The 55,395-nt window shown below is 68.2% G+C and carries 54 protein-coding genes and 1 other RNA gene (2 of these 55 running past the window's edge); 34 read left to right on the top strand and 21 right to left on the bottom strand.

Annotation, left to right across the window (positions count from 1 at the left end):
* The 5 genes from KF745_00255 to KF745_00275 form a co-directional block, all read left to right on the top strand.
* On the top strand, window positions 1–687 hold the 3' portion of the coding sequence (locus tag KF745_00255; GenBank protein MBX3356836.1) for a hypothetical protein. Its footprint begins 36 nt before the window's first position; only the last 687 of its 723 coding nucleotides appear in the window; its start codon lies beyond the left edge, outside the window; the stop codon is at window positions 685–687.
* A 142-nt stretch (window positions 688–829) separates the two neighbouring features.
* Window positions 830–2,374: a hypothetical protein gene (locus KF745_00260; GenBank protein ID MBX3356837.1), complete on the top strand. Its 1,545-nt coding sequence runs from the start codon at window positions 830–832 to the stop codon at window positions 2,372–2,374.
* 655 nt (window positions 2,375–3,029) lie between these two features.
* Entirely contained in the window at window positions 3,030–4,262 is a 1,233-nt protein-coding gene (locus KF745_00265; protein MBX3356838.1) for a hypothetical protein, read from the top strand.
* Window positions 4,263–4,372: 110 nt separating this feature from the next.
* The gene (pgl, locus tag KF745_00270; GenBank protein ID MBX3356839.1) at window positions 4,373–5,200 is read left to right on the top strand and encodes a 6-phosphogluconolactonase; all 828 of its coding nucleotides are present in this window, start codon (window positions 4,373–4,375) and stop codon (window positions 5,198–5,200) included.
* Window positions 5,201–5,228: 28 nt separating this feature from the next.
* On the top strand, window positions 5,229–6,026 hold the full coding sequence (locus tag KF745_00275; protein ID MBX3356840.1) for an RluA family pseudouridine synthase: 798 nt from the start codon (window positions 5,229–5,231) through the stop codon (window positions 6,024–6,026).
* 4 nt (window positions 6,027–6,030) lie between these two features.
* On the opposite strand, the gene hemW is transcribed toward KF745_00275, so the two are convergent.
* Window positions 6,031–7,332: a radical SAM family heme chaperone HemW gene (gene hemW, locus KF745_00280; protein ID MBX3356841.1), complete on the bottom strand. Its 1,302-nt coding sequence runs from the start codon at window positions 7,330–7,332 to the stop codon at window positions 6,031–6,033.
* A 69-nt stretch (window positions 7,333–7,401) separates the two neighbouring features.
* Here hemW and KF745_00285 point away from each other — a divergent pair, with 69 nt between their 5' ends.
* Together KF745_00285 and KF745_00290 are read left to right on the top strand one after the other, a co-directional pair.
* Window positions 7,402–7,989: an FHA domain-containing protein gene (locus KF745_00285; protein MBX3356842.1), complete on the top strand. Its 588-nt coding sequence runs from the start codon at window positions 7,402–7,404 to the stop codon at window positions 7,987–7,989.
* A gap of 387 nt (window positions 7,990–8,376) precedes the next feature.
* A complete protein-coding gene (locus KF745_00290; GenBank protein ID MBX3356843.1) occupies window positions 8,377–9,606 on the top strand; it encodes an insulinase family protein in 1,230 nt (409 codons plus the stop codon).
* A 9-nt stretch (window positions 9,607–9,615) separates the two neighbouring features.
* On the opposite strand, the gene KF745_00295 is transcribed toward KF745_00290, so the two are convergent.
* Together KF745_00295 and recO are read right to left on the bottom strand one after the other, a co-directional pair.
* The gene (locus KF745_00295) at window positions 9,616–11,100 is read right to left on the bottom strand and encodes an HDOD domain-containing protein (protein ID MBX3356844.1); all 1,485 of its coding nucleotides are present in this window, start codon (window positions 11,098–11,100) and stop codon (window positions 9,616–9,618) included.
* A gap of 134 nt (window positions 11,101–11,234) precedes the next feature.
* Window positions 11,235–11,969, bottom strand: coding sequence for a DNA repair protein RecO (gene recO, locus KF745_00300; GenBank protein ID MBX3356845.1), 735 nt, complete (start codon window positions 11,967–11,969; stop codon window positions 11,235–11,237).
* A 65-nt stretch (window positions 11,970–12,034) separates the two neighbouring features.
* On the opposite strand from recO, the gene KF745_00305 reads away from it, so the two are divergent.
* From KF745_00305 to KF745_00315, 3 genes are all read left to right on the top strand, one after another.
* Window positions 12,035–12,457, top strand: coding sequence for a hypothetical protein (locus tag KF745_00305; protein MBX3356846.1), 423 nt, complete (start codon window positions 12,035–12,037; stop codon window positions 12,455–12,457).
* Window positions 12,458–12,558: 101 nt separating this feature from the next.
* Window positions 12,559–12,945, top strand: a complete 387-nt coding sequence (locus KF745_00310) for an acyl carrier protein (protein MBX3356847.1) — start codon at window positions 12,559–12,561, stop codon at window positions 12,943–12,945.
* A 7-nt stretch (window positions 12,946–12,952) separates the two neighbouring features.
* Complete coding sequence (locus tag KF745_00315; protein ID MBX3356848.1) at window positions 12,953–13,489, top strand: hypothetical protein; 537 nt, start codon at window positions 12,953–12,955, stop codon at window positions 13,487–13,489.
* Between the two features lie 21 nt (window positions 13,490–13,510).
* Here KF745_00315 and KF745_00320 read toward each other — a convergent pair whose 3' ends face one another.
* From KF745_00320 to KF745_00340, 5 genes are all read right to left on the bottom strand, one after another.
* A complete protein-coding gene (locus KF745_00320; protein ID MBX3356849.1) occupies window positions 13,511–13,891 on the bottom strand; it encodes a hypothetical protein in 381 nt (126 codons plus the stop codon).
* Window positions 13,892–14,057: 166 nt separating this feature from the next.
* Window positions 14,058–15,722 carry a type I 3-dehydroquinate dehydratase gene (locus KF745_00325; protein ID MBX3356850.1) on the bottom strand — a complete coding sequence of 555 codons (1,665 nt, stop codon included), beginning with the start codon at window positions 15,720–15,722 and terminating at the stop codon, window positions 14,058–14,060.
* Window positions 15,719–17,014 (bottom strand): aminoacetone oxidase family FAD-binding enzyme, encoded by a 1,296-nt coding sequence (locus KF745_00330; protein ID MBX3356851.1) that lies wholly within the window; start codon window positions 17,012–17,014, stop codon window positions 15,719–15,721. Before KF745_00330 ends, KF745_00325 begins: the two co-directional genes overlap by 4 nt.
* A gap of 33 nt (window positions 17,015–17,047) precedes the next feature.
* Window positions 17,048–18,031, bottom strand: a complete 984-nt coding sequence (locus tag KF745_00335; GenBank protein ID MBX3356852.1) for a hypothetical protein — start codon at window positions 18,029–18,031, stop codon at window positions 17,048–17,050.
* Window positions 18,032–18,156: 125 nt separating this feature from the next.
* Window positions 18,157–19,257 (bottom strand): PCRF domain-containing protein, encoded by a 1,101-nt coding sequence (locus KF745_00340; GenBank protein MBX3356853.1) that lies wholly within the window; start codon window positions 19,255–19,257, stop codon window positions 18,157–18,159.
* Window positions 19,258–19,356: 99 nt separating this feature from the next.
* On the opposite strand from KF745_00340, the gene KF745_00345 reads away from it, so the two are divergent.
* From KF745_00345 to KF745_00355, 3 genes are read left to right on the top strand one after another with little or no spacing between them, the layout of a single operon-like run.
* The gene (locus KF745_00345; GenBank protein MBX3356854.1) at window positions 19,357–20,346 is read left to right on the top strand and encodes an ATP-binding cassette domain-containing protein; all 990 of its coding nucleotides are present in this window, start codon (window positions 19,357–19,359) and stop codon (window positions 20,344–20,346) included.
* Entirely contained in the window at window positions 20,339–21,784 is a 1,446-nt protein-coding gene (locus tag KF745_00350; GenBank protein MBX3356855.1) for an ABC transporter permease, read from the top strand. Before KF745_00345 ends, KF745_00350 begins: the two co-directional genes overlap by 8 nt.
* Complete coding sequence (locus tag KF745_00355) at window positions 21,781–22,602, top strand: hypothetical protein (GenBank protein MBX3356856.1); 822 nt, start codon at window positions 21,781–21,783, stop codon at window positions 22,600–22,602. Before KF745_00350 ends, KF745_00355 begins: the two co-directional genes overlap by 4 nt.
* 62 nt (window positions 22,603–22,664) lie before the next feature.
* On the opposite strand, the gene rnpB is transcribed toward KF745_00355, so the two are convergent.
* An RNA gene (rnpB, locus tag KF745_00360) (RNase P RNA component class A) lies at window positions 22,665–23,117 on the bottom strand.
* A 58-nt stretch (window positions 23,118–23,175) separates the two neighbouring features.
* On the opposite strand from rnpB, the gene KF745_00365 reads away from it, so the two are divergent.
* Window positions 23,176–24,285, top strand: coding sequence for a hypothetical protein (locus KF745_00365; GenBank protein ID MBX3356857.1), 1,110 nt, complete (start codon window positions 23,176–23,178; stop codon window positions 24,283–24,285).
* Window positions 24,286–24,308: 23 nt separating this feature from the next.
* Here KF745_00365 and KF745_00370 read toward each other — a convergent pair whose 3' ends face one another.
* Window positions 24,309–24,749 carry a CBS domain-containing protein gene (locus KF745_00370; GenBank protein MBX3356858.1) on the bottom strand — a complete coding sequence of 147 codons (441 nt, stop codon included), beginning with the start codon at window positions 24,747–24,749 and terminating at the stop codon, window positions 24,309–24,311.
* Window positions 24,750–24,932: 183 nt separating this feature from the next.
* On the opposite strand from KF745_00370, the gene elbB reads away from it, so the two are divergent.
* The 4 genes from elbB to KF745_00390 all read left to right on the top strand — a co-directional run bounded on the left by elbB (window position 24,933) and on the right by KF745_00390 (window position 30,671).
* Window positions 24,933–25,631: an isoprenoid biosynthesis glyoxalase ElbB gene (gene elbB / locus KF745_00375; protein ID MBX3356859.1), complete on the top strand. Its 699-nt coding sequence runs from the start codon at window positions 24,933–24,935 to the stop codon at window positions 25,629–25,631.
* A gap of 141 nt (window positions 25,632–25,772) precedes the next feature.
* The gene (locus KF745_00380; GenBank protein MBX3356860.1) at window positions 25,773–27,767 is read left to right on the top strand and encodes an amino acid permease; all 1,995 of its coding nucleotides are present in this window, start codon (window positions 25,773–25,775) and stop codon (window positions 27,765–27,767) included.
* Between the two features lie 49 nt (window positions 27,768–27,816).
* Window positions 27,817–30,291 carry a UvrD-helicase domain-containing protein gene (locus KF745_00385; protein MBX3356861.1) on the top strand — a complete coding sequence of 825 codons (2,475 nt, stop codon included), beginning with the start codon at window positions 27,817–27,819 and terminating at the stop codon, window positions 30,289–30,291.
* The gene (locus KF745_00390; protein MBX3356862.1) at window positions 30,288–30,671 is read left to right on the top strand and encodes a globin; all 384 of its coding nucleotides are present in this window, start codon (window positions 30,288–30,290) and stop codon (window positions 30,669–30,671) included. The genes KF745_00385 and KF745_00390 overlap by 4 nt, the downstream gene beginning before the upstream one ends.
* Before the next feature lie 32 nt (window positions 30,672–30,703).
* Here the strand turns inward: KF745_00390 and KF745_00395 are convergent, their stop codons facing one another.
* Window positions 30,704–31,840, bottom strand: a complete 1,137-nt coding sequence (locus tag KF745_00395; protein ID MBX3356863.1) for a hypothetical protein — start codon at window positions 31,838–31,840, stop codon at window positions 30,704–30,706.
* 285 nt (window positions 31,841–32,125) lie between these two features.
* On the opposite strand from KF745_00395, the gene KF745_00400 reads away from it, so the two are divergent.
* The 4 genes from KF745_00400 to KF745_00415 all read left to right on the top strand — a co-directional run bounded on the left by KF745_00400 (window position 32,126) and on the right by KF745_00415 (window position 35,815).
* On the top strand, window positions 32,126–32,971 hold the full coding sequence (locus KF745_00400) for a methyltransferase domain-containing protein (GenBank protein ID MBX3356864.1): 846 nt from the start codon (window positions 32,126–32,128) through the stop codon (window positions 32,969–32,971).
* A 108-nt stretch (window positions 32,972–33,079) separates the two neighbouring features.
* A complete protein-coding gene (locus KF745_00405) occupies window positions 33,080–33,862 on the top strand; it encodes a hypothetical protein (protein ID MBX3356865.1) in 783 nt (260 codons plus the stop codon).
* A 292-nt stretch (window positions 33,863–34,154) separates the two neighbouring features.
* On the top strand, window positions 34,155–34,868 hold the full coding sequence (locus tag KF745_00410; protein ID MBX3356866.1) for a hypothetical protein: 714 nt from the start codon (window positions 34,155–34,157) through the stop codon (window positions 34,866–34,868).
* Window positions 34,869–35,023: 155 nt separating this feature from the next.
* On the top strand, window positions 35,024–35,815 hold the full coding sequence (locus tag KF745_00415) for a zinc-dependent peptidase (GenBank protein MBX3356867.1): 792 nt from the start codon (window positions 35,024–35,026) through the stop codon (window positions 35,813–35,815).
* Here KF745_00415 and KF745_00420 read toward each other — a convergent pair whose 3' ends face one another.
* The gene (locus tag KF745_00420; GenBank protein MBX3356868.1) at window positions 35,816–36,091 is read right to left on the bottom strand and encodes a hypothetical protein; all 276 of its coding nucleotides are present in this window, start codon (window positions 36,089–36,091) and stop codon (window positions 35,816–35,818) included.
* A gap of 77 nt (window positions 36,092–36,168) precedes the next feature.
* Between KF745_00420 and KF745_00425 the strand changes: the two genes are divergently transcribed.
* Window positions 36,169–36,513, top strand: a complete 345-nt coding sequence (locus KF745_00425; protein ID MBX3356869.1) for a carboxymuconolactone decarboxylase family protein — start codon at window positions 36,169–36,171, stop codon at window positions 36,511–36,513.
* Window positions 36,514–36,524: 11 nt separating this feature from the next.
* Here KF745_00425 and KF745_00430 read toward each other — a convergent pair whose 3' ends face one another.
* Together KF745_00430 and KF745_00435 are read right to left on the bottom strand one after the other, a co-directional pair.
* Window positions 36,525–36,704, bottom strand: coding sequence for a YqaE/Pmp3 family membrane protein (locus tag KF745_00430; GenBank protein MBX3356870.1), 180 nt, complete (start codon window positions 36,702–36,704; stop codon window positions 36,525–36,527).
* A gap of 20 nt (window positions 36,705–36,724) precedes the next feature.
* A complete protein-coding gene (locus KF745_00435; GenBank protein ID MBX3356871.1) occupies window positions 36,725–37,990 on the bottom strand; it encodes a hypothetical protein in 1,266 nt (421 codons plus the stop codon).
* 249 nt (window positions 37,991–38,239) lie between these two features.
* Here KF745_00435 and KF745_00440 point away from each other — a divergent pair, with 249 nt between their 5' ends.
* The 3 genes from KF745_00440 to KF745_00450 all read left to right on the top strand — a co-directional run bounded on the left by KF745_00440 (window position 38,240) and on the right by KF745_00450 (window position 42,130).
* A complete protein-coding gene (locus KF745_00440) occupies window positions 38,240–39,100 on the top strand; it encodes a hypothetical protein (protein ID MBX3356872.1) in 861 nt (286 codons plus the stop codon).
* 224 nt (window positions 39,101–39,324) lie between these two features.
* Entirely contained in the window at window positions 39,325–40,383 is a 1,059-nt protein-coding gene (locus tag KF745_00445) for a hypothetical protein (protein MBX3356873.1), read from the top strand.
* A gap of 67 nt (window positions 40,384–40,450) precedes the next feature.
* On the top strand, window positions 40,451–42,130 hold the full coding sequence (locus tag KF745_00450; protein ID MBX3356874.1) for a DUF3459 domain-containing protein: 1,680 nt from the start codon (window positions 40,451–40,453) through the stop codon (window positions 42,128–42,130).
* Window positions 42,131–42,213: 83 nt separating this feature from the next.
* On the opposite strand, the gene sucC is transcribed toward KF745_00450, so the two are convergent.
* On the bottom strand, window positions 42,214–43,461 hold the full coding sequence (sucC, locus tag KF745_00455) for an ADP-forming succinate--CoA ligase subunit beta (GenBank protein MBX3356875.1): 1,248 nt from the start codon (window positions 43,459–43,461) through the stop codon (window positions 42,214–42,216).
* 243 nt (window positions 43,462–43,704) lie between these two features.
* Here sucC and KF745_00460 point away from each other — a divergent pair, with 243 nt between their 5' ends.
* The 3 genes from KF745_00460 (at window position 43,705) to KF745_00470 (ending at window position 46,484) form a co-directional block, all read left to right on the top strand.
* The gene (locus KF745_00460; protein MBX3356876.1) at window positions 43,705–44,295 is read left to right on the top strand and encodes a hypothetical protein; all 591 of its coding nucleotides are present in this window, start codon (window positions 43,705–43,707) and stop codon (window positions 44,293–44,295) included.
* Between the two features lie 125 nt (window positions 44,296–44,420).
* Window positions 44,421–45,860 carry a F0F1 ATP synthase subunit beta gene (gene atpD, locus KF745_00465; GenBank protein MBX3356877.1) on the top strand — a complete coding sequence of 480 codons (1,440 nt, stop codon included), beginning with the start codon at window positions 44,421–44,423 and terminating at the stop codon, window positions 45,858–45,860.
* Between the two features lie 102 nt (window positions 45,861–45,962).
* Window positions 45,963–46,484: a GNAT family N-acetyltransferase gene (locus KF745_00470; GenBank protein MBX3356878.1), complete on the top strand. Its 522-nt coding sequence runs from the start codon at window positions 45,963–45,965 to the stop codon at window positions 46,482–46,484.
* On the opposite strand, the gene KF745_00475 is transcribed toward KF745_00470, so the two are convergent.
* From KF745_00475 to KF745_00500, 6 genes are all read right to left on the bottom strand, one after another.
* Window positions 46,465–47,004, bottom strand: coding sequence for a beta-hydroxyacyl-ACP dehydratase (locus KF745_00475; GenBank protein MBX3356879.1), 540 nt, complete (start codon window positions 47,002–47,004; stop codon window positions 46,465–46,467). The two genes, KF745_00470 and KF745_00475, sit on opposite strands and share 20 nt — an antisense overlap.
* Before the next feature lie 17 nt (window positions 47,005–47,021).
* The gene (locus tag KF745_00480) at window positions 47,022–47,222 is read right to left on the bottom strand and encodes a hypothetical protein (protein MBX3356880.1); all 201 of its coding nucleotides are present in this window, start codon (window positions 47,220–47,222) and stop codon (window positions 47,022–47,024) included.
* Between the two features lie 104 nt (window positions 47,223–47,326).
* Window positions 47,327–48,430: a phosphotransferase gene (locus tag KF745_00485; GenBank protein MBX3356881.1), complete on the bottom strand. Its 1,104-nt coding sequence runs from the start codon at window positions 48,428–48,430 to the stop codon at window positions 47,327–47,329.
* Between the two features lie 104 nt (window positions 48,431–48,534).
* Window positions 48,535–49,404: a ribosomal RNA small subunit methyltransferase A gene (gene rsmA, locus KF745_00490; GenBank protein ID MBX3356882.1), complete on the bottom strand. Its 870-nt coding sequence runs from the start codon at window positions 49,402–49,404 to the stop codon at window positions 48,535–48,537.
* A gap of 3 nt (window positions 49,405–49,407) precedes the next feature.
* Window positions 49,408–50,292 carry an HAD family phosphatase gene (locus KF745_00495; GenBank protein MBX3356883.1) on the bottom strand — a complete coding sequence of 295 codons (885 nt, stop codon included), beginning with the start codon at window positions 50,290–50,292 and terminating at the stop codon, window positions 49,408–49,410.
* Window positions 50,255–50,554: a hypothetical protein gene (locus KF745_00500; GenBank protein MBX3356884.1), complete on the bottom strand. Its 300-nt coding sequence runs from the start codon at window positions 50,552–50,554 to the stop codon at window positions 50,255–50,257. The genes KF745_00495 and KF745_00500 overlap by 38 nt, the downstream gene beginning before the upstream one ends.
* A 117-nt stretch (window positions 50,555–50,671) precedes the next feature.
* Between KF745_00500 and KF745_00505 the strand changes: the two genes are divergently transcribed.
* From KF745_00505 to KF745_00525, 5 genes are all read left to right on the top strand, one after another.
* Window positions 50,672–51,124, top strand: coding sequence for a PilZ domain-containing protein (locus KF745_00505; GenBank protein ID MBX3356885.1), 453 nt, complete (start codon window positions 50,672–50,674; stop codon window positions 51,122–51,124).
* Complete coding sequence (locus KF745_00510) at window positions 51,117–52,838, top strand: type II/IV secretion system protein (GenBank protein MBX3356886.1); 1,722 nt, start codon at window positions 51,117–51,119, stop codon at window positions 52,836–52,838. The genes KF745_00505 and KF745_00510 overlap by 8 nt, the downstream gene beginning before the upstream one ends.
* Window positions 52,835–54,037 (top strand): type II secretion system F family protein, encoded by a 1,203-nt coding sequence (locus tag KF745_00515; GenBank protein MBX3356887.1) that lies wholly within the window; start codon window positions 52,835–52,837, stop codon window positions 54,035–54,037. The genes KF745_00510 and KF745_00515 overlap by 4 nt, the downstream gene beginning before the upstream one ends.
* Before the next feature lie 305 nt (window positions 54,038–54,342).
* Window positions 54,343–54,825 carry a prepilin-type N-terminal cleavage/methylation domain-containing protein gene (locus tag KF745_00520; GenBank protein MBX3356888.1) on the top strand — a complete coding sequence of 161 codons (483 nt, stop codon included), beginning with the start codon at window positions 54,343–54,345 and terminating at the stop codon, window positions 54,823–54,825.
* Between the two features lie 145 nt (window positions 54,826–54,970).
* On the top strand, window positions 54,971–55,395 hold the 5' portion of the coding sequence (locus KF745_00525; protein ID MBX3356889.1) for a prepilin-type N-terminal cleavage/methylation domain-containing protein. 16 nt of this gene lie beyond the right edge of the window; the window shows 425 of its 441 coding nt (coding positions 1–425); its start codon is at window positions 54,971–54,973; the stop codon falls past the right edge of the window.

The raw sequence follows: 55,395 nt of genomic DNA on the forward strand, positions 1-55,395 counted from the left end.
GCGTGTGTCGCAGCGCCGGCTCTGGCCCAGTCTGTCGCTATCGATCTGACCGGGGTCCAGATCCGAAACGCTGTAACCCAGTCCCGTCAGAGCACGGCGACGCTGCTCCCGGCCCAGCGGTACCGGATCGTCGTTGCTGGAAACGTGCAGGGAAGCCCGCTGTCGCTGCTGGGGATCCTGTACCCGAGCCCGACACCCCTCGCCCAGGTGCTCGAAACCTTTGCGCCCGGCGCGTCCCAGGCCCTTGACACCACGAGCACGAATCCGACGACTCCCCCCTCGCACCCCTTCGCCCCGGCCCCAGTGACCCAGGGCGGCACGACGACCATTCTGAGCACGACGGTCACCTTCAGCGCCACGATCGCCTCGGGCATCGGGGCGGACAACAAGGCGTTCTTCTCGCTGACCAACGTGGTCATTACGCCGTCGACTGTCGGCTACCTGACCTTCACGTCGGGCTCGGCGACCGTCACGCGGATTCCCTGCCCCGTCGATTACTGGGGCGACCGCAACGGCCAGGTCGAGCCGACCGATATCGCCGTGTTCGTCGCGGCGTGGCTGAACAGCATCTCGGCGGGCACTCTGGGCGGCGATTACGACCTGAACGGCACGGTCGAGCCGTCGGATATCGCCGCGTATGTGGGCCAGTGGTTCGCGGCGATCAACGGCGGCGGGTGCCCGTCATAGGAACAGGAATTCGCTGGGGACCGCTGGGTTCCCGCATCGGAAAGGTCAGGATAGACGTACCGGCTAGTGACAGGCTGTGGGCGAGCCGATCGTGCGAGCCCCCAAGAGAGAGGCGATTGCCACACTCCCAGATGAGGATGCCATGAGAACACGACGTGCCGTTTTCACTGCTGCTGCCCTGATCGCTGCGTGCCTGATGCCCCTGACGGTCTCCGCGGAGCAGCCCTCCAAGACCGCCATGCAGTCCGAGGGCGGGCGGCGGAAGGAACTCCCGGTCACCATTGATGCCCTGCCCCGTTTGCACGTCACCACTTCCGGCCGCGTGATCCTCGACGAAATGCCCGGCGGAGGCGGCCTCCGTGGCCCCTGCCCGCCAACCGTCTCGACGCACACGGATGCCAACTTCCAGGGCGGCTCGTACGTCATCCAGGCCGGCTTTGGCGAGCAGGAGATCGCCGCCGCGTCCTACACCATCCCCGCGGCGTCTTTCCCCATCAAGATCGACCTCATGGAGTTCATTCTGGCGGGACAGAGCCTGAACCAGCAGACCGTCACCAAGTGGGGGGTCAGGGTGTGGGATGGCAATCCGAACACCGGGACCCTGGTCGCTCAGTACGACTCTGACGACCTGATCCTGCCCCACGCACGCATCGGCCCGGGTACCGCCGGCGTCAATATCCAGGTCTCCGTGGATCCGAGCGATCCCGAGCAGATCTTCGTGACCAATGTCAGCGGAACCAACACATTCAGCATCGGGCTGGTCATCGTGGATCACCACAACCAGACCGCTAATCCCTGCATCACGGCACCCCCTTCAAACTCCAATGCGTTCCCGGTGACGGATACATCGGGGCTTTCGCAGGCGAGCCGGAACTGGCTCTTTGGACTGAACTGCGGCACCTTCGGATGCCCGCCTAATGGGGGCTGGGCCACGTTCCAGGCTCTCAATGTCCTGTGCCGCCCCTCGGGCGACTGGGTCATGAAGGCGACCTGGTCCAAGGTCGACTGCCAGCCGGCGACAGGCTCGTGCTGCACCGCGGGGTCATGCCAGGTGACCACCCAGGCGGCCTGTGTCGGCGGTGGTGGGGTCTATGCCGGGGATGGCACCACCTGCGTTACGAATCCCTGCCCGACTCCTCAGGGTGCCTGCTGCTTCTCAAACAACGCCTGCGTGGTTCTGACCCAGGCTGACTGCACGACCGCGGCTGGCACCTATCTCGGAAATGGGACGGCCTGCTCGGGCAATCAGTGCCCACAGGGCGCCTGCTGCCTCGGAAACGGTGGGTGCATCACCACCACCCAGCCTGGGTGCGTGAGCGCCTCGGGAACCTTCCAGGGCGTCGGTGTCTCCTGTGCTTCGGCGAACTGTCCGCAACCAACGGGCGCCTGTTGCACATCCGGTGGCGGCTGCCTGACCCAGACGCAAGCGAACTGCTCCCTGATCCCGGGCGCCACGTGGCGGGGTGCCGGCACGGCCTGCCCGCAGGCCTGTCAGTGCCGGCCGGACTGGGACCACAACGGGTCGCTGGAGCCCTCGGATATCGCCGCGTTCATCGTTTCCTGGACTACCAGCCTCTCGCAGGGCACGCTGGGAGGCGACTACGACGGCAACGGGACAGTCGAACCCTCTGATATCGCCCAGTTTGTTGCCGCATGGCTCACCGGCTTGCAGAACGGATGCCCATAGTGAGCGGGATCCCTGGGAAAGAACCGGTATTCTCAAATCAGGTGCAACCTCGGACCGACATGGGGCGTATTGGCACTCGCACCTGCGTTTCGGACCATCTAGTCCGAAGGTATCGGGCAGTCAGCCCGATGGGCACTGTACTTCTTCAAGCGGGTCGAAGGACAAGCAGTTGACACGGTCCGGTGCAACAACAACCGGCGTAGGCCTGATGGAAGCCCCAGGGGCGTGTCCTGTCGCTGTCTGGTTCATAACGTCTGATAGGAGCTGAAGTTCCCGTCTCTTGTCTCGTTCCTTGACAGGAGATGGATTTGAGAGAGAATCGTACGGGGAGTTCTCCCCGCTCACGTTTGGTTAGAGGACGGAAGTCGGCTCGTTCCGAGGCGCTCGCCGCGGGCTCGGTTTGACAGCCACGAAAGGAGATCCAATGGCGCGTCGTCAGATCCAGTTGTTGGCCGCAGTGGGTAGCTGCCTTGCCTCGGCCGCGGTATTTGCACAGTGTCCGGTGCCGACCGGCCCGGATGTGATCGTTGGTGATATGGCCTCCCCTGTGACCAATGGTCCGGTCGGCGCTACCACCACGTACTCCTTTGGTACAACTTCCTGCAACATCGGGAACGCCATCATCAAATGGGTCTCCGGTACGCGGGAACACCCGGTGATCGGACAGAATCTGTACCGCATCAAGGACGGCCGCTTCGAGCAGCTCGGCCAGTCATGGCTGAAGCACGGGTTTACCGCCCTCACCGGCAGCGTCTGCTGCACGTGCACCGGCGGCGGCGGCAGCTACCTGTCGCCCTCCTGCTCCGACCCCTACACCGCCGGCCGTAACGCCACCCAGTCGAACCTCGGCCCCAAGTGGCCGGTGAACGCGAACTCGGGCTTCTACCCGTATCCGTTTACCTCCAGCAGCGCGACGTACGGCTACACCGCGCCCCCCAGCGCTCCGGCCACGATTGGCCGCCGTCTGCAGGTGGCCACGGCGGATGTCGCCCCGGCCAGCAACCCCGGCGCGATTTACTACTGCGATACGCACTACGTCACGCAGGACGACGCCCTCGCCGGCAACGGGCTCAACAATCTGTCCGCCCGCAAGATCAACAACGCCTCGGCACCGGGCAGCCTCAGCTTCATCGGTGCGACCATCCGCCAGAAGGCCGCGATCCAGGTTTGGAAGGACAACGAGGATCCCTCCGTCGTTCTCCAGGCCGTTGATTACCCCGAAACCAACTACCCGAACCCGACGCCCGGCGCCACCCTGACCGCCACGGTCACGGCTCGCTTCTGGGTCGCGGCGAAGGTCACCAACCTCGGTGGCGGCGTGACGCGGTACTCCTACTCCGTCATGAACGTCAACTCCGATCGCAGCGGCGGCTCGCTGACCGTGCCGGTTGGCTGCGGCGTGGATGTGTCCAACCTGTACTTCAACGACGTGGACTACCACAGCGGTGAAGTCTGGGACAACACCGACTGGGGCGTCACCCAGACCGCCGGCGGCATCGAGTGGAAGTCCCCCAAGGTGTATAGCGCCGATCCCTACACCAATGCCCTCCGCTGGAGCACGACGTACACGTTCTCGTTCGATACCACCGCGACGGCGACGACCACCGGCACCCTGACGCTCGGGCTGTTCAAGCCGGCGATCAACGCCGGGGCGCCGGACAGCCTGTCGGTCCCGAACATGCCCATCCCCGCCGCGGGTTGCCGCGCGGAGCAGGACGGTGTGGCCGGCATCACCCCGTCCGACATCGCGGCGTTCGTGAACGCCTGGTTCACCGGCATTTCCGGCGGCACGCTCCAGGGCGACTTCGACTGCTCCGGCGTGGTCGAGCCCTCGGATATCGCCCAGTACATCAGCGAGTGGTTCAGCGCTCTCGGCGGCGGCTGCTGAGTTCGAGCGGCTCTCGCAACTGGAATCACAAGGCCCGTATCCACCATGGATGCGGGCCTTTTCCTTTTTTTGCGATTGGCCCGGGCCGCGCGGCGGGGCGACAATAGCCGATGAGCAGCCTCCCCGACTTCGCCGCGCCGCCGCCGACCCCCAAACTCCCCGGTACCGTCGTCGTCCGTGAAACCGCCGACGCCGTTGTGGACTCGATCGCCGCGGACCTGATGATTCACGCCATGTCGTGCGTCCGGGCGTTCGGCGACTTCCACCTGGCGCTCTCGGGCGGGAAGACGCCGCTCCCCCTGTACCTCCGGATGATGTACGACCCTGCCTACCGCGCCTTCCCCTGGAACCGCACCCACCTGTGGATCGTTGATGAGCGACGCGTGCCCTTCGATGACGAGCGCAGTAACTTCAAGGCGATCAACGAGATCATCGGCGACCACTCCGACATCCCTCGCGAGCAGGTGCACCCGATCTTCGCGATGGCCGACGACGCCGACGTGCGGTACGAGCGGGAACTTCAGGAGTGCCTCGCCTGGCGCGAGAAGGGGCACGACCGGCTCGACTACGTCCTGCTCGGGATGGGTCCGGACGCCCATACCGCCAGCCTGTTCCCGCACTCCCCCGCGCTGGTGGAGGAGCCGGAGCGCCCCCGGTTGGTGCGGATCAACTCCGGCCCCCGGGTGACCCCGCCGGACCGCGTGACCATGACGTTCCGGTTGATCAACGCCTCCCGGTTCGTTAGCGTGCTCGCGGTTGGTCCGGAAAAGCAACCGACATTCGAGCGGGTCGTCAAGGCCGTTGGCGACGCCGCCGGTCCGGGCGGGCGTGAGGTCGTGCAGGAACTCCCGATCCTGGGCGTCCGGCCGGTCGGCGGTGAGCTGCGGTGGTACCTCGATCACGCGGCCTGCCCGGCCGCGGCCCCCCGCGGTACGTAGGGCCCCTCTCGGCGGCTACCGTGTCGCCATGGCCACACTCTCGGTAGAGCCCAACGACCAGGTGACCTTCCGCGCGTGCGTGGAGGACGAGCACCTGATCGTGGTCGAGAAGCGCAGCGGCTTGGCTACGCAGCCGGGCCTGGGCCACGAGCGAGACACGCTCCTCAACGCCCTGTTCGCACGCTTCGGCTCCACGCTGCAGAACCTGGGAGCCTCGCGGGACTTCGGCCTGCTGCACCGCCTCGACAAGGACACGTCGGGCCTGCTCGTCGTCGCGCTCAGTGTGCGGGCCTACGACCTGCTCCGCGCGTCGTTCGAGGCACGCGAGGTCAGGAAGTTCTACTGGGCGCTGTGCGCCAAGCCGCCGAAGGAGCCCACCGGCCTCATCACACTGCCGCTGATCGAGTCGGGGGGGACGCGCGGCAAGCCGAAACTCTCGAGGGTGTCCCGCAGCCGCGACTCCAAGCCTGCCGCCACCGCCTACCGCGTGCTGCAGGCGTCGGATCGCGCCACACTCATCGAGTGCCGACCGCTTACGGGCCGGCTCCACCAGGTCCGCGTGCACCTCGACGCCATCGGCTGCCCCATCCTGGGCGACGAGTTCTACGCGATCCCCGCGATCGCCGGATCATCACCCCGCCTGGCCCTGCACGCCCACCGGCTCGCGTTCACCCACCCGATCACCCGCGAGGCCGTCGATGTACGCTCAAAGTGGCCGCATGATCTCAAGCCGCTCTTGAAGCGGATGAAGCTCGAGCGGCCGGATCAGGTTGCTCCGCCCGCGGGCCGTCCGGCGGACAGCTCCGATGACGCACCGCCGGAATGACCGCCTATGGGGACGGGACCGCCCGCATCAGTTCCCCCGCGATCGCATCCGCAAACATGAATCCATCCTCGCTCAGGGTCCACCGCCCCGCCGTGTCCAGCAGGTGCCCCCGGGCGGCCACGCGGTTGGCGGCACCCCGTAGCGAAGACTCTCCGGCGGGATCGATCGCGCGAAGGTCCATAAGCAGGCCATCCGCATCGATCCCCTCGCGCAACCGGAGGCCCATCATGAGCCGCTCCCGGATGAGCCTCGCCGGATCAGCGGACTCGAAGTCGATCACGGGCGAGTGCCCGGTCGACGCCAGGTAATCGCCGAGGCGGGGCGTGTTCTTCCATCGCAGCGAACCCCCGCGCCGGTCGGTCGATGCGAGAACATGCGCCGAGGCGCTGGGACCCGCGGCGAGCCACTGCTCCTGCCGCCAGTACGCGAGGTTGTGCCGCGACTCGTGCCCGGGTCGAGCGAAGTTGCTGATCTCGTAGCGATCCAGTCCGGCGTCACGCAGGCGAGACCGCGTCAGGAGGCCCATGTCCGCTTCAAGGTCCTCATCGGCCTGTGCGAACGTGCCGGTGGCCAGCCGCGCGGTCATCGCGGTCCCCGGCTCGTAGGTCAGCGAGTAGCAGGAGAGGTGGTGCACCCCAAGCGCGAGCGCTCGATCAAGATCCCTGCTCCACTCCTCGAGCGTCTGGCCGGGGATCGCGTAGATGAGATCGATCGACACGCGCCCGATCCCGGCCTCCCGCGCCAGCGTGGCGGCGCGCTCGACGTTGGCCGGGTCGTGCCACCGCTCCAGGGTCTTCAGGTGCACCGGGTCAAACGACTGGGCCCCGATGCTGATCCGGTTCACACCGCCCGCTCGCAGCAACGCCATCTGCTCCGCGTGCGCCGTCTCGGGGTTGCATTCGACCGTGAACTCTCCGATTCCGTCGTCAGCGCCGGCCGCCGAGCGCACGAGCGACAGGTCAAAGTGGTGATCGAGCGCCGCAAGGAGTCGCTCCCAGTACCGTGTTTGCAGCAGGGTCGGCGTTCCCCCGCCGACAAAGATCGTCCGGAGCGGGGCCCCGGCCGCGTGGGGCGCGAGGGCCGCGAGTTCGGCGACCAACCGGTCCGTAAACGCCCCCTGCCGGTCCTGTGTATCCACGATCGAGTAGAAGTCGCAGTAGTGACACTTGTGGAAGCAGAACGGAACATGGATGTAGAGCGACCGGACCGGTGGGCGCGGGGCCGCCAGGGCATCCGCGGGCTGTACGCCGGGAAATTGGGCGGTGTGGGTTTGCCGGGGCGTCGGGATGACGGTAAGGTGCGGCATCAGAATCGGCCCCCCGGGACCGATCCACGGCGGACGCGGAGCGGGGGCTTACGGAAGGATAGGTCTCGCGTGAAGATTTCCCTGGTGATGGTTCAAGCGGATGGGAAGGCGCGTGAGATCCCCCTGACGAGCCTTCCCGCCGCGATTGGGCGGGACGAAGCGGTCAAGATCCGCATTCCCATGGGCAGCGTCTCCCGGCGCCACTGCGAACTGGTCGAGGCCGACGACGAGCTGCTCGTTCGCGATCTCAAGTCGAGCAACGGAACGTACGTGAACGGCGAGCGCATCGAGGGTTCCCGGGAACTGGTTCCGGGGGACCTGCTCGCCGTCGGCCCGGTCGTGTTCGTGGTGCGGATCGATGGGCATCCCAAGGAGATCGACGCGGCGGATTCGTACGCCGCGGGAGCGGTCGCCGCGGAGGGAGAGGGCTTCGCCGGGGTTCCGTCCTGGGGCGGCTCGGAAGGCCCGAAGACCGCCGCGATGACCCCCACCGAGCCTCCGAAGAACCCGGTCGTGAAGGGTCCCACCGGGCAGCCCGCGCCCGGTCCGGCCAAGAAGAAGGACGATGACGACGACGAGGATGTCGACTTCAGCGACCTTCTCGAGGGTCTGGACCTCGACGATGATGACGACGAGCCGCCGGCCAAGCCCAAGTGAACCCGCCGTCCGCGGCGTGCGCCAATCCGTGCACATGGTTCGCGCAGGAAAGCGGCGCTCGGGGAGGTAATCCGAGCGCCGCTGGTGATGTTGCCCCGACGCACCGAGGCAACTCGGGAAAGGCTCTTCGAGTTTCAGCGACGACGCCGGTTTGGGCCGGTGTCCTCTTGCTTCCCTCTCGTTCCTGCCGCGCAACGCGTCCCGGGGAAACATGCGAAGGGCGTGCCAACCCGATGCGGCGACGCGAACCGGCCCTCCCGATTGGTGGTTGCCAGTGACCTGGTCGGGTGTGGCGGGCGGTGGCCACTGATGGCGGGCTCTGGTCACCTGGCTAGCCGCCCGGGCAACTCTCCCGTCGCGACGGATGGCACGCACTAGACTGGGCCCATGGCTGTGACGTTTCACCACCGGACCCTGGACAACGGGCTCACCATCATCGCGGAGACCGAGCCGGGGGCGCACACCGCCGCGGCGGGGTTCTTCGTCAAGACCGGCGCCCGTGACGAGCGGTCGTCGCTGATGGGCGTGAGCCACTTCCTCGAGCACATGATGTTCAAGGGAACGCCGGGCCGATCCGCCGAGGAACTCAACCGGTCCTTCGACCGCATCGGGGCGCGCAACAACGCCTACACGTCGCACGAGATGACGTGCTTCTACGCCAGCGTCCTGCCCGAGGTCCTGCTCGGCAGCGGGGGGGCGGTGGATCTGATCTCCGACATGATGCGACCGGCGCTCCGGGAGGACGACTTCTCGACCGAGAAGAACGTCATCCTCGAAGAGATCGCGATGTACGACGACAACCCCATGTGGGTGATCTACGAGGCGGTCATGGCCGCTCACTATGGTGATCATCCCCTGGGACACCGGGTGCTCGGCACCAACGAGACGATCGCGGCCCTGACGGCGGGTCAGATGCGGGAGTACTTTGAACGGCGGTACTCGCCGGACAACACCGTGGTCGCCCTGGCCGGGCGTCTGGACTTCGACGCGGCGGTCGATGCCATCGCGGAGCGGTGCGGCGGGTGGCGCCGCACCGGGACCTCCCGGGATCCCGGCGATCTGCGGATGGCCGACCACGAGTTCACGCTCAGGCGTGACAAGGTCAACCGTGCGTACGCGATTATGGCGACGCCGGCGCCGGGCATGTCCGACGACCGCCGGTACGCCGCGAGCCTCGGCGCCCAGGTCCTCGGCGGCTCAGACAACAGCCGCCTCCACTGGGCCCTGGTCGAGACCGGCCTCGCCGACGAGGCCGAGGCGGGGCACGATGCGCGGGACGGAACCGGGGACTTCGTGGTCAGCGTGTCCTGCGATCCGGACCGGATCGACGAGGTGTGGGGCGAGGTGGAGCGGGCGGTCGCCTCGCTCTCCGAGTCCCTCACCGAGGACGACCTCGCGAAAATCCGCACCAAACTGGCGACGGGCATCACCGTCGCGGGCGAGCGGCCGGGGGGCCGGATGCAGCGCCTCGGGCGGCAGTGGACCTACCTGGGCCAGTACACCACGCTGGAGCAGGAACTGGAGCGGGTGAGCGCGGTCACCGTACAGCAAGTCCGGGACGTACTTGCCGAGTATCCGTTCAGACCCAGGACTATCGGGCGGCTCATGCCCGCCTGATCGCGAGGTCTACGCGGCCCGTGGGACCGGCGTGAAGACCCGGAGCGTGTTTCGTCCGGCGGAGGCGGCGGCCTGCACCGCCCGCTCGGCGTACGACAGGAACTGCGCCGCATCGCTGAACCGTGCGCCGCCGGCGGAGTCGAGGCACACCAGCCCGGCGCTGGTCGACACGCTGATCGACGACACCGCCGCCGTTCCCGGCGGGAAGACGAGCGGGACGCCGTGGATACGACGGCGTGCCGCCTCGGCCAGGCGAGTTGCTGCGACCGTGTTGGTGCCCGGCATGAGCGCCGCGAACCTACCGGTATCGAGCCTGTACAGCGTGCTGTCGGTCGACGCCAGGGCGTCCCCGAGCCGCCGCGCGAACTCGACCACCGTCGCGTCGCGCGTGGCGTCACCATGCCGCACGGTCAGTTCGTCGAGCCCATCAATGTCGAAGAGGGCCAGGGAGAGCGGCGGACCGCCGGACGTGCACTGCTCAAACGCGGCGATGAGGGTTCGGTCGAACGGGGTCCGGGTCGGGAGCCCGCTGACCGGGTCGGCATCGCCCCCATCAGTCGGCTCCTCCGCGTGCCCGGTGATCGTCAGCGAGAGGAGCCGCTGGCGTGCGCGGGCCAGGATCGCCTCGCCATCCGGCCCCTGGCCGGCGTCGAGGTGGAATAGCGCGGCGATCTCCTTTGAGACCTGTCCGACTTCTCGCAAGACGTCGTCGGCTTGTGCAGCGTTCAGCCGGAGCCACTGTTCGGCGCGGCCGTAGAAGCGTGTCAGCGGTCCCGCGGGCTCCTCTGCATCCAGAACGTCGCAGGCGATGTTGCCCAGGCCGACGGCGAAGACAACCTCGGCATGCTCCCGCGGGGCCGCCGTCGGACGCTCGTGGTACTTGATCGGCATTACCAGGGACTCGGGGAGTCGCCAGCGCGAGGCGATCAGGGCGCCCACGTCGGCGTGCTGGATCTCGAACGCAGCAAGTTCGAGGCGGGCGAGTTTCCGGTGGTTGCCCGCGCATTGGGCGAGGACCTCGCGGTACGGCCGTCCAAGCCCGAGGTGCATCGCGACCATGCCCACGTCCTGCAGCAGCCCGCCGAGGAAGCACTCCTCCTCGCTGCCGATCTCCGCCGCCCGCGCGATGTGCTTCGCGGCGATTCCCGTGAGCAGGCCACGTCTCCAGTAGGCGCGGTAGTCAAAGTCGTCCGCGGCGGTCTTGGAGATCGCCCCGACCAGCGTGAAGCCGAGCGCCAGCGTCTTCACCGCGGTGAGGCCCAGGAGAACGATCGCCTGGTTGATGCTCGAGCACGGCTTGCTCAGTGCGTAGAACGACGAGTTGACCGTCCGGAGCACCTTCGCCGCGAGCGCCTGATCCCTCGTGATGATCTCGGCCAGGTCGGTGACCGCGACCTCGCGGTCCTGGGTCAGTTCGATGACGCGCAGGGCGACCGCCGGGAGGCTTGGAAGCCTCGGACATTCGAGCACCTGTTCCAGAACGTCCGGATTCATCGCGCTTCCGTGCCGCGTACTCGGCCGTGTGCTCGGTCTTTCACTGTCCGGCGCGGGGTTGCGCCGATCGATCCTTCTGTGCAGAAGATCGGCCCGGTGGTGCCGCGACTTCACGCGGGCGACAGGCCGAGGGCCTAGCGCGGCAGGTCGGGACCGAACACGAGCGCCGCGGTGGCGAGGTCACGTCCGAGAACGTACCTCAGGTACGCCGCGAGGAGCCGGCCGGCGCGATCAACGGTCTGGGGGTGAGCGTCCGTCGGCAGGCGCCCTTCGGCGTCGAGGCGTTCGAGGAGCGTCACCGTCTCCGCCCGCACGCTCCACACCGGGGAGCCGGTCGTCGGCGGGTCCCTGACAACGCCGCCATGGGCCGGGCTGAAGCGTCTCGTGCCACCCGGGCCCTGATCGTCATTACCGAGAACCGGGCGGTATCCGGTTTCGACAAGGACGTTCCACTGAAACATCGCCAGCGCCGCTCGCGCTCCCGATGGCTCGTCCAGGGACCGCAGGCAGTCCACCGCCGAATCGAACATGGCCGGGTGCGGGTCGCGATCGGTGACGCTGACCTGCACTACTTCAGCGATGTACATGCCGGCGTAGTACGCCGCGAGCGATCGGCGCACCGCGGCGAACGTCTCGGCAAGGTCCCAAGCCGTCAGCAACACCAGGTCGGAACTGGGCTTGATGATGAGCGAGGCCTCGGCGCGGGTCAGCAGCTCGATACCGCCGCTGTAGGGCGCCTTGGGCCGCCTCGCCCCCTTGGCCAGGGCTCGGACAAGGCCGTGAGCCCGCGTGAACAGCGACACCGTCTGGCTGGTCTCGGACCAGTCCCAATGGCGAACGCACAGGGCATCATCGAGCACGGCGGGCACGGATGGAGCATAGATGCGGGCGCGGGCGCCGCGCGGCGGAGCACGCTTTGGCGTATCCTCGGCCCATGCACTTTGACCTCGTGGACTCGCTGATCGAACAGGCTGCCGACGGCAGCCGGATCGTCACGCTCAAGCAGGTGTCCGCCGCGGAGGAGTACCTCCAGGACCACTTCCCGGGCTTTCCCGTGCTGCCTGGGGTCATGATGGTGGAGTCGATGGTTCAGGCCGCCAGGAGGCTCCTGGAGACTTTTCCAGGGCAGGAGCGGATGGTGCTGGGCGGGGTCCGGGCATTGAAGTACGGCCGGTTTGTCCGTCCCGGCGAATCGCTCCGGGTCGAGGTGTCGGTCGTGAAGCGTGTGGAGGGGGTGGTCGAGTGCAAGGGGGAGGGGACCGTGGTCGTTCCCGGTGTGCCGGCTGCTGCTGATGCAGCGGTCGCCGTCTCAGGGCGGTTCTCGATGCGTCCGGTCCGGTTGGGAAGCGGCGACTAGCCCGGATACGATGGACGCTGCCCGGAGCGGCTTGTATTGTATGGATAATGTTCGGCACTGTGCCGGCATGCTGGGGGCGGGCTGACACAGATTGGGGCCACATGACACGCGATGAGATCTTTGCGAAGGTTCAGGGGGTGCTGGTCGACGCGCTGGCTGTTGATGAGGATGAGGTCACGCCGGAGGCGTCCCTGACCAAGGACCTCGGGGCGGAATCGATCGATTTCCTGGACATCGTCTTCAAGCTCGAGCAGGCCTTCGGTTTCAAGATCCCGCAGGGCGAGTTGTTCCCCGAGAACGTGGCCCAGGATCCCAAGTACGTGCAGGGCGGCAAGGTGACGCCAGAGGGGATCGCCGCGATGAAGGCCCGCCTGCCGCACGTGGACTTCTCGTCCTTCGAGAAGGACCCGCAAGTCGCCCGCGTCGGCGACATCTTCACGGTCGACACGCTGGTCCGGTACGTCGAGCGCAAGCTGAACGCCAAGTAGCGCGACCATGCGATGGATGTGGATTGATCGCGTGATCGAGCTCGAGCCGCGCAAGCGGCTTGTCGCGATCAAGAACGTCTCGCTGGCCGAGGAGCACCTCCACGATCACTTCGCCGCGGACGAGTCGCGCGGCCTCCGGGCCCTGCCGGTCATGCCGGCGAGCCTGATCCTCGAGGGCATGGCCCAGGCGGCGGGGATCCTTGTCGGCCACTCCGAGGGGTTCCGCGAGAAGGTCATCCTGGCCAAGATCGGGCGGGCCGAACTCTCCCGGGATGCCGGCCCAGGGATGACCCTCCGGTATACCGCCGAGATCGAGCGGATGGACGGCGCCGGCGCGGCCACCAAGGGGCTCGTCGAACTGTTCGATCACGCCAACGCCGGCGCGGGGTACCGCGAGATCGGCCGCATCGAACTGATGTTCAGCCACCTGGACAACAACATGGGCGGCGCCGGGGCGAGCGGCGAGGCGTTCCCCAGTCACAACTTCGTGTTCGGCGAACAGTTCAAGACGTTGCTGCGATCCAGCGGCATCGCCGTCGATTGAGTTCGCTCGTTCGCGCCGTTGCTACAGGCCGGCCATGTGGGCCGTGAGCTGCGCCAGGGCCATGACAATCGGGATCGACGAGATCGCCACGCCGACGACGGCGACACGCCTGGAGAGCGCCGGGCGGTGCATCGCGATGTACTCGCAGATCAGCACCACCACGCAGACCACCGTGAACTTAAGCCCGATCAGGCCCCAATGCCCCGCCACGGCGAGCGCACGCTCCGCGATCGGGTTGACCTCGGAACCGCCGAAGAACAGCACGATCCACGTCAGGATGACGTCGAGAGCGCCGACAAGCACGAGCCACACATACGGCTCGGCGTTGGCTACCGGCCTTACCGGGCAGAGGCTCTGGGCTTTGGATTCCGGACGGACGGTGCCGGTCAGGTTGTGGGACATGGACTCGACTCCGGAGGTACACACCGACAAGACCCCCGCGGGGGCGGTTCGGAAGCGACCGGCGTGTCGAGCGGCATCCGTGGCCGCAGCGACCGGAGGCCGTCGCTCCGCGTTCACTAGGGAATACGCCAAAAGTCCCAGGAGGTTCTTGGAATAATCCGGCCATCTACGTGCGTGGCACGCGGACTGCTGCCCGCGCGATGCGGTCGAAAAGGTCGGCACAGCCGAGGCCGGTCGACTCCGGAAACTGCATCGCCGCCTGGGCGGCGAGCATCGAGATTCCATCGATCACCGGGTGGCCAAGTGCCTGTGCCCGGGTCAGCCACGGCGTCCGGGCCGGGCTGTACACCAGGTCGAAGACGACGGCACGGCGAGAGCCATCCGGGAGCGCAGCGAGATCGAACGGGAATCCACCCGGGTCCGGTCCGCCGGTCATCCCGACACTCGTGCAGTTGATGATCGCATCGGGATCGAGCCGGGGAACGGCGCTCGCATCAACCGATTCCATGGTCGGCACTTCCGCGGCGCTCTCGGGTGCGATGGTTCGCAAGTCGTCGGCCAGCGCCTCAGCCCGGGCCCGAGTGCGGTTCACGACCGCGACCGAGCACCCCGCGAGCCGCAGCGCTGCGCCGACCGCTCGCGCCGACCCCCCGGCGCCGAGCAGCACCGCGCGGCGGATGGGGGCTCTCGCCAGCAGCCCGACCGCCGCAGGGCCGTCCGTGTTGAGCACCTCGCATCCGCTGGCCCGGCCGCCGGGGCCGCGCGCGATCCGCAGCGTGTTGGCGGCGCCGCAGAGATCGGCGAACCGGTCGATCTCCCATGCCCGCCCGGCTGCGCGCTCCTCGCGGGCGAGCCTCACGAGGTGGGACTTGTGCGGAAGGGTGACCGAGCATCCGGCGAGTCCGAGCCGCTCGTCGTCGATCAGCGCGAGCAGGGTCGCCTTGAAGTGCTCGTACTCCGGCGGGATCGGCAGTGGCAGGTAGACCGCGTCGGTTCGCTTCTCGGAGAACACGGAGTTGAACAGCAGCGGCGAGAGCGAGTGGGCGACCGGCCAGCCGACGACGCCGTACACCGCCGTCGTACGCCGGATCTCCCGGAATCGGTACAGCCTCAGCAAATCCTCGATCGTGGGCTGCCCCGGCGCGGTCGCCGAACTCTCTCGCAACGACGCAAACGTGAGAAACCCGCCGAACTTAGGCGCCAGGACCCGCGACATGAGCCCGAACTCACCCATCGCCAGCGCGATCGTCGGCCGCCCGGCGGAGTTGTCCGCGAGCACCTCGAACACCTCCAGGTTGTCCCTCAGCGATCTCGCGCGGTACGCGAACTTCACGACCGCCGCGGCGGGCTCGGCGCCCATGGCCAGCAGCCGCCGCGTCAGGTCCGAGGGTCGACCGGCGAGATCGTGCAGCGAGAGGACGAGCGATGTTCCCAGGTCCCGGACCTGCCCGGGATGCCCGACCGCCAGGTTGACCTTCTGCTTGAGGTTCGCCGAACGGACGTAGGTCGAGTATTCCACGTCCAGGAACCGCGGCGGGTGCGACCCCGGTCCCGTCGCAGCGCCCAGCGCCTCGAACAGCGCGATCCTCGCCGCATCATCCCCGTCGTAGTGACCCCCCTCGGCAACCGGCCGGCACGTCGCGATGCACGGGAGCGGGGACTCGCTCACAAGGCGGACGATCCGGGCAAAATCCAGCGGGTCATTTCCCCCGGAAAAGAACCCGTCGAGGCGCCACTCGACCAGGTCCGCGCCGGCGCGTTTCGCGGCCTGAGCATCGGCGAGTGCCGACGCCAAGTCTTCAACAACGATGGAGACGCACACCAGGGTCACGGCGCGAGTCTAGCGGCCGCGGGCGAGCCCGCGGCGCCGACCCCCGCCGCGTACCCGCTGGCCCACGCCCACTGGAAGTTGAACCCGCCGATCCGGCCGTCCACGTCCAGGATCTCGCCGCACAGGTGCAGCCCGGGGCAGATGCGTGATTCCATGGTGTCCAGGTGGATCTCGGACAGCGGCACGCCGCCCGCGGTAACCTCGGCGTGCACGAAGCCGCGGTCGCCGGTGATGGGGAGCCGGAGTTGCGTGACCGCATCGACCAGGGCCCGGCGTTTGTCGCGGGTGAGCGAGTGACCCGGCGCCGCGGGGTCGACACCCGCGATCCCGCAGAGGCATCGCGCCAGGCGGTCGGGGAGTGAGTGGGGGGGGAGCGAGAGCAGCCGCGCGGGGCTCGAGGCGTTCAGCGCCAGCAGTGCCGCGTCCATGGCCTCCGGTGTCTGCTCCGGCAGGAAGTTGATCACGAGCGTGGCCCCGGGGTCCGCCGCGCGCTGGTCGATGTAGTAGCGGGAGATATCGAGCACCGACGGGCCAGAGAGCCCAAAGTGTGTAAGCAGGGTCGAGTTGGTGAACGACACCAGCCGCTTGCCCGTCGATGAGCGGAGATGCAGCGTTGCGGGCACCGCGATCCCCGAGAGCGAGCACAGCGGGTGGCTTGGCGGGAGCGTGAGCGGCACCAGCGCCGGGAACACCCGAGGCGTCAGCGAATGGCCCAACGATCGCATCAACTCGTACCCATGGCCGTCCGATCCGGACTTGGGCAGCGACTTGCCCCCGGTCGCGAGGATGACCCGCCGGGCCGTGATCGAGTCCGTGGCGCCGTCGCCTTCGTGCCGCCGCAGGGCAAAGCCGCCATCAGATGCGACTACGGCCTCGACCCGCCACGGATGCCGGACGACCACGCCCGCCTCCGCCGCGGCTGCCAGCAGCGCCTCGAGCACGGTGCGTGCCCGGTCGGTCGTCGGGAAAAGCTTGCCGGTCGGCTCGCGCTTGAGTTCAACGCCGAGGTCGCCGAAAAACTCGACGGTCCGCGCAACGCCGAATCCGCGGAGCACCTTCTTGATCGCGTGCCTCGACGAGCCCGCGTATGCCGATTCATCAACGGCGTGGTGCGTGACGTTGCACCGGCCGCCCCCCGCGACCAGGATCTTGACGCCAAGAGCCTTAGCGCCGTCCAGCGCCACAACCCGGGGCGGCTCCTTGCGCCCTCGTGCAGTGCGGGCCGCCCAGATCGCCGCCATGAGGCCCGCAGCCCCGGCGCCCACCACGGCAATGTCGAACTGCTCAGGCACGCGACGAGGGTAGCAAAGGTCCGTCGGCCGAAGTCACGGCGCCGCGGCGGGCCTGCGGCGCCGACGCACCGCGAAAAGGGCCAGCGCGGGCAACGCCGCCGCGGGCGACGGAACTGGCGTCCCGCCGGCGCCCAGACCGAGCGTGCCGCTGAACCCGGCCGAGACGTTCGTCAGCGAGAGATCAAGCAGCAGGTTGGCGGTGCCGCCCTCGGGAATGAGCGTCGGGATGTCAAAGGGAAGCCGCGGCAGCGCGAGGTCGGAATCAACCGAGTTCCCGATCTCGATCGGCTGCACCGAGTCGAGCGTCGCCCCACCACCCGAGAGCAGGATCATTCCCTGCATTGGGAACGGCACCGCAGTAGCCCCCGTCGCCTCGAACGTGAGCCCAAGGAACGAGATCGTTGCCGACAGCGTGATCATCGGGACAACCGTAAACGTGAACTCCCCAGGGTTGCCGGTGGCGGTCAGTGTGCCGGCGGGGCTCCAGCCGATCTGCGCGATCGAGAGCGCGGTCACCGTGGCGGTCCGCAGCGGAAGCTGGACCGAGTTCCCGCCCGGGTACTCGGCGTCCGGTGCGCGGGTCCGGAACGGATCGCTGGCGAACTGGATACTTGCCGTCAGCGGCGCCAAGCCCGAGGCGATGAGGTTCGCGGCGAGCCCGCCCATGGTGAGCGTCCCCGCACCTGGGTCGAGCACCACGCCGAAGCCGCCCGCGACGCTGGAGAGGATCGGATCGCCCATCTCCGACCCCAGTGTGGCGGGGACGGCGTTGTTCTCTCCGGGTCCGAACGGACCGACCAGGCCGGGCGTGGTGCGGGTCCCCGAGGGGTTCGTTACCGGGTCGTAGGCGCCGACCAGCGAGCCATGGCTCGAGATCGAGAACGAGGCGTTCGCGTTGAGGCCCGACGCGGAAGGGGAAACCGTGAACGCAAATGGCACGACATCACCCCTCGCGAGGGCCGTCACGGCCAGCACGCTTGTCGCGCCGATCAGGCTGTCTGTGACGCGGCGTCGCATGGTCGTCCCCCGTGAGATCCAAGTATGCCGCGCACCATCCGCGCCGGCCAGTCGCGGTCGCGTCATTGGCTTGTCTTATCGGGCGGCCCGCTCCGCCCCGACCGATTGGCCGCGTCAGAGGCGGGTCAGAGCGCCCCGAGCCGGCGGGCGGTCTCCTGCTCGACCAGCGCGCTGTGCATGTCATCCATGTCGCCGGCCATCACCTCGCGGAGCTTGTACTCGCCCGGAAGCCGCTCGTCGGCCACGATCCCCTCCTTGAAGCGGTACGTGCGGATCTTCTCGCTGCGGCCCCCTTCGCCGATCTGGCTGCGGCGTGCCTCGGCCCGCGCCGCGTGCTTCTTCTGCTGCTCCAGTTCGTAGATGCGGGCCAGCAGCAACCGGCGGGCCTTGTCGCGGTTCTGGTGCTGGCTCTTGCTCTCCTGCATCCGGACCTCGATCCCCGTCGGCTTGTGGAACAACTTGACCGCGGTCGCCACCTTGTTGACGTTCTGCCCGCCCGGTCCCTGCGCCGTCGTGACATCCTCGACGACGTCGTTCGCCCAGTCGATCTTGACGTCGACCTCCTCGGGCTCGGGAAGCACCGCCACGGTCGCCGTCGAGGTGTGGACGCGTCCCTGCGCCTCGGTGGCCGGGACCCTCTTTACCGAGTGCACCCCGGACTCGAACGCGAGGATGGACCACACCCCCTCGCCTCGGACGTTCACCACGGCGCTGCGGACCCCGCTCACCGCGGGCTCGATGGAGAGTTCGAGCACTTCGAACGCCCATCCGCGCTTGGTCGCGAGCTTGGAGTACATGTCCAGCAGGTCCCGGGCCCAGAGCGACGCTTCGTCCCCCCCGGTCCCGGCGCGGAGCTCGAAGATGACAGAGCCGACGGCGTCGTCATCGGAACTCACCAGCCGCTTCTTGACCTGGTCCAGGATCGCCGCCGCGCGCGACTCGACCTGCGGCAACTCGTCCGCCGCGAGCGCAGCCAGGTCGCGGTCTCCGCCGTCATCGATAACCCCGCGCAGGTCCGAGGCCTCCGCCGCGAGTCGCCGGAACTCGCGGTAGGCCAGGACGACCTTCTCCAGGGCCGCCTTCTTCATCGCCGCCTCCCGGACGGCACGGTGATCGGCCATGATCGCCGGATCGTTCAGGCGAGATTCCCACTGCGCATGCTGCGACGCGAGCTCCTCGAGCTTCGACAGCAGGGCGGGCGGGATGGAATCCAGCAGCGACGGCATGGGCCCGGGATGATAGCGAAGCTAGAAAGGGGCCGGGCCGCGTGAAACCGGTATGATGCACCGCCGAACCACTCTGAACGGCAGCACCGGAGCACCCGCTTGTCCGACGCGATCGTCCTGGAAGACCTCACGAAGACCTTCGGCCCGAAAGTGGCCGTGGACCGCGTCGACCTGCGGATCAGGCAGGGGACGGTGTGCGGCTTCATCGGCCCCAACGGCGCCGGCAAGACCACCACCATCCGGATGATCATGTCGATCCTCTTCCCGGACTCCGGGCGGATCTCCGTGCTCGGCCGCCCGAGCGCGGTCGAGAGCAAGGACCGCATCGGCTACCTGCCCGAGGAGCGCGGGGTCTACCGGAAGATGCGGGTCGGCGCCTTCCTCGGCTACATGGCCCGCCTCAAGGGCGTCGACGGGCACGTGCTGGGCCCCAAGGTGCGGCAGTGGCTGGACCGCGTCAGCCTCGCGGACTGCTACAAGAAGCGCTGCGAGGAGCTCTCGAAGGGCATGCAGCAGAAGGTGCAGTTCCTCGCCGCGATCCTGCACGAGCCGGAACTGATCATCCTCGACGAGGTCTTCTCGGGCCTTGACCCCGTCAACCGCCGGCTGATGCGGGAGCTGATCGACGAGCAGCACCGCGCCGGCCGCACCATCATCTTCTCCACCCACGCCATGTTCGAGGCCGAGCAGCTCTGCGACAGCGTGTTCATGATCCACCAGGGCAAGAAGGTGCTCGATGCGCCCGTGCACGACATCCTCTCCCGCTACGACCCCCGCTCCCTGCTCGTCGATCCGGTCGACCGCGAGGGAGCCCGCGAGCGGCTCGCCGCCCTGCCCGGCGTGCGGGGCGTGACCCTCCCCGAGGGCTCTGGCGCCGCATCGCGCGGGATCGAGGTGTACCTCGAGGACGACGTCGATCCCGCCGGCGCGATCACCACGGTCGCCCAGGCGATCCCGGTTCGGCGCCTCGAGGTCAAGCGGGCCTCGCTCGAGGATGTCTTCATCGAACTCGTAACCGCCTCGGGCGCCGCCGCCCCGAGCCGCGCGGAACTTCAGGCCGGCGCCCCGGCGGAGGTGGCCGGTGTTTAGAACCCTGTGCGTGGCGTGGCGGGAGTTCTGCTCCACGGTCTTCACCAAGGGCTACCTGCTCGGGGTGGTGATCCCTCCCGCGATCATGGTCGTCGCCCTGATGATCATCCCTCTTCTGAAGAGCCTCCCCGGCCCGAGGGTCTCCGGCACGCTCGCCGTCGTCGACCACTCCGGAGCCGTCGCCGGCCGCATCGTCGAGAGGTTCTCCGCCGAAGGCCTCGCACAAGAGTCCGCCGAGCGAAAGGCCAGGACCGAGGAGCAGATCGCGGAGGGCGTCAAACAACTCGGCCTCGACGCCGAGGCCTCCAAGCAGGCCAACGAGACCGCCTCCGCCGCCGCCGCGAAGCAGTCGGACGACGGCGCCCAGATCGCCGTCGAGGTGCTGAGCGCCGACACGCATCTCGATCCGATCCTCGAAGCCCTCAAGACGGCCAACCCGCGCGTTTCCCGCGGCGAAGAGTCCGATGGCCCCCGGAAGGAACGCATCGCCCTGGTCGTCATACCCGACGCCAGCGTGACCCCCGGCCCCGACGGGCAGTTCGCCGGGTTCGACCTCTTCGTCGCGTCGAAACTCGATTTCGAGGTCCAGCAGCGGCTGACCCAGCGCGTCCAGGGCGCCATCGTGGACACCCGCCTTGCCGCCGATCCGCGCCTCAGGGAGGCGCGGATCGACCCGGCGCAGGTCCGTCAGTTGCTCGAGCGGCCCAGGGCCGAGACCAAGGCGATGACCGCCTCCGGGGCCCAGAAGACCAGCGAGATCGCGTCGGTCCTCGTGCCCGCCGGGTTCATGCTCCTGCTGCTCATGTCCGTGATGACCGGGGGCCAATACCTGCTGACGACGACGATCGAGGAGAAGGGCAGCCGAGTGATGGAGGTCCTCCTGAGCGCCGTCTCCCCGTTGCAGCTGATGACCGGGAAGATCCTGGGCCAGATGGCCGCGAGCCTGCTGCTGCTGCTCGTCTACTCCGGGCTCATGATCGCATCGCTGATCACATTCAGCCTGTACTACCTGCTCAATCCGATGAACGTTGTCTACCTCGTCATCTTCTTCTTCATCGCGTTCTTCACCATCGCGTCGTTCATGGCCGCCGTCGGGAGTTCCGTCAACGAACTCCGCGAGGCGCAGACGCTGATGACGCCGGTGATGCTGGTCGTCATGACCCCATGGCTCCTCTGGATGCCCATCAGCCGCGCTCCCAACTCGCTCTTTGCCACCATCATGTCCTTCATCCCCGTGCTGAACCCCTTCGTGATGGTGATCCGCCTCGCCGGCTCCGAGCCCGTGCCCGGCTGGCAGATCCCGCTCTCGATCGCCGTCGGCGTGGGAACCGCCTGCATCGCCGCGTGGGCCGCGGCCAAGGTCTTCCGCGTCGGCGTGCTGATGTACGGCAAGCCGCCGAACCTCAAGACGCTCGCCAAATGGGTGCGCATGGCATGACCGCCCCGCCCGGGCGCCCCCGCCGCCTCGACCGGTTCGATCTCTACGAGCTGTGCGCCCAGGCTCCCGACCAGGAGGCCCGCTTCCTCCACGCCGTCCACGGCGCCCGCCCCCGAGTCCTGCGCGACGACTTTGCCGGTCCCGGCGCCGTCGCCCGCGCCTGGACCCGCATCGTGCCCCGCGCCGGCGCGATCGCCGTGGACCTCGACCCCGAGCCGATGGCCAAGTGCCGCGCCTCCCCCGGCGTCGAGTGCCTGCGCGCCGACGCCACCCGCACCCGCCGCCGCGCCGATGTCATCGCCGCGTTCAACTTCGCCCTCTGCGAACTCTCCGACCGCGCCGCCCTGCTCCGATACCTCAAGAACGCCCGGGCGAGCCTGACCCCCCGCGGCGTCTTCGCCTGCGACCTCTACGGCGGCGCCGAGGCATACACGCCCGGCTCCTACACCCGTCGCCTCCGGGGTCCCGCCGGTGAGCGGATCGAATACACCTGGACCCAGCGATCCGCGGACATCCTCACCGCCCGCGTCGTGAACACGATGACGTTCCGCCTCCGCGATCCCGGCTCCACACGGGACCGCGTTCTCAAGGATGCGTTCACCTACCGCTGGCGCCTGTGGACCATGGCCGAGGTCCGCGAGGCCATGGCCGAAGCCGGCTTCCCGTCGACGGAGGTCTACGACCGCTACGCCGACGCGATCGACAGCCGCGGAGGCATGATCGTCCGCCCCGTCTCAAGCGGCCCCGAACTCGGCGACAACTGGGTCGTCTACATCGTCGCGCGTGCCCCCGCCCGTCCCCGGGTTGCCCGCGCGTAACGCCCGCCGCGCCCGATTCCCCAAAAAGGCCGCGGGCCCCTGGTTTCCCAAGGGCCCGCGCTCGGTCGGTACGGGCTGTAAGCCGAGTTCTGTGCCCGCCGCCGGTTCCCGGTCCCGTGCTGATTGACGGGGGCTCGGGCCCGGGCCTGACGGCGGCCGCGGCCATTTCTCTGGCCCCGGTGTTGCCACCGGGGTCGAGCGATCTACCCGCCGCCTTCCAGCCGGACCGGCTGTCCCCGGTTGCCCGGAGCGGCGACTGCGTGACCTTGCACGCGGCGGGGTTTGCCGTGCCCCGGCTGTCGCCAGCCGGGCGGTGCGCTCTTACCGCACCTTTTCACCCTTGCCTGATCCCGGGTTGCCCCGGGCCATCGGCGGTTCAATCTCTGTGGCACTGTCCCGCGCCCGCACCGACGCGGACGGGTGGGGGTTACCCACCGCCGTGTCCTGCCGTGCTCGGACTTTCCTCCGGCGCGACCCGGTTGCCCGGACCGGCCGGCGGCCGCGTGCCCGCACCTGCACCGCATCATACGGACGTCTCGCGCGCCGGGTTTGGAGGCGCGGTAGCATGCCGCGATGGCCGCTCCCGCGACCAAACCGACCACCGTCGCCTGGCTCCAGCCGGAGCAGGTGCCGTTGGTCCGCGCCGCACTCGACGCCGCTGGCGTGCACCTCCTCGCGGCGGGGTGCCCCACGCCAGGTCGTTCCGGAGAGGTCGCCGAACTCCTCGGTCTTGACCCGGGCGATTCGGCCGCGGCCCCGAGCGACCTGCGATCGGCCCTCGCGACCACCGAGTGCTCGCTCATGCTCCTCGTCGCGCCGGGCGACTTCGCCGGCCGGGCCGATGGCAGCGTCGACGAAGAACTCGATTCCCTCCGCGCCGCGCGGGCCCGCGGCCTCAAGGTGGCCTCGCTCGAGCCGATCCCCTGCTCAGCGCTCCACCTGGCCAGCCCCGCCCTTGTCGGTGATACCCCCGGCGACGCGGTCGTCAGTTCTGAACTGGTCCGCTTCATCCCGCTCGCACGCCTCTCCTCTCCCATGCAGGCGGTCTCGGATGTCATGGATCACTTCGGCGAGATTCGCGCGATGGTGTTCGAATCCTGGTCCCGGCCGATCGAGGGCTCTCTCGGCGCCCGGGTGATGGACGCCATGGACACCATCCTGACACTCCTAGGCGAGCCCGAGTCCATCGACGCCGCCTACGTCTGGCCCGGCGCCCGCGCCACCTCGGGGACCGCGCTCCGCAAGATGAACGGCGAGTCCCTCCGCGGCCTCTCGGGCGACCTGACTGCCAATCTGCGGTTCGCCGACGGCCGATCCGCCTGCATCGCCGTCTCCGACAACGCCGGCCGGTGGGGACGGACCATCACGCTCATCGGGTCCCGCGGCCGGCTCCGTGTCTACGACGATGGACTGGAGTGGATCGGCCCCGACGGCTCCCGCGTCGATTCCTCCCGCGGCGTCGGCTCGGGCCGAGTGTCCCCCGAGCACGCACCCGGCGAGGGCCGCAGCGCCGCCATCATCGGCGAAGCGATCGAGCGGTATGTCTCCGGGCGGGAGGCCGCGCCCGCCCCGGTGAACTACCGGCGTGTGCTCGCGATGGCCGGCGCGGCGCTGCTGAGCGCTCGGACAGGCGAGGGCGAGTCCCCCGCGACCATCCAGAAGATGGCGATGCTCCCGGCCTGATTCCCCCACGCCTCGCGGCGGGGTCAGCCCCGCGTGATGTACTCCTCGAGCGTCGTGATCGTGCGCACCAGCGCCTCGGCTTCGGCCACGTTGAGATCGCCGATCGAGACCATGCCGATCAACCGGCCCCCATCCACCACCGGCACGTGCCGGATCCGGCGCTCCCGCATCGTGCCGCGAAGCTCCGAGACCGGCGACTCCAGCGAGCAGCACAGCACGGGCGTGGTCATGACCGCGGACACCGGCGTCGCCGCGGGATCGAGGGCCATCGCAACGACCCGCGTAAGCACGTCCCGCTCGGTGATGATCCCCGCGGGCTTGTCAGCCTCCGCGACGACCAGCGACCCGATCCGATGCTGGTTCATCACCTTCGCCGCCTGCAGCACATTCGCCGCGGGTGAGATCGTTACCAGGCTCGGTTTTGATGCATCCTTCTGCCGCAGGATCTCGCGCACGGTCGACATGGTTGTGTCTCCTTGTCGTCGAGCAAACTGCTGTCCCATTCTAGTATGCGTTCTCAGGGATCGGTTTGGTAGCGAAAACCCTGAATATCGCTGATACTCGTGGAGCGGTGAGGCGAGCATGGCCGCGGCAACGCCGCATACCCTGTCTACGGGAGTGCGCGGGGGACCGCCGGAGGCCATCCAATGTCCACCGATTCATCAACCGTTGCCGTGGTCCTCGCCGGCTCCGGATTCCTCGACGGTTCCGAGATCCACGAGGCCGTCTCGTGCCTCATCCACCTCAGCCGCCACGGCGCGAGCGTGCGCTGCTTCGCCCCCGACAAGACCGCCCCAACCGTCAACCACCTCACCGGCAAGCCCGCCGGTGATTCGAGGAACGTCCTCGTCGAATCCGCCCGCATCGCCCGCGGCAAGATCGAGCCGCTCTCGGCGCTCGACCCATCCGCCTTCGATGCCGTCGTCTTCCCCGGCGGCTTCGGCGCGGCGAAGAACCTCTGCACCTTCGCCGAGAAGGGAGCCTCCTGCGACGTGGACCCCGAGGTTGCCCGAATTGTCAAGCAGTTCCACGCCGCGGGCAAGCCGGTCGGCATGTGCTGCATCGCCCCGGTGATCGCCGCGCGGGTTCTGGGCACGAAGGCGGGCGGCCCCGGCGTCGCCGTCACGATCGGCGACGACTCGGGAGCCGCCTCGGCGATCACCGCGATGGGGAGCCGGCACGAGCCCCGCCCCGTTCACCAGGCGTGCATCGATGAGGCGAACAGCGTCATCACCGCGCCCGCGTACATGTACGGGTCGGCTCCTGTCCACGAGGTGTACGAGGGCATCGGCGAGATGATCGACAACGTGATCGCCCGCATAGCGCCCGCCAGGGCCGTTCGGTAGCGACAAAGAGCGGCCGCACGGTGCGCCCCGGCATGACTTTGCGGGTAGCATCGTTCTGATCGACCCGGTCCGGATGGGCGTCGTCAGCGCGGTTGGCCGCGCGACCCGGCCCGGGCGTTTCCAGGGGCGTTGAGTCGTCTGATGCTGGTCACCCAACGACGCCCACGCGACCTGCACTGGTACCACGCGGGTCCGCTCCTCTTCGGTGACTGGGGAACCAGCCGCCTCTACGTCCTCGGCCTCGCGTTCTTCTACGCCGGTCACGCCTCCCTGATGTACCTCGCGGCGATCAGCCTTCTCATGATCGCCGTCGCGTGGGCGTACACGGTGGTCTGCCGGTGTTTCCCCGATGGCGGCGGCGTCTACGCCGCGGCGAAGCAGGTGGACCCGACCCTCGCCGTCGTCGGCTCGACCCTCCTGCTCTGCGGCTACATCATCACTGTCGTCATCTCGCTCGTGGAGGCGTTCCACTACTTCGGCATCGGCCATGGCGGCATCGGCGGCGGCACCACCGTGGTGCTGTGGCTCTCGGTCTTCGCGGTCCTCGCGCTCGGCGGAGTCAACTGGCTTGGAGCCAAGAGCGCCGGCACCTTCGCCGCCGTTGCCGCCATCGTCGCCCTCGCCGCGTCGGGCATCATCGCCCTCCTTTGCCTCCCCTACGTCCCCGCGGGCCTCAGCCGATTCACCCTTTCGACCGGGCACGGTCCCTGGATGTCCTGGGTCGTCTTCACCAAGATCTGCCTCGCCATGGCCGGCGTCGAAGCCGTCGCGAACATGGCCGGGTTGATGAAAGAGCCCGTCGGCCGCACCGCCCGCCGCACCATCTGGCCCGTCGCAGCCGAGGTCGTGATCTTCAATCTCCTCTTCGGCGTCGCCCTCGCCGGTCTCAGCGGCCTCGCCGCCAAGCACGTCCCCGACTGGTCGGTCTACCAGGCCTCTGGCGGCCCGATCCCCGCCGACGTGCAGGCCTACCGCGATACCGGCATGAAGGTGCTCGCCATCGAGGCGGGTTCCCACTGGCTCGGCGACTCCGCCGGCCTCGCGGTCGGACGCGGCGCCGCCGTCGTCTTCGGCCTGCTCCTCATCTCCGCCGCGAACACCGCGATCATGGCGATGGTCTCAGTCCTCTACTCCCTCGGGCACGACCGCGAACTGCCCCGTGGCCTCACCACGCTGAACTACCCCGGCGTTCCCTGGGTCGCCCTCGTCGTCTCGTGCGGGGTCTGCATCGCCGTGCTCGTCCTCGAGCGGGACGTCGCCCGCCTCGCCGATATGTACGTCATCGGCGTCTGCGGCGCGGTGACCACCAACATCCTCTGCTGCGCGTTCAACCAAAGGCTCGAGGTCTCCTCGCGCGAGCGCGCCGGTCTCTGGGCCCTCGGTCTCTTCCTGCTCGCCATCACCCTCACCATCACCGTCAGCAAGCCCCAGGCGACCCTCTTCGCCGGGTCCACCGTCGGCCTCGTCCTCATCTCCCGATGGGTCGTGCGGCTCAGGGCCCGCCGCCTCGCCCTCGCCGCGCCCGTCGTCGAGCCCGCCCACGGCTGGCTCGAGGAACTCCGGCGCGAGATCGCCCCGATCGATCCCGCCAAGCCCCGCATCATGCTCGCGGCCCGCGGCCGCGGCCAGGCCGAGTTCGCGGTCGACCTCGCGCGCCGCCGCGGTGCCACCCTCTTCGTCATGTACGTCCGGACCCTCAGGCTCATGGACGTCGTCCCGGGCGCCGTCCCCAAGGTCGAGGACGATCCCCAGGCCCTCCAGAGCCTCGGCAGCGTCGCGGCCCTGGCCCGCAGCGTTCGAGTCCCCGTTGTGCCGATCTACGTCTGCGCCACCGACGTCGCCGCGGAGATCCTCGACTACACCGTCACCTTCGGTTGCGACACCCTGGTGATGGGCAAGACCAAGCGCCGCGCCTTCGCCCGCGCCCTCGAGGGCGATGTCATCACGCGGGTCGTCCAGCACCTCCCCAGCGAGGTAGCGCTCATCACCCGCGAGGACTCCCCGCACCTCCTCACCCTCGCGCCCACCCTCGACGCCGCCACCCCGCCCGCGCCCGGCGCCGACGCTCAGCCCACGAACGGCACACCGCGCCCCGCCTCGCCGCATCCCGAGCCGCCCGCATCCGGCGCGACCTGACCCCGCTCCGCCCCCGCGCCCCGACCAGCGCCGGCGGATAGTGTTGCCGATGAGCAGGGATGTTGAGACCTGGGCGGAGCCCGCCGTGCCGGATTCGATGCCCAACCCGCCACAACCCGACGACGATCCGGTGCTCCAGGGCCTCACCGAGGCCCAGCGCAGCGCCGTCGTCTGCACCGAGGGCCCGCTGCTCGTGCTCGCCGGCCCCGGCTCTGGAAAGACCCGGGTCATCACCCGGCGCATCGCCTACCTCGTCGCCTGCGGTATCCCGGCGTGGCAGATCCTCGCCCTGACCTTCACGAACAAGGCCGCGGGCGAGATGCGCGAGCGCGTCCACCAGATGCTCGGCGACGGCCCCGCCTCACGCGGCCTCACCGTCACCACCTTCCACTCCCTCTGCGCCCGCCTCCTCCGGCGCTTCGCCGAGATCGCCGCCCTCCCCGGCCTCAAGCCCGACTACGCCATCTACGACGCGGCCGACCAGTCCGCCCTCATGAAGAAGGTCATCTCCGACCTCGGCCTCAACACCGCCAACTTCCCCCCGCGCAGCGTCCTCGCCCGCATCAGCACCGCCAAGAACGACCTGCTCGACGCCGAGGCCTTCACCCGCACCGCCGGGGACTTCTCCTCCCGGTCCGTCGCCAAGATCTACACCGCCTATGAGGCGTCGCTCCGGCGCGCGGGCGCGGTCGATTTCGACGACCTCCTGCTCCTGACCGCCCAGATGCTCAAGACCAGCGCCGCCGTCCGCGACGCCTGCCGCGACCGCTGGCGATACCTCCTCATCGATGAATACCAGGACACCAACCGCGCCCAGTTCGTCATCGCCTCGCTGCTGGCCGGCGAAGTGGGCGGTGGGGGGGCGGGCGAGGCGGAAGCCGCCGCGACAGCCGCCGAGCCCGCCGCCTCCACCCGCCGCGGCCCCAACATCTGCGTCGTCGGCGATCCCGACCAGTCGATCTACGGCTGGCGCGGCGCCGACATCGCCAACATCCTCCAGTTCGAAGAGCAGTACCCCGGCGCCGCGGTGATCGCCCTGGGCGAGAACTTCCGCTCCACCAAGTCCATCCTCGCCGCCGCCGACGCCCTCATCCGCCACAACCGCCGCCGCAAGCACAAGGACCTCTTCACCGCCCGCGCCCAGGGCGACAAGATCGAGGTCGTCCTCTGCCGCGACGAGCACCACGAGGCCCGCCTCGTCGTCGATTGGCTCCGCGAACGCCGCGCCGATTCCGCCGCCGCGTGGAAGGACTGCGCCGTCTTCTACCGCACCAACGCCCTCTCCCGCGTCCTCGAAGACCAGATGCGCGCAGCCGGCGTCCCCTACGTCATCGCCCGCGGCACCGCCTTCTACCAGCGAGAAGAGGTCAAGAACGCTCTTGCCTACCTCCGTGTCGTCGCCAACCCCGCCGACGGCGTCTCCCTCGGCCGAGTCATCAACACCCCGTCCCGCGGCATCGGCGACGCCACCTGGGTCCGCGTCGAGGCCGCCGCCACCGACTCTGGTTCCACCGCCATGCGGGCCCTCCGCGACGTCGCCTCCGGCAACGCGGCCGCCGTCGGCGTCGACGTCGGCGCCCGCGCACAGAACGCCATCCGCAAGTTCCTCGACATGATCGACGGCTGGACCGGCTCCGGATCCTTCATGGGCTCCGACGTCGCCTCCTCCCTCTCCGACCTCGTCGAACGCGTCATCCGCGAGTCCGGCCTCGAAGCCATGTACAAGGCCGGCCGCACCGATACCGACGAGGAACGCCTCGAAAACCTCGCCGAACTCGTCTCCTCCGCCGCGGAGTTCGAACAGACCTACGACCCCACCGCCGACCCCGCCAACGAGATCGCCGTCACCCCCGCCTCCCCCTCCGCCGCCGACGACCGCCCATCCCTCTCCGCCCCGATGCCCCCCTTGCTCGCCCTCCTCCGGGCCTACCTCGAGCAGGTCACCCTCGTCGCCGATGCCGACGCCATCGACCCCGCCCAGGGCGCGGTGACCCTCATGACCCTCCACGCCGCGAAGGGCCTGGAGTTCCCCGCCGTCGCCATGGTCGGCCTCGAAGAGGGCTGCCTCCCCCACATGCGCAGCAACGAGAGCGACGCCGAACTCGAAGAAGAACGCCGCCTCTGCTTCGTAGGCATCACCCGCGCCATGCAGCGCCTGCTCATCACCTCCGCCCGCTACCGCACCGTGCGCGGCATCGGCGAGCGCACCATCCCCAGCCGCTTCCTCGACGAACTCCCGCGCGAGTACATCGCCGTCTCCGACCAGGCCGACCCCGGCGCCTGGGACGACTCGGCCGACCACGACTCGTTCTCCGATTCCCCGCGCCCCTCCCGCGCCCCTTCCTCCGCCCAGCCCACCGTCGCCGGCCTCAAGGCCGGCGCCATGGTTGCCCACCCCCAGTTCGGCGTCGGCCGCGTCGAGTCCATCGTCCCCGGCGCCAACGCCCGCGCCACCGTCAGTTTCCGCGATGTCGGCCGCAAGACCCTCGTCCTCGAATACGCCCGGCTCAAGGTCATCGGATGACCGACCTCCTCGACACCCGCGTCTACGCCATCGTCGGAGAAGACGGCTTCGCCCGCCTCGTCGCCGCCTTCTACCGCCGCGTCGCCCTCGATGATCTCCTCGGCCCCATGTACCCGCGCCACGACATGGCCGGCGCCGAACTCCGCCTCCGCGAGTTCCTCATCGGCCGCTTCGGCGGTCCCCAGCGCTACGTCGAGCGCCGCGGCCACCCGCGGCTCCGCGCCCGCCACGCCCCGTTCCACATCGACCAGGCCGCCCGCGACCGCTGGGTCTCGCTCATGGAGCAGGCCATCGACGAATCCGCCCTCCCGCCCGACGCCGCGGCCCCGCTCCGCCGCTTCTTCCACGAGGCCGCGACGTTCATGATCAACGCCCAATAGCCCGCCGCGCCCCCGCCGCCCCCCCGCCCCGCCTACCTCACCCGCTCGAGTCTCACCTTCGAGTTCGAGAGCATGCTCATTTCCGTCCCCAGCGCCGATCCATCGATCGACACCTGCGAATCCGTCGTCATCTCCTTGAGCTGCCCCAGCGCCGTGTCCCAGACATACCGCCCCTTGTAGCCCGACTCCTTCACCTGCGTCTTCCCCTGCCCCCCCGCGGCCGCGCTCCCAGGCTCGATCCGCCCCGAGATGTCCACCACCGCCTGCGACGCGTTCGCCGACCGCAGCGTGTGGACCGTCGTCATCTGAAAACTCCCCAGCGGCGTGTTCCCCAGCCGGTCCCTGTTCGTCCACGATTCCCCCACCCGCGCAAACCCGGAGTGCCCCGGCGACGACACCAGCCAGTCCAGCGGCCCGCCGCCGCCTCCCGGCGCCGCTCCGCCGCCCGCCCCAGGAATACCCCCCGGCAGCCCCGGTATCGCCCCGATGTTCCCGCCCCCCGACAGCCCCGCCGGCGACGACACGTTCGTCACGTTCCCCTTCGAATCGATCGTCATCGTCACCACCGACCCCGCGATCCCCTGCATCGCGTTGGCCAGGAGTTCATCGTCATCCATGTCCGCGATCGCAGGCATCCCCCCGGGACCGGTCTGCCCCGGCTTCGTGCTCCGCTTCGGCTTGGTCGAGTCGTACTTCGCCTTGATCCCATCCGCGATCAGTTCGCACCGCACCGTCTCGTACACCAGTTCCACCGTCGTCCCCGAATCCGCCGCCTCCCTCACCCGCATCAGCAGCCCGATCTCCTGCGTCATCTCCTGCGACTGCTCCAGGTCCGGCATCTGCGCCGACGTCACCTCGTTCTTGCTCGTCATCTTCAGCCGATACCGGATCTGCTGTCCGCTCTTGAACCGCGGCCGCAGGTCCACCTCCCCCGCTCGACCATCCCCCTTGGTCCCGCCCCCCGGCGCGGCCGGCGAAGGCGTCCCCGTTGCGGGCCCGCTCGGCGACGGTGTACCCGGCGCCGGAGTGCTCGGTGACGGCACGCTCGGCGAAGGCGCCCCCGGCGGCGGTGACGACGGCGACGGCAGCCCGCCCCCCGTCGGCTGCCCAACCGCGACCACGCCCACACAGAGCACAAGCCCCGCGACACCAATCGCGTTGTACTTCATCGCAGCCTCCAATCCGGCAGCCGTAAGCGTTCCGCGGCCAACATACCCGCCCACCAACCGCGGCTGCCCATCAACTCCGGCGCCATCAACTCGGCATTGTTCGGACCATCCCGCCCGCGAGTCGAGCGCGACCCACACCCGCCCCCACCAGTTTGGACGCCCGCCGACCCCTCCGTGTGAGCCCAACCCGCGAAACCCGGCCCATATTCTCACCCTTCCCGCACCCCGCGCCACCACCTCCCACGCACCCCCGGCCCCAAATCCACCCCCGCCTATCCTGCCCCCATGTCCGTCCTCAAGGAATACGTCCTCGGCACCGGCCGCGACGAACTCGAACGCCTCGGCCTCCAGCACCGCCTCTGGTCCGACGCCGCCCACACCCTCTGGCGGCTCGCCGGCGTCCGCCCCGGCATGCGCATCCTCGACGTCGGCTCCGGTCCCGGCTTCGCCACCTTTGACCTCGCCCTCCTCGTCGGCGCCCGCGGCCACGTCCACGCCATCGACGAGTCCGAGCCCTTCATCGAGCACATCGCCGCCCAGGCCGCCGCCCGCTCCATGCCCTGGATCACCGCCTCCCGCGCCGACGTCCACGCCCTCGATTCCGCCCCCGGCAACACCAGCGTCCCCGACCACGCCCCCTTCGACCTCGCCTTCGCCCGCTGGGTCCTCTGCTTCGTGAAGGATCCCGCCGCCGTCGTCCGCGGCGTCGCCCGCTCCCTTAAGCCCGGCGGCGCCTTCATGATCCACGACTACCACAACTACGAGGCGATGCGAGTCGCCCCCCGCGGCGACGCCTTCGCCAAGGCCGTCCGCGCCACCGGCGCCTCCTGGCGCGCCCGCGGCGGCGACCCGGACGTCATGGGCCGCATCGGCCTGCTCTGCCGCGATGCCGGCCTGCACATCGAGCACCTCGCCGTCCACCAGCGCCTCTGCCGCCCCGGCGATTCCATGTGGGCCTGGCCCGAAACCTTCTGGTCCAACTTCCTCCCCGTCCTCGTCAAGATGGGCCTGCTCACCGAGTCCGACCGCGCCGCCTGGCACGCCGAATGGGCCGACCTCTCCCGCTCCCCCGACACCTTCATCACCCTCCCCGCCGTCTACGAAGTCATCGCCCGCAAGCCCGTAGCCTAAAACCTATTCAAGAAGCACCTCATTCGAGTACCATAGAAATGAGACGCGAAGTGTGATCCCAACGGGCACTTGGTAGTTGTCGACGCTAGGGCCTGCGGAGAATTTTGATTGCCGAGCACCATGCCATCTTCACGCGAGTTTCTCGGCACAGTCGCTCGACTCAGGGATGCTGCGGTGGCGGCGCTTCGGAATCGAGATGCGCTCGATGGCATTAGCAGTAACGCAAACTGGTTCCACCAGGTACGCGTGTCGCTCGCGAGAAGCAAATCAGATTTGCTGAAATCAATACCTGATGATCACAGTAGAGATATATTCAGTTCCAAACTTACCATGATGCTAGAGCCACTAGTATCGATCTCGACGAAGTACACGGCTGTTGAACGCGTAAATGCCGTACGCAGCATTGAACTACTGCTGAGCACCGATTATCCTTCACTGTTGGCGGTTGAAACAGTTGGTCATCCGAACTCGGAGCAGGTTCTTCCTATGTCGGTTGTCAGTGGCACGAGGGGTTATATCGAATCTCTGGCTGCACAGGCGAACGGCAGCTACGAGCAGCAGTGGTTTGATGCCACGGCCTTAATAATGCGAAGGTTGGTTGAAGTGCTGGCGTTGGACATTCTAGAGCGACATGAGAGTCTTGCTGCATTGTGTGGAAGCAACGGCAGGCTCCCTCAGTTTTCTGATATCATTGAAGCTGTTTGTTCGGATTCGAGGTGGATGCTCAATAAGCAAACCGTAGACGTGATCGAGTCGGTCAGGGATCTTGGTAATCTCGCTGCCCACCAACGGCGATTCAATGTCCGGAAACCAGATGTTGACTCCATTCGGCCGCGATTCAGGCTCGCAATCGAGGAACTCATTCATCTCGCCCGTTACGATGGGAAGTGACAGCTCTTGCGTCCTTGGGAGCGGCGCGAATTGGGAGCTGCCTAGTGGCCCGATAACTCGGCACGCGTTTGAGACGTTCCGATGCATCCGCGCTGCGGGACGTGCATTGACGACACAGGGTGACTCAGAATCTGATCAGGCGCCAATTATGGCCGAGAGGATCTCCCTTCGCCCCAACAGTCCAAGAACCCCATGCGCAACCCCATCCCCAGCCTCCATTTGCGATAGTTTCTCTAAATTCCTATCAAAACCCTATTGACACACCGTCAAAAACCCGTATCCTGACCTAGTCATGCTCAACCTCCCCTCCTCCTTCAACCCCTCCCCCGACCTCGCGGCCAAGATCCTCGACTCCGTCACCGACCCCACCCTCACCCTCCGCGACGTCGCGGACCTCCATCACACCTCCGTCGAGGCCCTCGTCCTCTGGTTCGCCGAGCCCGAGATCGCCGAGCGATTAGATCACATCGAATCCACCATCGCCCGCCGCACCCGCATCGTCGCCTCCAACTTCCTCCCCGCGGCGACCATCGCCCTCGGCCGCTCCATCGACGAGCACAACTCAGACGAATCCCACTTCCCCGTCCGCCCCGGCGACCAGCGCGGCCTCGAACTCCGCCGCCGTTCCAGAGAGACCGCCCGCCGCGCCACCGCCCTCCTGCTTCGCCTCGCCAACTTCACCCCCGGCCCCCGCCGCTACATCTACACACCACGTCCAACTCCCGCACCATCCTCAACTCCCATTCCCACCAGTCCGGCTCCCTCTGTCTCCTCCTCAGCGCCCGATGCCCCCGTTCCGTGCTCCTCCACCTCCCCCGCATCCTCTCCCTCCTCTTCTCCTTCCGCGCGTGATCCCCAACCTCTCCACGATTCCCCGCACCCAACCGCCGCACCCACGCCTCTTCCTGCACGGCGCGGCGCCGCTCCGCATTCCCCCGAACCCACCTTCGCATCTCCACCTCGCCGCTCAACGTCCCTCCTCGCGCCCGCAATCGACTCCACCTAGCCCCTGCCACAACGGCAGCCGCCGGGCCCCGCCGCAGTCCACAAACCCGCGCCACACGCTCCCACGCCACCACAACCCGGCACCCGGGTTGCCCAACCATTGGTGTCGCGGCGGGCGCGGTGGGTGTGTGGCATGATGCTCTGGGAGACCCCGGTATGTTCTTCTTCAAGGCCCGAAAACGCCGGAGGCTCCGCGAGCAGCCATTCCCCGCCGAGTGGGCCGCCATCATTTCCCGCCGCGTCCCCGCCTACCGCCGCCTCAGCCCCGCCGACCGGGACGAACTCCACGGCCACATCGGCGTCTTCCTCGATGAGAAACGCTTCGAGGGGTGCGCCGGGCTCGAGATCACCGACGAGATCCGCCTGACCATCGCCGCGCAGGCCTGCATGCTCCTGCTGCACCGCGACACCGACTACTACCCCCGGCTCGACACCATCCTCGTCTACCCGCACCGCTACCTCGTCAAGCAGGTCCGCCAGGGCCCCGGCGGGGTCGTCACCGAGGAATACGCCATGCGCCTCGGCGAGTCCTGGCAGGGCGCCGCCGCGCCCCACTCGGGCGGCCCGGTCGTCCTCAGTTGGGACGATGTCCTCGGCGGCGCGGCCGACGCCGCCGACGGCGCCAACGTCGTCTACCACGAGTTCGCCCACCAACTCGACGCCGAGTCCGGCGCCGTCGAGGGCGCCCCCGCCCTGGAGGGGCACGGCGCCTACGCCGCCTGGGCCCGCATCCTGGGCGCCGAGTTCAACGACCTCCGCCGCGACCTCTCCCTCCACCGCCCGACGATCCTCTCCAACTACGCCGCGACCAGCCCGGCCGAGTTCTTCGCCGTCGCCACGGAAGTCTTCTTTGAACGTCCCGACGCCCTCCGCGCCCGCCACCCCGCCCTGTACCGCCAACTCGCCGACTACTTCCGCCAGGACCCCGCCGCCGCCGCCGACAACTGATCACTTCCTCGGCGAGCACACCTCGTTCACGATCGCCGCGAGTTTCTCGACACTCCCCGAGGCCACCGCATGCTCTACCTTCGCAGGATCCGCCCCGGCCTTGACCAGCAGCTCGTGCGATCGCTGCCAGAGCTTGTCCGCCGCCTTCCCCGGCTTGGCGAGGTACAGGTCCGAGAGCGTCTCCTGCAGTTTCTGCACCGTCAGCGTGTCGAGGTGCTCGTAGTACCGCTTGACGATCCCCTGCTGGTACCGCGACAGGTGCTGTCCCTTCGCCATGTCCGCCTCCATGCTCGGCGCGTGCGCGCGGACTTAGCATAGCCGGCGCCGCTGACGGCGCCCCAAGGAGCCTCCGGATGCCCCGATTCTCCGACCGCCTCGCGCAGACCACGGCCCAGATGAAGCAGCTCGCCGCCCACATCCCCGAGACCACCGGCGCGTTCACCGCGCTGCACCGCGCCGCCGGCGCCGAGGGGGCGCTCAGCCCCAAGGTCAAGGAGATGATCGCGCTGGGCATCGCAATCTCGACGCACTGCGACGGCTGCATCGCGTTCCACGTGAAGTCCGCGATCAAGAAGGGCGCGACCAAGCAGGAGCTCGCCGAAACGATCGGCGTCGCGATCCAGATGGGCGGCGGCCCGGCGACGGTGTACGGCGGAGACGCCTGGAGCGCCGTCGAGGAGTTCAGCGCCCCGGCCTGACCGCGGCCAGATCAGCGCAAAACGATGTACAGCGCGTGGAGCAGGCCGGGGATGTAGAACAGGAGGCACAGCACGATATTGAGGATCAACTGCCCCCCGATTCCCTCTTTCAGCCCGACGGCCAGCGGCGGGATGAGGATCGCGATGATCACCAGCAGCAGTTTGTTGGTCTCGTCGATGTTCGAGGGCATGTGGGCCTCCGTGGGGCATTCTACTGCCCGCCCCGCTGCACCGCATCGAACGCCATGACGACCTGCGAGCCGTAGATCGGGTAGTCGATGTGGCACCGGTGGCCGCGGAACCGGGCGGGGTCCAGCCGCATCGTCTCCATGACGTGCCGCACGAGGTCGGTGTAGCGGCCGATGTCCGGCGAGCGGAAACGCGAGGCGCCCGAGCCGAGCGGCTCGATCGACTCGAGCATCTCCATCCGGTCGATGTCGCGGGCCGGGTTGTTCACATCCGCCACGCCCTCGAAGGCCGTGTCGTAGATCAGGAGCGAGGGGGACTGGGCGGGGTAGAGGTCCTCGTGGACCAGCACATCGAACTGCAGCAGCACCGCGGGGGTCATGATCTCCGCGAAGAAGTACCCCTTGCGCTGCACGCCGGCCGGCACGAACCGCTTGAGCTCGGCGATGTTGACCTCGGCGAAGAACAGGTCCACGGCCGACCGCGCGCCGAAGCCGTGGTCCGCCAGCGAGTAGTGCACGACCTCGCCGACGCGGCGGACGTCCATCCGCGGCGGGGGCTGCGAACAGAAGCCATCGAGCAGCAGCGTGCGCGGGCTCTCGATCTCCTGCCCATCGAGCGTGACCGGGCGGCGGGCCGAGGGCTCGACGGACATCCGGCGGGTGGCGAGTTTGACGGGCGCCCCGGGACGGACGCGGTGGAGGCCGGTCAGGCCGTTGATCCAGACCACGTCGATGTGCTCGCCGTCGGGCGAGGGGCTGAGCACGACCGTCGCGACGATCGCCTCGGTCTGCACGCCCTTGAGCTGGCTCATTGCCTTGAACGCGGACTGCTTGCGGCGCAGTTCGAACTCGCGCCGGGCTTCGGGGATCCACGCGCTGAGCATCGCGTCCAGCAGGCTGCGGTCGCCGATGTGGTCGCGGATCAGGGCCTCGAACCGGTCGATCGCGCGGAGGGCGTCGGCGGCGGTCTCGTTGGAGACCCCGCGCTTGGCCGCGGCCTTGACGACCCGCCGGAGCGGGTCGGGCCCCGGCATTCGGTAGGCGACGCTGATCGGGTCCTCGCTCCTGGTGGCCTTGAGGACGCGGCTGGCGAGGACCTTGTCGACGCCGAGCGACCGGGCGAGGGACTGGGGGCCCTTGATGGCGCGCGGGAGGGCGTCGAGAACCTCGCGGATCCGGACCAGGAGTTCGGACCCGACCGAGGTGACCTCCCCCTCGAGCCAGGCGGAATCGTGATCGGCTTCCGCGGTGTTGCCGGCAGCGACTCGGGATGGACTGGAATACTCCATAATATACACCAAACAGAGTAATGAAAATCGGCCCTGGTGTCAACAGCATACAGCACTGCGCTGCCAGTTGCCGCCGCGATCCAAGAAATCGTATAAAGTTTCCGGGAAACTCTATTGCAGCGATGGAACTGCGCGGTATGGTGTCCGTATCCAGAGGGCGATTGGTCGCCGTGAGTTGTTGGTGAGGGGCGGCGGATATCGCGAAACACAGGTGGCACGGATCAACCACAAGTCAACAAGGAGACGGACATGGGGATGATGCGAATGGGCGTGGCGGGGGTGGTGGCCGCGGGGTGTATGGCGGGCGCGGCGAGCGCGCAGGTGCTGATCAACGAGGGATTCGAGAACTCGTCGACATCGGGGTGGACGGTGAACGGCGCGACGGACACGCTGCCCGGGGGCAACCCCGGGGACTACCTCTCGCTTCCTTACCTGGACTTCTGGGGGATCACGCTCCGGACGGACGAGCCCGGCAACCCGGCACTGGGAGATCTGACGCAATACCCCGGCCTGCGCTTCCGCGTGGACATGCGGACGTTCCAGGCGAACAACTTCTTCGGTGACCCGCTCGACACCTCGGCGTTTCCGCTGGTCCTCGAGTTTGTGAACACATCCGACGGTGGGTACCGCACCGTGTACTTCGTCGGAGACGCCGTGCCCGGCACGGGCGACGGCTGGGTGACCTACGAGTTCGTGGTGCCGAACCCGAGCCAGGCGGCGCTCCCACCGGGATGGGGCGGCACCGGGGATGAGGATCCTGAGACGTTCGAGCCGATCCTGCCGGCGGGGTGGACGTACTCGATGGTGCTGTCGGATGTGAGTGAGACGAGGATCACGACGTTCCAGCCGGGGTATTTCTACAGCGCCAACTTCTGGGAGGTCGGGTTCGACAACCTGCTTGTTGAGGTGGTCACGCCGACGTGCCCGGCGGACGCGGACGGGAACGGCGTGATCGAGCCGGCGGACGTCGCGACGTTCATCAACAGTTGGTTCAGCGGCGTGACGAACGGAACGCTCGACGGCGACTTTGACGGCAACGGCGCCGTGGAGCCCACGGATATCGCGGTGTTCATCTCGGCATGGCTCTCGGCCCTCTCCGGCGGGTGCTGATCGGTCCCAGCGCCACGTCGTGCGCGAACGAGCCCGGCGGGTGCTCCGCCGGGCTCGCTTTTTTGCGGCCTTGCAATATCCACCCGTCCATCGGGGTTTGGGAAGGAGTGGGGTAGCGGAAGGGCCGGTTGCCGGCCCGTACTATCAGCCGCTTCCCCGAACCTTGCGTGCCCAGCGAGCCGTGTGGCCGCGATGGGCGACCGACCGCCTTGATGGAGCCGCCGATGAGCCGTGCGCACCTGTTGGTAGTCTGCTGTGGCCTTGCGATCTTCACCGGAGCGCCGCTCGCGGCGGCCATGCCGAGCGAGCGTGCCCCGTCGGCGGTTTCCGACGATCTGCCGAGTGTCGACGACGTGCTGGGTAAGGCGATGGCCGCGGCCGGCGGGCAGGATGCGATCGACAAGATCGAGACCATTCACACGAAGGCGACATTCGGCCTGAACCCTCAGAACGTCGAAATAGAGACGTACTGGTCCCGGTCGGGCGGCCGTCTCACCATCGCCAAGATGGAGTTCGGTGACGTTATTCGGGGCACCGACGGCAAGACACCGTGGATCAAGACTCCAGTGGGGTACGTTCTCGCGACGACTCCGGAGGATGTTCAGCAGATCAACGGCTCCGCCGGGATGCACATGATGATGATCGATCCCAAGTCGTTCGTGAAGGAGGAGTTGAGCCGGATCGCGGTAGCCGGGACGGCGAACTTCAACGGGCGGGAGTGCTACAAGCTCGCGTACACGAAGAAGACGGGGCAGGATGGGACGATGTTCTTCGACAAGGAGACGGCGCTGCCGGTCGGGTTCGAGCAGACGCAGCGGGTCGGCACGACGACCATCACGCTGGAGGACTGGAAGACCATCAACGGCGTCAAGTTCTTTCACCTCATCAAGATGAACTCGCCGACGGCCCGCACCGCCAGTGGCGAACGGGTGGAGGGCACAAGCGAGATCAAGATGACGCTTGTCGAGGTGAACAACGTCGACCCGAAGGTCTTCGAACTCCCCGACGAGGTGAAGTCGGCCAGCACCGACAAGGCGGACGGTGTGGAGAAGCCCAAGGCCGCGGCTGCTCCCCAGATCAAGCTCGAGGACCTCACGCCGGAGCATCAGGCCGAGGCCAAGGAGATGCTCGAGAACATCAGCAAGGCCCCGATCGACACGATCCGCAAGAGCCTGGTCGGCATCGAGACCGGGGTCAGTTTCATGCCCGAGGGGCCTGACAAGAAGAAGCTTCAGTACGTCGCCCAGGAACTGAAGGCCGAACTCGCCAAGCGGGGCGGCTGAGTCTTCGCCCGGTAGTAGACCTATCGATTCTCAGGCCCTGGTCCCGGCGCGGGCGAAGAATGTGTCCATGCGCAGCCACACCACGCGGATGCTGATTGCCGGCGCGTGCCTTTACGCCGCGGCGGTTCAGTTCACACTCGGCCAGGCCACGACCAACCCCAGCGCGGCGGTTCCGCCCACGCAGGCCGCGGGGGAGCGGTTCCGCGGGCCGGTGCGGGAGGGGTGGTGGAACGACGCGGTGTTCTACGAGGTCTTTGTGCGTTCGTTCTACGACTCGCGCGAGGGTCCGCTTGCCAACGACGGCGTCGGCGACCTCCGCGGGCTGATCGCCCGACTGGACTACCTGAACGACGGCAACCCGGCGACCACCACCGACCTGGGCGTGACCGGCATCTGGCTCATGCCGATCACGGAATCGCCGAGTTACCACGGTTACGACACGACCGACTACCTCACGATCGACCGCGAGTACGGCACCAACGAGGACTTCAAGGTCCTGATCGCGGAGTGCCACAAGCGGGGGATACGGGTCATCATCGACCTGGTGCTCAACCACTGCTCGAACCGGCACGAGTGGTTCCGGCTCGCGGCGGACCCGGGCGATCCGCACCACGACTGGTTCATCTGGTCCGACTCTGACCCGGGTTATCGCGGGCCATGGAACCAGAAGGTGTGGCACCCGCTGACAGACCGGTCGGCGGGCGGGCCGTACTTCTACGGCTGCTTCAGCCGGCAGATGCCGGACCTCAACTACGCGAATCCGGCGGTGACCGCGGAGATGAACCGCACGATCGCGTACTGGCTCGACGACATGGGGGCCGACGGGTTCCGCCTGGACGCCATCCGCCACCTGATCGAGAACGGGCCGAACCAGGACAACACGCCGCAGACGCACGACTGGCTCCGCGGGTTCTACACGTTCTACAAGGCCCGCAACCCCGAGGCGTTCACGGTCGGCGAGGTGTGGTCGACGACGGATGTGATCTCGACGTACGTCGGCGACCAGATGGACACGTCGTTCGAGTTCCAGTTGGCGCAGGCGGTGATGGACGCCGCGAACACCGGCGACGCTGCGCCGCTGGCCAGGGCCGCGGCGGGGACGTGGGCGGCGTTTCCGCGCAACCAGTTCGCGACGTTTCTGACTAATCACGACCAGGCGCGAGTGATGACGGTGTTCAAGGGGGACGAGTCCAAGGCCCGGCTCGCCGCGGGGCTGCTGCTGACGTTGCCGGGGATTCCGTTCATCTACTACGGGGAGGAGATCGGGATGAGCGGCGACAAACCGGATGAGTGGATTCGGACGCCGATGCAGTGGGACGGCTCGGCGAACGCGGGGTTCGCCGCGGCGGGGGTGACGCCGTGGGAGCGTCTCAACGCCGACGCGGAGACACGGAACGTCAAGGGGCAGGAGGGGGAGACGGGATCGCTGCTGGGGCTGTACCAGAAGTTGACCCGGCTGCGGCTGGACCATGCGGCCCTGCGACGGGGTGAGTTCGAGGTGGTGCCGTCGGGCTCGCCGCGGGTGCTGGCGTTCCGGAGGTGGATGGGGGACGAGCAGTTCCTGGTGATCGCGAACCTCGGCGCGGAACCGGTGAGCGGCTACAGGCTGGAACTGGGCGAGGGAATCGCGGACCGGCTGAAGGAAGCGGGAGCGGTAGAGGTGCTGCACGGCGAGCCGGTAGCGTCGGGAGGGGAGCCGATCGCGAGGTTGGCGCCGAGGTCGGTGTATGTGGTCAGGGTGCCGTAGAGAAGGCCACATCGGCGCGGCGAATCGCACGCATCAGTGTGAATACCGAGGATCGACTTGGGGCGGTGTGCGGGCGACTGAAGTTACCCAACGGCTGCGCACACCTTCTTCGCCGCGTCCGTCAGGTCCGTCGCGGCCTGCATCGTGGGGATGTCCTTCCTCGCATCGTTCAGGATCTTGCGGCCGGCCTCGACGTTGGTGCCCTCGAGGCGGACCACCAGCGGCACTCTGAAGCCCTTGCTGCCGTCGGCGTTCTTGTGCCCCTTGGCGGCGTTGACGATCCCCTGGGCGATGGTGTCGCACCTCATGATGCCGCCGAAGATGTTGACCATGACGCCCTTGACGGCGGGGTCTGAGAGGATGATGCCGAACGCCTCGGTCACGGCCTCTTCGGAGGCGCCGCCGCCGACATCGAGGAAGTTCGCGGGCTCGCCGCCGTGGAGCTTGATGATGTCCATGGTCGCCATCGCGAGGCCGGCGCCGTTCACGAGGCAGCCGATGGTGCCGTCGAGGGCGATGTAGGAGAGGCCGAAGCGGCGGGCGCGCATCTCTGCGGGATTCTCCTCGGAGGGGTCGAACATCGCTGCGATGTCGGCGTGACGGAAGGTGGCGTTGTCGTCGAAGTTGAACTTGGCGTCGATCGCGAGGACCTGGCCGTCGGGGTGGTCGGGGGTCGCGGGGGTGATGATCAGCGGGTTGATCTCGGCGAGGGAGCAGTCCTTCTCCTCGAAGAGGCGGGCGAGGCCGAGCATGATGCCGACGGCCTGGGGGACCTGCTTGCCGCGGAAGCCGACTTCAAAGGCGACGCGCCGGGCCTGGTGGGGCTGGAGGCCGAGGAGGGGGTGGAGGGGCTCGGTGATGATCGCCTCGGGGGTGTCGTGGGCGACCTGCTCGATCTCGACGCCGCCCTCGCGGGAAGCGATGAGGACGTTGCGCCGGGTCTTGCGGTCGGTGGTGATGGCGAGGTAGAACTCCTCGCGGGCTCCGGGGGCGCCGCCGCGGCGCTCGGCGATATCAACGCCGGCGGCGATGAGGAGTTTCTTGACCTCGAGGCCCTCGGGGGGCGTCTGCGGCGACTTCATGCGGTTGGTGAGCATGAAGCGGGCGGCCTGGGTAGCCTCATCGGCGGAGTTCACGAGTTTGACGAAGCCGGCCTTGCCGCGCCCGCCAGCGTGGACCTGAGCCTTGATCACGGCGAGGGGGGACTTCGCGGAGGTAGCGGCCTTGTACGCGGCGGCGGCGTCGTCGACGGTCTCGATCATCTGACCGGGGGGGACGGGCACGCCGGCGGAGCGGAGAAGGTCGCGGGCCTGGTATTCGTGGATCTTCATATGGTGCGGCGGGGGCAGTGGGTGATGGTGGGGAATTCGATGAGGGCGATAGTAGGGGAGCGGAGGGCGGGGATCGGGCCGGTGCGGACGGTTTTCGGCCCTGCGGGCTCGCGGCGGCGGGGGCGTGGAATCTCAAGGAGGCGTGACGGAAGAAGTGGCACCGGGCATCTGGGTGTCGGTAGCACCAGTGACGAGTGGGATGGCCGCAGGAGTGTGGAAGTGGGAAGTCGATCGGAACCCACGATGAGCGATTTTGGCCAGGCTCGCGATGGGTCGAGGTCGCAGACGTGGCTGCTCATCATCGCCGGGGTGGTGGTGGGGATCACCCTCGGGGCGGCGGTGTGGGGAATCGGGTCGGTGCGTGGGCGCGAGGCGCAGGAGGCTTCGGCCAGTGCGCCGGCTTCGGCGGCCTTGGAGTTGCCAGTTGCCGCGGAGCGAGCCGAGGCGCCGGCGTGGCCGGTGGCGGAGTGGCTCGCGCGGGCCGGGGGGTTCCGCACCTCGATTGGCTCGGTCGTTCGTTCCGCGATGGACCGATTCGGGTCGGCCTTCGGTGTGGCGGCGATGCTGGGCAAGGCGATTGGGGGCGTGGCGGAGTTGGCGATGGTGGGGCCGGGTGTGGGTGACGAGGTGCTCGAGAGGGGTGTTGCTGGTGGTGGGGGTGTGACACCGGTTTCGGCGGCGACACCTGTGGCGCGAAGGGTGCGCATCGGGGCGGAGCCGGCGTGGGTGCCGCGTTCGGCGCGGGCTCCGGTGGGGGCGCGGATGGTGATTGTCGAGGTCACCTGCGAGGCGAGTGCCGTGGTGCGGTCGCCACAGCCGCCGCTGCCGGGGTGAGGCGGGGGGTGTTGAACAGGCTGGCCGATGGGTAAAGCGCCCGCTATCCTTTGGGCCCTTCCCTCCCGAGTGGAGGAAGGATATTGTTCGGGCCGCGGCCAACAGCCGCGTGCAGAGGAAGCGACATGGCGACTACCGGCACGATTACGCAGGTCATCGGATCCACCTTCGACGCCCAGTTCTCGGAGGATCAGCTCCCGGAGTTGTACAACGCGCTGACGATCAAGGAGAAGACGCCGGCGGGCGAGCTTGATCTGACGGGCGAGGTGCAGCAGCACCTTGGCGGCGGGCGCATCCGCGCGGTGGCGCTCGGTTCGACCGACGGCCTCCGGCGCGGCATGAAGTGCCAGGACATCGGCACGCCGGTGCAGGTGCCGGTGGGGGAGCGGGTGCTGGGGCGGGTGTTCAACCTGCTGGGGCAGCCGATCGACAAGTTGCCCGCGGTGGCGGGGGCGCAGACGCGGCCGATCCACCGCTCGCCCCCCGAGTTCTCCGAGCTCAACCCGCACACCGAGATCCTCGAGACGGGCATCAAGGTCATCGACCTGCTGTGCCCGTTCGTCCGCGGCGGCAAGATCGGCCTGTTTGGCGGCGCCGGTGTCGGCAAGACGGTCGTCATCCAGGAGATGATCGCCCGCGTGGCCCGCAACTTCGGCGGCTACAGCGTGTTCGCGGGCGTGGGCGAGCGGACCCGCGAGGGGAACGACCTGTGGCGTGAAATGAAGGAGGCGGAGTACTTCGACGCCTCCGGCAAGAAGAGCCACGTGCTCGACAAGGTGGCCATGGTGTTCGGCCAGATGAACGAGCCGCCGGGCGCCCGCCTCCGCGTGGCGCTCTCCGCGCTGACCATGGCCGAGGAGTTCCGCGACTCGTCGGGCAAGGAAACGCTGATCTTCATCGACAACATCTTCCGCTTCACGCAGGCGGGCTCCGAGGTGTCGGCGCTGCTGGGCCGCATGCCCAGCGCCGTCGGATACCAGCCCACGCTCTCCACGGAGATGGGGCAGCTGCAGGAGCGGATCACGTCGACGAGCAAGGGCGCCATCACGTCGGTGCAGGCCATCTACGTGCCCGCGGACGACCTCACGGACCCGGCCCCGGCGACGGCCTTCGCGCACCTTGACGCCTTCGTCGTCCTCAGCCGCGGCATCGCCGAGAAGGGCATCTACCCGGCGGTCGATCCGCTGGCGTCGACGTCCCGAATCCTCAGCGCCGACATCTTGGGCGAGCGGCACTACCGCGTCTCTCGCCGGGTGCAGTCGATCCTCCAGCGGTACAAGGACCTGCAGGACATCATCGCCATCCTCGGCGTTGATGAACTCAGCGAGGACGACAAGCTGGTCGTCTCCCGCGCCCGCAAGATCGAGCGGTTCCTCAGCCAGCCGTTCTACGTGGCCGAGGTGTTCACGGGCTTCCCCGGTGTCACGACCCCGCTCAACGACACGATCGAGTCGTTCGAGCGGCTGTGCAACGGCGAGGGCGACGACATCCCCGAGGGTGCGTTCATGTACGTCGGCACCCTCGACGACGCACGCAAGAAGGCGGAGAAGATGAAGGCCGGTTGATCCGGCTTCGAGTTCACGACCAACGACCCCCGGCCCCGGCCGGGGGTTTTTTGTTGTCAGCGGCGCCGGTCCGAGCCGGATGGCCGTGATCTATGCTCAGCCATGAACGATCAGGCCCGTGATGACAGCGTCTTCATCTCCACCGACCGATCACTTCTCGATCTTGAGGCGATCCATGCGGCGCTCGCGAGGTCGTACTGGTCGCCTGGGATCCCCAGCGACATCGTTCGGCGCGCTGTGGCGGGGTCTCTCCCGTTTGGCGTCTACGACCGGCTGGTCCCGCGTCCCGCGCGCCCGGATCTGCCGGCCCAGGTCGGTTTCGCCAGAGTCATCACCGATGCGGCGACGTACGCCTACCTCTCGGATGTGTACATCCTGGAGTCTCACCGCGGCGGCGGGCTGGGTGTGCGACTGATAGGGGCTGTCCTTGCTCATCCCGATCTCCGGGGGCTGCGGCGCATCGCGCTGATGACGCGAGATGCACAGACCCTGTACGAACGCTTCGGCTTCAGGCACACCGAAGACCCGTCGCGGTACATGGAGATCGTCAATCGCGAGGTCTATTCACCCGCCGCGGCTCCGCCAGTGGGACCGGCAGGGGCCGCTACAGCGTCATCCCCGTGATCTGGGCTTCGAAGGCCAGTTTGCCCCCGGAAGCGCCCTGGATGCGGCTGCTGAACCGGCGGGGCGTGAAGCGGATTTCCTCGCAGAGGAGGAGCAGGTCCTGGCCCGGCGAGACCGGGTTGCGGAACGACGCATCGTCGATCCCGATGAACGCGGCGATGCGAGGTTCGGGGAATCGGGCGTTATACAGGTAGGACGCGAGCTGGGCGCCGGCCTCGAGCATGAGCACCCCGGGCATCAGCGGGCGCTCGGGGAAGTGCCCTGGGACCCAGAACTCGTCGTCGCGGACGTGCTTGAGCGCCACGCCGCGCCTCAGGTCCTCGCTCTGCCAGACAATCCAGTCCAGCAGCGCCATCTCGCCCCGGTGGGGGTTGTACTTGGCGATGTCGTCGCGCGAGAGAATCCGCCCCGACATGTCGATGCCGGCCAGGTCAAACAACAACGGCTTCCCGCCGGCGGAGGCGGTCTCCGTGCCGGGGGCACCGGTGGGCCGGGAGTGGGGGGCGTGGGACGTGGTCATAAGGGGCTAGTAGCGGCTTACTTCTGGTCGGGCTGCTGCTCGCGCTTCTCCAGAATGGCCTTTCGGATGTCCTGGGCGAGGTTCTTCACGTCCTGCATCACGGAGCGCACGCGAGTCCCCGCGGCCTTGTTGCCGCCCTCGGCCTTGCGCACATCTTCCTCGATGTCTGCCAGCATCTGCTTCATCTGCTCGTATTGCTGCACGGCTGGACCTTTCAATAGTTCCTGCCAAGACGACCGCCCCAAGGGCGATGCACACCAGACGAGTATACGGCGGTTCGTGGTCGGGCGTTGGCAGGGCCGGAAACGGTTCTTTGCACGTGCTAATGGCGCGGGATCAAGGGCAGCAGGCGTTCCAGGGTCTCCAGGGCGGTCTTGATGTACCTCGGGTGCCCCTCTCGCTGCAGGTACGCGGGTGCCGTCGCGGCCATGAGCACGCGGCGGACGTTCGCCAGCAGTTGGTGGTCCTCTTCCGGGCCGTGGTGCATGCCCAGTTCCTTGCGGAACTTGTTGAGGGCCGTGACCGGCTTGACGCCGTGCAGCATCTCCGGCTTCCCCCAGTACAGCCTTTCGAGGTAGCACGCATCCTCGACCCAGTGCCCGGCGTGCACGAGGGCCAGATCCAGCAGCACGCACGGGCTGTCTCCGTTGCCCGCCGCGGCATGGCCGTTCCCGGCGGCGGCGCGGCGCATGGCGTTGCCGGGGTGCAGATCGCCGTGGCACCAGGAGTTGATGGGGCGGGAGTCCCAGATCACGGTCAGGCGCGGCAGTGCGCGGTGCACGTCCTTGAGGACGGCGTTCCAATGCTGGGGGTTCTCAATGGCGTGGGTGCCGTGGGGGCCTTGCGCCTGCTTGAGCGCTTCGCGGGCCTTGTGCAGGACCGCTTCCCAATCCGGCTGGGGCGGGGGTTTGCCCGGCGGCTTGATACGCGATGACAGCAGGTACCACCGTGCCGCAGCGCGGAGCAGGTCCAGCACGCCGGCTTCCGAGAGCCCGTGGTTCAGCGGCTGGCCCTCCAGGCGTTCGACAACGATCCACGCGAGGTCGTACCCGCCCAGTTCCTGCCCTGATGCGAAGACGCGCGGTGTGGGCAGGTGCCGCTCGGGCTGATCGCCGCCGAGCGCCGAGGCGTGCTCGGCGACTCCGGTGGTCCATACGTACTCGGCGGGGCCCACGGGGAGCTTCACGACGACCGGCACGCCGCCGCCATCGGGATCGCTGAACTCCGCGAAGCCGGTCGAGGCGCCCCCGGCCTGCCACGTCGACTTGAACCACTGGATCCCCGAGAGGCGGTCGCGGCACGCGGCGCGGAGCGCCGGTTCGAGCAGCGCGGCGAGATCGCCGCTGCCGTTGCCCTGGGCGGGGTGGGCGTCGGCATGATGGGCGTGATGAGTGTCGGAATCGCCTGGAGATGGCTGAGCGACCATGCTCGCAGCCCTCGGCTGGAAGACCTACCACAAGATACCCCGGGCCCCAACCGGCGTCGAGGCCGTGGCTGCGAAATCGTCGGCGGATCTCTGCCCCGTGCCGCTCAGGGGGCCGGGGGCGGACCCCGGTGTGCGATCCGGCGCAGGGACTCGATCTGCTCGATGCTGAGTTGCTCGGCGCGGGCGCTGGGCGACACGCCCTCGGGCCAGGGGCCGGCGATCGTCACCCCGGCGGCGCTCAAGAGCGACCCGAGTTGCTTGCGGCGCTGGGCGAAGATGACGCGGCAGAACTCCGACAGCCCGGCGGGATCCGACGTGCGTGGGGCTTCGGAGCGTTCCAGCAGCACCATCGTGCTCGTCACCTCCGGCCGTGGCCAGAAGCACTCGCGCGGCAGGGTGGCGATGCGGGTGACACGGGCGAGCGATTGTGCAATGACCGTGAGCCCGCCGTATTCCTTGGTTCCGGGCTTGGCGAGCAGCCGGTCGGCCACTTCGCGCTGGATCGTCACCCCCATCGTGCTGCACGCGGGGTGGTCCAGCAGAAGAGTGGTGAGCAGCGGCGTTGCGGCGCCGTAGGGGAGGTTGGCGACGAGCCGGAACCCGCGCCCCGCGGCGAGCCGGCGGAGGACCGATCGGACGGCTTCGCTCAGCTCCCGCTCCTTCGACAGGCAATCGGCGTGGACGACGGTGAGGCGCTCGCCGCCGGGGATCTCGTGGGCTCGCTCGGCGAGGATCGCGCTGAGGTGGTCGTCGAGCTCGCAGGCCACGACGTCGCACCCGCGGGAGAGCAGTTCCTCGGTCAGCGTCCCGGTGCCGGGGCCCACCTCGAGCACGAGATCGCCGGGCTTGACGCCGCAGGCGTCGACCAGTTTGCGGATGAGGTTCTGATCGATCAGGAAGTTCTGGCCGAGCGACTTCTTGGGCGTCAGGCCGTGGGTCTCGAGCACCTGCTTGATCTGCGCGAGCGTCTGCATGGGCTACCACCGCCCCGCGAGGATCTCGCCGATCGCGTGGGCCACGCCGTCGCGGGTGTTCGGGAGGGTGTGCCGCTTTGCCGCGGATTTGACCTCCTCGATCGCGTTGCCCATCGCGATCCCCAGCGCCGCGTGGGCGATCATCGGGATGTCGTTCACCTGGTCGCCGATCGCCGCGATCGATCCGAGCGGGATCCCCCGCTGGGCGGCGAACCAGGAGATCGCGGTCCACTTCGACACCCGCGGATCGAAGAGTTCGAGGATCAGGGCGACCTCGGCCGGGTCGGTGATGTCCGACCCGGGCATCACGGCGGGGAAATAGTGCAGGACGGCGCGGTCGCGGAAGGCCTCGCGGATTCGCGCGGCCGCCGCGGCGGACCGATGGCCCGGGGCGCAGAGACCGACGCGGACGGTGTGCTCCGGGTGCTCGTCTTCGTCGAGCGAGGTGGCGTGCCTCACGGCCACGCCCAGTGCCTCGAACCACCATCTCGTGACCGGGTCGAGGCTCGCGCCGTCGGGGGTGATGACGAAGTAGTCGTACCCCGCCGCGTGCCGGTCCTTGAGCACGAGGGCGGCGTGTCCGTCGCCGGTGATGTGGTCAACGGCCGCTCGGACCAGGTCTCGCTCCATCGGGAAGCGGTGCAGCGTCGAACTCGTGCGCGGGCAGGCCAGCATCGAGCCGCCGGCGATGACCACGGGGTCGTCCTGCTCGATCCGGTCAAGGACGTGCCGGCATTCGACCAAGCCGCGACCGGTGCAGACCAAGACCGTGATACCGGCGTGGCGCGCTGCGCGGACTGCCTCAACGTTGGCCCTCGATACGTTGCCCGACGGGTCGAGCAGCGTGCCGTCAAGATCCAGGGCCAGCAGGCGGTAGGGGGTGGACATCGCGGTTGAGCGTAGCCGCCGCGTGGCGTTGCGCCCCCGGCTCGGGGCGGGCGCCGCACTCGGGGCATTCGTCGGATGTGAGCCCCGTGAGGTCGTACCCGCACGATTGGCAGCAGCCTTCTGGCGGGTGGCGCCAGCAGTACCACGCGGCGCACGGCCCGGCGATGGCAATAACCACGGCCGAGTCCGGCATGTAGAGCAGCATGAGGATGCAGACCCCGGTTCCGGCGATGGCGCGCCTCATGGGGACCGACATTGGCATGCCATAAGCCTACCACGCGATTGACGCAGAAACCCCGAGTTTCCAGACCCCGATCAACTCGGCCTGCCCCGCCGCCGATACCCCAGTTGGGTCCGTTTGACATCAACGAGAGCAGCCATGACGTCCGGTAACGAACATTTGGTCGTCCGTCAGCATGACCGGCATGAGTGCCAGGTCGCCGTTGAGGTTGCGGTTTCGTCGGAGCACGCTCGCAAGGTGGTGCTCTCACGGACCGTGGGGGATGGCGCTGGCACGATTCAGGTGACCATGGTTGACATCAGTTCGGGCGGGCTCGGGCTCTCGTCGAACGTCTTCCTCCCCAAGGGGTGTCACCTCGACGTCCGCCTGATACGAGCCGACGACCAGGCCGGCGGATCGAAGTCCGCCCGGACGATCTTCGAGACCCGCGTGCGGATCCAGCGCACGGCGATGGTCGACAAGTCGCCTACGTACTACATCGGGACGGCGTTCATCAGCGACGATCCCGTCGAGGAATCCCAGCGCCGGGCGCTGATGGAGCAGATCCGAAACGGCGCGCTCTCGGCGGGAGAGGCGGGTGCGCATGTTTAGCCACGATGAGTTCGTGATCGCGATGCTCGTCGAGGACGGGCGGCTGGACCGGGCCCGCGCGGAGGATGTCGCGCGGCACGCCCTGGAGAAGAAGGTCGGCAAGTCGCAGGCGGTCATCGACCTGGGGATCGTGCCCGCGAGGGACGTGACGATCACGCGGGCCGCCATCGCCGAGTGTCCGTTTGTTGATCTTGATCAGTTTGAAACGGATATCAGCAACGCCTCTCGCCTGCCGCGGACAGTGGCCGAGGGGCTCGAGGCGTTCCCGCTGTTCGAGCTCGGGGACCTGACGACCGTCGGCATGGCCGACCCGCTGGACCTCAAGGCGGTCGATCAGCTCCGCGCCCTGCTCAAGACCGACATCGAGCCGGTGCTCTGCGAGCCCGGCGCGCTGGCCAAGCTGATCGCGAGCGCCTACTCGCTGCACGCGGGCGGTGACACGCGTCTCTCGCCCGCCGTGCAGGCCGCGAGCCTGACCACGGGCGACGAGCCGATCGTCGCCGCGGTGAACCAGATCATCGCCCAGGCGGTGATGGAGAACGCGAGCGACATCCACATCGGGCCCGACGAGTCGTCGCTGCACCTGCGCTTCCGCGTGGACGGGGCGCTGCACCCGCGCCAGGGGCCGCCGCTGTCGGCGCACCTCGGGTTGGTGCAGCGTCTCAAGGTGATGGCCAACCTGGACCTCACTGTGACGCGCCGGCCGCAGGACGGCAAGTTCCGTTTCACGCATGCCGACCGGGCGGTGGATATCCGGCTGAGCATCATCCCGACGGTGTGCGGCGAGAACGTCGTCATGCGGCTCCTGGCCTCGGGCGGCACGATCAAGGGATTCGCTGAGCTGGGGCTGCCGCCGGCGATCACCACCCAGTTCGAGTCCGCGATCGAGCACCCGCACGGCATGATCCTGGTCACGGGCCCGACCGGCTCGGGAAAGACGACGACGCTCTACACGGCCATCAAGCGGCTCAACAGCCCTGACGTCAACGTCATGACGATCGAGGACCCGGTCGAGATCCGGCTCCCGATGGTCCGCCAGATCCAGGTCCACAGCGAGATCGGCATGACCTTCGCGGGGGCGCTGCGTTCGATCCTGCGGCAGGACCCGGACGTGGTGCTCGTGGGCGAGATCCGCGACGAGGAGACCGCCCGCATCGCGGTGCAGGCCGCGCTCACCGGCCACCTGGTGCTCAGCACGCTGCACACCAACGATGCGCCCGGCGCGATCGCGCGGCTGCGCGACTTCGGTCTCCCGGCCTTCGCCATCAACTCGGCGCTGCTGTGCGTGGTCGCCCAGCGGCTGGTGCGGCGCGTCTGCCAGCACTGCGCCGCACCCGACCATCCCACGCCGCTCGTGCTCGCCCGCTTCGGGCTCAGCCCCGACAAGGCCAGTTTCCAGCGCGGCGCCGGGTGCGGACGCTGCAGCAGCACCGGCTACCGCGGCCGCATCGGCGTGTACGAGATGCTCGACATGGGCATCCCCGTGCAGAAGGCGATCGACAAGGGCGCGACCACGATCCAGATCAAGCAGGCCGCCGAGTCGTGCGGCTACCGCCCGATGTGGTTCGACGGCCTGGAGAAGGCACAGCTCGGTCACACCACGCTCGAAGAGGTGTCCCGCGTCGTCGCGCTCGAACTCTCCGGCGAGGACGCCGGGTCCGCCGACCACGCCGCGCATCACCCGGACGGCACCGCAGGGAGGCTCAGCGCATGAGCACGATCGCGTTCGAATACACCGCACTCGAGAAGTCCGGCGTCAAGCGCCGGGGCGTGCTCCGCGCCGGCAGCAAGGCCGACGCCCTCCGCCAGGTCGCCGCGCTGGATCTCACGCCCGTCCGCATCAAGCAGGTGCGGGAGGTCGTCCGCGCCCGAGGCCGGACCATCCGCGTCAAGGACATCGCGCACTTCACGTACCAGTTCAGCGTTCTCATGGGCGCCCGCATCCCGATCGGAGAGGGCCTGCTCTCCATCGCCCAGCAGGAGACCAACGCCAAGCTCCGCGAGGTCATTACCGACATCGCCACGCGCATCGAGGCCGGCGAGCAGATCGCCAACGCGATGACGCATCACCACAAGGTCTTCGGCGAGTTGTACATCCAGACGATCCGCGCCGCCGAGCGCACGGGCAACCTCGTGCCCGTGCTGGAGCACCTCTCGGAGCTGCTCGAGCGCCAGCGGGAAAGCCAGCAGCAGGTCCGGTCGGCCCTCATGTACCCCACCTGCGTCGTCGTCGTCCTGGTCCTGGCTGTCACGTTCCTGATCGGCGTGGTCATCCCCAAGTTCGCCAAGATGTTCGCCTCCAAGGGGCAGCAGCTCCCGATCTTCACGCGCATCCTCATGGCGGTCGGCGAGTCCATGCAGGCCTACTGGTGGGCCTACCTCGGTGCCGCCGTGGCGGGCGTGTTCATGATCAAGTTCGCCTGGAATCGCCCGCGGGGCCGGAACTTCATCGAGGCCATCTTCCACCGCATCCCGATCATCAAGGACATCCTCGTCGGCGCGGCGATGAGCCGCTTCACGCGAGTCCTGGGCCTAGGCGTGCAGTCGGGCGTCGGCCTGATCGACTCGATCGAACTGGCTTCCAACGCCTCCGGACGCCCCGCGCTGCTCCGCGACGGCCAGCGCATCGCCGAACAGGTCCGCACCGGCGGACGGCTCAGGGACGTCCTGGCTGTCTGCGGTTATATTCCCAACTTCGCAAAGCGCATGCTCAGCGCGGGCGAGGAGTCGGGCGACGTCCCCAAGATGTGCCAGCTCATCGCCCGCCACTACGAGCGGGAGACTGCACACCTGACCAAGAACATCGGCACGGTCATCGAGCCCGTGCTCATCGTGCTCATCGCCGGCGTCGTGCTGGTCGTCGCCCTCGCGATCTTCCTGCCGATGTGGGACATGGTCAAGCTGGTGAGCTAGACCCGTCCAGGCACCACGACCCCTTGTTGCAGGAGAGCGGACGCCCCGACGCGTCCGCTCTCATTCCCATGCGCCCGCCGCGGCCCCAAGCCGGCTGCGCGTGAAGCCTGAGCGCCTGTGCCGCGGAGTCCGTCTATGACGCTCTGGCGCTCTGGGGCTGGTCGGCGCTGCACCGAAACGCTCATGAAGGCCAGTCTCCTGTCGGATACATACACGGCGGGTGCCACGATCGCAATCGTCCGTTGCAACCACGCATTCCCGTTGTCGGAAGACTCGAGCCCCGCCGGGGCCGGAAAGGAGCCAAGATGGATCTCGTGCTGAATCGGGGGAACAAGAACCGGGCGTTTACGCTGATCGAGCTCATCGTTGTGATCGTCGTTCTGGCGATCCTCAGCGGCATCGCCATCCCCAAGTACATTGACTACACGGCCAACGCCAAGGCGTCCTCCTGCAAGGGCACGCTCGGCGGCGTTCGCTCCGCGATCGCCAACTTCTATGCGAACCGCGCCGCCAACGGCACGGCCGCGTACCCCACCGTGGGCGAGATGAACACCTTTGGTTCGACCGGCGTGATGCAGGAAGCCATCCCGGCCAACCCCTATATCTCGACCACGACCCTGGTCAGCGGCACCAGCATCCCGACCAATGCGTACGTCATCGCGGGCACCTTCCCGGCGCCCCCGACGCTCCCCCCGGTCGAGACCACCGCGACCGGCGGCTGGCGCTACGACGCGACCAACGGCCGCTTCTGGGCCAACAGCAACACCGTCGGCGAGAACGCCTGGTAATCACTCGCAGGCGGGTCGCCGATCCGATGCAATCGACCCGCCGGTGGTAACGCGCCGGCGGGTTCTTTCTTTCCTGATAGCCGTCTCTGCTCCACGTGGCAAGTGGGGCTGGGGCAAGCGAAACGATCGAGACCAGCGAGACCTCATGACGACCTGCTCCCGCATCCCGACGAGCGCCCGCAGGGCATTCACACTGATCGAGCTGATCGTGGTGATCGTCGTCCTCGCGATCCTCTCGGGCGTCGCGATCCCCAAGTACCTTGACTACTCCGCCTCGGCCAAGGCCTCCTCCTGCCGTGCTACCCTCGGCGCTGCGCGCTCCGCCATCACCAACTACATCGCCCAGTCGGGTTTGAACGGCGCCGCGACGCCCCCCGCCCTGGTCACGTTCCAGACCCTCGGCGGCGTCATGAACGAGCCGCTCCCCGCCAATCCCTACATGGCCTCCAGCGAGATCGCCGCCGCCACCTACCCCGCGAGTCCCGCAACGCCGCCTCCGGTCAGCGGGTCCCACGGCTGGAACTATGACCCCGCCTCCGGCCGCTTCTGGGCCAACAGCGACACCGTCGG

The sequence above is a fragment of the Phycisphaeraceae bacterium genome (assembly GCA_019636655.1).
GTDB lineage: Bacteria > Planctomycetota > Phycisphaerae > Phycisphaerales > UBA1924 > JAHBXB01.

What these genes read in the sequence shown, in the direction of transcription:
- KF745_00260 (MBX3356837.1), top strand. Translation starts at nt 830, where the DNA reads ATGAGAACACGACGTGCCGTTTTCACTGCTGCTGCCCTGATCGCTGCG.
- pgl (MBX3356839.1), top strand. Translation starts at nt 4,373, where the DNA reads ATGAGCAGCCTCCCCGACTTCGCCGCGCCGCCGCCGACCCCCAAACTC.
- KF745_00275 (MBX3356840.1), top strand. Translation starts at nt 5,229, where the DNA reads ATGGCCACACTCTCGGTAGAGCCCAACGACCAGGTGACCTTCCGCGCG.
- hemW (MBX3356841.1), bottom strand. Translation starts at nt 7,332, where the DNA reads ATGCCGCACCTTACCGTCATCCCGACGCCCCGGCAAACCCACACCGCC.
- KF745_00290 (MBX3356843.1), top strand. Translation starts at nt 8,377, where the DNA reads ATGGCTGTGACGTTTCACCACCGGACCCTGGACAACGGGCTCACCATC.
- KF745_00295 (MBX3356844.1), bottom strand. Translation starts at nt 11,100, where the DNA reads ATGAATCCGGACGTTCTGGAACAGGTGCTCGAATGTCCGAGGCTTCCA.
- KF745_00305 (MBX3356846.1), top strand. Translation starts at nt 12,035, where the DNA reads ATGCACTTTGACCTCGTGGACTCGCTGATCGAACAGGCTGCCGACGGC.
- KF745_00310 (MBX3356847.1), top strand. Translation starts at nt 12,559, where the DNA reads ATGACACGCGATGAGATCTTTGCGAAGGTTCAGGGGGTGCTGGTCGAC.
- KF745_00315 (MBX3356848.1), top strand. Translation starts at nt 12,953, where the DNA reads ATGCGATGGATGTGGATTGATCGCGTGATCGAGCTCGAGCCGCGCAAG.
- KF745_00320 (MBX3356849.1), bottom strand. Translation starts at nt 13,891, where the DNA reads ATGTCCCACAACCTGACCGGCACCGTCCGTCCGGAATCCAAAGCCCAG.
- KF745_00335 (MBX3356852.1), bottom strand. Translation starts at nt 18,031, where the DNA reads ATGCGACGCCGCGTCACAGACAGCCTGATCGGCGCGACAAGCGTGCTG.
- KF745_00340 (MBX3356853.1), bottom strand. Translation starts at nt 19,257, where the DNA reads ATGCCGTCGCTGCTGGATTCCATCCCGCCCGCCCTGCTGTCGAAGCTC.
- KF745_00355 (MBX3356856.1), top strand. Translation starts at nt 21,781, where the DNA reads ATGACCGCCCCGCCCGGGCGCCCCCGCCGCCTCGACCGGTTCGATCTC.
- KF745_00365 (MBX3356857.1), top strand. Translation starts at nt 23,176, where the DNA reads ATGGCCGCTCCCGCGACCAAACCGACCACCGTCGCCTGGCTCCAGCCG.
- KF745_00370 (MBX3356858.1), bottom strand. Translation starts at nt 24,749, where the DNA reads ATGTCGACCGTGCGCGAGATCCTGCGGCAGAAGGATGCATCAAAACCG.
- elbB (MBX3356859.1), top strand. Translation starts at nt 24,933, where the DNA reads ATGTCCACCGATTCATCAACCGTTGCCGTGGTCCTCGCCGGCTCCGGA.
- KF745_00380 (MBX3356860.1), top strand. Translation starts at nt 25,773, where the DNA reads ATGCTGGTCACCCAACGACGCCCACGCGACCTGCACTGGTACCACGCG.
- KF745_00385 (MBX3356861.1), top strand. Translation starts at nt 27,817, where the DNA reads ATGAGCAGGGATGTTGAGACCTGGGCGGAGCCCGCCGTGCCGGATTCG.
- KF745_00390 (MBX3356862.1), top strand. Translation starts at nt 30,288, where the DNA reads ATGACCGACCTCCTCGACACCCGCGTCTACGCCATCGTCGGAGAAGAC.
- KF745_00395 (MBX3356863.1), bottom strand. Translation starts at nt 31,840, where the DNA reads ATGAAGTACAACGCGATTGGTGTCGCGGGGCTTGTGCTCTGTGTGGGC.
- KF745_00400 (MBX3356864.1), top strand. Translation starts at nt 32,126, where the DNA reads ATGTCCGTCCTCAAGGAATACGTCCTCGGCACCGGCCGCGACGAACTC.
- KF745_00410 (MBX3356866.1), top strand. Translation starts at nt 34,155, where the DNA reads ATGCTCAACCTCCCCTCCTCCTTCAACCCCTCCCCCGACCTCGCGGCC.
- KF745_00415 (MBX3356867.1), top strand. Translation starts at nt 35,024, where the DNA reads ATGTTCTTCTTCAAGGCCCGAAAACGCCGGAGGCTCCGCGAGCAGCCA.
- KF745_00420 (MBX3356868.1), bottom strand. Translation starts at nt 36,091, where the DNA reads ATGGCGAAGGGACAGCACCTGTCGCGGTACCAGCAGGGGATCGTCAAG.
- KF745_00425 (MBX3356869.1), top strand. Translation starts at nt 36,169, where the DNA reads ATGCCCCGATTCTCCGACCGCCTCGCGCAGACCACGGCCCAGATGAAG.
- KF745_00430 (MBX3356870.1), bottom strand. Translation starts at nt 36,704, where the DNA reads ATGCCCTCGAACATCGACGAGACCAACAAACTGCTGCTGGTGATCATC.
- KF745_00435 (MBX3356871.1), bottom strand. Translation starts at nt 37,990, where the DNA reads ATGGAGTATTCCAGTCCATCCCGAGTCGCTGCCGGCAACACCGCGGAA.
- KF745_00440 (MBX3356872.1), top strand. Translation starts at nt 38,240, where the DNA reads ATGGGGATGATGCGAATGGGCGTGGCGGGGGTGGTGGCCGCGGGGTGT.
- KF745_00445 (MBX3356873.1), top strand. Translation starts at nt 39,325, where the DNA reads ATGAGCCGTGCGCACCTGTTGGTAGTCTGCTGTGGCCTTGCGATCTTC.
- KF745_00450 (MBX3356874.1), top strand. Translation starts at nt 40,451, where the DNA reads ATGCGCAGCCACACCACGCGGATGCTGATTGCCGGCGCGTGCCTTTAC.
- sucC (MBX3356875.1), bottom strand. Translation starts at nt 43,461, where the DNA reads ATGAAGATCCACGAATACCAGGCCCGCGACCTTCTCCGCTCCGCCGGC.
- KF745_00460 (MBX3356876.1), top strand. Translation starts at nt 43,705, where the DNA reads ATGAGCGATTTTGGCCAGGCTCGCGATGGGTCGAGGTCGCAGACGTGG.
- atpD (MBX3356877.1), top strand. Translation starts at nt 44,421, where the DNA reads ATGGCGACTACCGGCACGATTACGCAGGTCATCGGATCCACCTTCGAC.
- KF745_00470 (MBX3356878.1), top strand. Translation starts at nt 45,963, where the DNA reads ATGAACGATCAGGCCCGTGATGACAGCGTCTTCATCTCCACCGACCGA.
- KF745_00475 (MBX3356879.1), bottom strand. Translation starts at nt 47,004, where the DNA reads ATGACCACGTCCCACGCCCCCCACTCCCGGCCCACCGGTGCCCCCGGC.
- KF745_00485 (MBX3356881.1), bottom strand. Translation starts at nt 48,430, where the DNA reads ATGGTCGCTCAGCCATCTCCAGGCGATTCCGACACTCATCACGCCCAT.
- rsmA (MBX3356882.1), bottom strand. Translation starts at nt 49,404, where the DNA reads ATGCAGACGCTCGCGCAGATCAAGCAGGTGCTCGAGACCCACGGCCTG.
- KF745_00495 (MBX3356883.1), bottom strand. Translation starts at nt 50,292, where the DNA reads ATGTCCACCCCCTACCGCCTGCTGGCCCTGGATCTTGACGGCACGCTG.
- KF745_00500 (MBX3356884.1), bottom strand. Translation starts at nt 50,554, where the DNA reads ATGCCAATGTCGGTCCCCATGAGGCGCGCCATCGCCGGAACCGGGGTC.
- KF745_00505 (MBX3356885.1), top strand. Translation starts at nt 50,672, where the DNA reads ATGACGTCCGGTAACGAACATTTGGTCGTCCGTCAGCATGACCGGCAT.
- KF745_00510 (MBX3356886.1), top strand. Translation starts at nt 51,117, where the DNA reads ATGTTTAGCCACGATGAGTTCGTGATCGCGATGCTCGTCGAGGACGGG.
- KF745_00515 (MBX3356887.1), top strand. Translation starts at nt 52,835, where the DNA reads ATGAGCACGATCGCGTTCGAATACACCGCACTCGAGAAGTCCGGCGTC.
- KF745_00520 (MBX3356888.1), top strand. Translation starts at nt 54,343, where the DNA reads ATGGATCTCGTGCTGAATCGGGGGAACAAGAACCGGGCGTTTACGCTG.